The organism is Acidovorax sp. SUPP3334 (assembly GCF_030159055.1).
Classification (GTDB): domain Bacteria; phylum Pseudomonadota; class Gammaproteobacteria; order Burkholderiales; family Burkholderiaceae_C; genus Paracidovorax.
This window is the reverse complement of record NZ_BQXQ01000015.1, coordinates 1-55698: the sequence shown is the minus strand read 5'-3', so window position 1 is coordinate 55698 and position 55698 is coordinate 1. Positions and strand designations below refer to the sequence as shown.

The 55698-nt window shown below is 67.5% G+C and carries 52 protein-coding genes and 1 pseudogene (1 of these 53 only partly in view); 22 read left to right on the top strand and 31 right to left on the bottom strand.

Annotated features, from left to right (window positions below):
- Positions 1–41, top strand: the final stretch of a protein-coding gene (locus tag AVHM3334_RS10550) for an MFS transporter (RefSeq protein WP_284412067.1). The gene continues 1207 nt to the left of window position 1, outside the view; the window shows 41 of its 1248 coding nt (coding positions 1208–1248); the start codon falls outside the window, past its left edge; the stop codon is at positions 39–41.
- A gap of 223 nt (positions 42–264) precedes the next feature.
- Entirely contained in the window at positions 265–1908 is a 1644-nt protein-coding gene (locus AVHM3334_RS10545) for a methyl-accepting chemotaxis protein (RefSeq protein WP_284412065.1), read from the top strand.
- A 176-nt stretch (positions 1909–2084) separates the two neighbouring features.
- Here AVHM3334_RS10545 and AVHM3334_RS10540 read toward each other — a convergent pair whose 3' ends face one another.
- The 3 genes from AVHM3334_RS10540 to AVHM3334_RS10530 are packed head-to-tail and all read right to left on the bottom strand — an operon-like array spanning position 2085 to position 3676.
- Positions 2085–2258 (bottom strand): hypothetical protein, encoded by a 174-nt coding sequence (locus tag AVHM3334_RS10540; protein WP_284412063.1) that lies wholly within the window; start codon positions 2256–2258, stop codon positions 2085–2087.
- 12 nt (positions 2259–2270) lie between these two features.
- Positions 2271–3038: a class II aldolase/adducin family protein gene (locus tag AVHM3334_RS10535; RefSeq protein ID WP_284412061.1), complete on the bottom strand. Its 768-nt coding sequence runs from the start codon at positions 3036–3038 to the stop codon at positions 2271–2273.
- A 32-nt stretch (positions 3039–3070) separates the two neighbouring features.
- On the bottom strand, positions 3071–3676 hold the full coding sequence (locus AVHM3334_RS10530; protein ID WP_284412059.1) for an HD domain-containing protein: 606 nt from the start codon (positions 3674–3676) through the stop codon (positions 3071–3073).
- Positions 3677–3787: 111 nt separating this feature from the next.
- Here AVHM3334_RS10530 and AVHM3334_RS10525 point away from each other — a divergent pair, with 111 nt between their 5' ends.
- The 4 genes from AVHM3334_RS10525 (at position 3788) to AVHM3334_RS10510 (ending at position 7436) form a co-directional block, all read left to right on the top strand.
- Positions 3788–4504, top strand: coding sequence for a Crp/Fnr family transcriptional regulator (locus tag AVHM3334_RS10525; protein ID WP_284412057.1), 717 nt, complete (start codon positions 3788–3790; stop codon positions 4502–4504).
- 162 nt (positions 4505–4666) lie between these two features.
- Positions 4667–5098: a hypothetical protein gene (locus AVHM3334_RS10520; protein ID WP_284412056.1), complete on the top strand. Its 432-nt coding sequence runs from the start codon at positions 4667–4669 to the stop codon at positions 5096–5098.
- On the top strand, positions 5074–5259 hold the full coding sequence (locus tag AVHM3334_RS10515; RefSeq protein WP_284412054.1) for a hypothetical protein: 186 nt from the start codon (positions 5074–5076) through the stop codon (positions 5257–5259). The genes AVHM3334_RS10520 and AVHM3334_RS10515 overlap by 25 nt, the downstream gene beginning before the upstream one ends.
- 731 nt (positions 5260–5990) lie before the next feature.
- Entirely contained in the window at positions 5991–7436 is a 1446-nt protein-coding gene (locus tag AVHM3334_RS10510; protein ID WP_284412052.1) for an alpha/beta hydrolase, read from the top strand.
- 416 nt (positions 7437–7852) lie between these two features.
- Here the strand turns inward: AVHM3334_RS10510 and AVHM3334_RS10505 are convergent, their stop codons facing one another.
- Positions 7853–8812 (bottom strand): AraC family transcriptional regulator, encoded by a 960-nt coding sequence (locus AVHM3334_RS10505; RefSeq protein WP_284412050.1) that lies wholly within the window; start codon positions 8810–8812, stop codon positions 7853–7855.
- Between the two features lie 225 nt (positions 8813–9037).
- On the opposite strand from AVHM3334_RS10505, the gene AVHM3334_RS10500 reads away from it, so the two are divergent.
- The gene (locus tag AVHM3334_RS10500; protein WP_284412048.1) at positions 9038–9391 is read left to right on the top strand and encodes a putative quinol monooxygenase; all 354 of its coding nucleotides are present in this window, start codon (positions 9038–9040) and stop codon (positions 9389–9391) included.
- A 177-nt stretch (positions 9392–9568) separates the two neighbouring features.
- Here AVHM3334_RS10500 and AVHM3334_RS10495 read toward each other — a convergent pair whose 3' ends face one another.
- From AVHM3334_RS10495 to AVHM3334_RS10440, 12 genes and pseudogenes are all read right to left on the bottom strand, one after another.
- Positions 9569–10648, bottom strand: a complete 1080-nt coding sequence (locus AVHM3334_RS10495; protein ID WP_284412046.1) for a serine/threonine-protein kinase — start codon at positions 10646–10648, stop codon at positions 9569–9571.
- Entirely contained in the window at positions 10645–11706 is a 1062-nt protein-coding gene (locus tag AVHM3334_RS10490; RefSeq protein ID WP_284412045.1) for a serine/threonine-protein kinase, read from the bottom strand. Before AVHM3334_RS10490 ends, AVHM3334_RS10495 begins: the two co-directional genes overlap by 4 nt.
- 2 nt (positions 11707–11708) lie before the next feature.
- Positions 11709–12869, bottom strand: a complete 1161-nt coding sequence (locus tag AVHM3334_RS10485) for a PP2C family protein-serine/threonine phosphatase (RefSeq protein WP_284412044.1) — start codon at positions 12867–12869, stop codon at positions 11709–11711.
- Between the two features lie 523 nt (positions 12870–13392).
- Positions 13393–14868, bottom strand: coding sequence for an NAD-dependent succinate-semialdehyde dehydrogenase (locus tag AVHM3334_RS10480; protein ID WP_284412041.1), 1476 nt, complete (start codon positions 14866–14868; stop codon positions 13393–13395).
- Positions 14869–15103: 235 nt separating this feature from the next.
- A complete protein-coding gene (locus AVHM3334_RS10475) occupies positions 15104–16192 on the bottom strand; it encodes a tartrate dehydrogenase (protein WP_284412039.1) in 1089 nt (362 codons plus the stop codon).
- A gap of 15 nt (positions 16193–16207) precedes the next feature.
- Positions 16208–17899 carry an ABC transporter ATP-binding protein gene (locus AVHM3334_RS10470; RefSeq protein ID WP_284412038.1) on the bottom strand — a complete coding sequence of 564 codons (1692 nt, stop codon included), beginning with the start codon at positions 17897–17899 and terminating at the stop codon, positions 16208–16210.
- Between the two features lie 2 nt (positions 17900–17901).
- The gene (locus tag AVHM3334_RS10465; protein ID WP_284412036.1) at positions 17902–18795 is read right to left on the bottom strand and encodes an ABC transporter permease; all 894 of its coding nucleotides are present in this window, start codon (positions 18793–18795) and stop codon (positions 17902–17904) included.
- 24 nt (positions 18796–18819) lie between these two features.
- The gene (locus AVHM3334_RS10460; RefSeq protein ID WP_284412034.1) at positions 18820–19767 is read right to left on the bottom strand and encodes an ABC transporter permease; all 948 of its coding nucleotides are present in this window, start codon (positions 19765–19767) and stop codon (positions 18820–18822) included.
- 64 nt (positions 19768–19831) lie between these two features.
- A pseudogene (locus AVHM3334_RS10455) lies at positions 19832–21422 on the bottom strand (ABC transporter substrate-binding protein).
- A gap of 96 nt (positions 21423–21518) precedes the next feature.
- Complete coding sequence (locus AVHM3334_RS10450) at positions 21519–22808, bottom strand: NAD(P)/FAD-dependent oxidoreductase (RefSeq protein ID WP_284412032.1); 1290 nt, start codon at positions 22806–22808, stop codon at positions 21519–21521.
- Between the two features lie 38 nt (positions 22809–22846).
- The gene (locus AVHM3334_RS10445) at positions 22847–23512 is read right to left on the bottom strand and encodes a haloacid dehalogenase type II (protein ID WP_284412030.1); all 666 of its coding nucleotides are present in this window, start codon (positions 23510–23512) and stop codon (positions 22847–22849) included.
- A gap of 215 nt (positions 23513–23727) precedes the next feature.
- Entirely contained in the window at positions 23728–25221 is a 1494-nt protein-coding gene (locus AVHM3334_RS10440; RefSeq protein ID WP_284412028.1) for an aldehyde dehydrogenase family protein, read from the bottom strand.
- Positions 25222–25465: 244 nt separating this feature from the next.
- On the opposite strand from AVHM3334_RS10440, the gene AVHM3334_RS10435 reads away from it, so the two are divergent.
- The 9 genes from AVHM3334_RS10435 to AVHM3334_RS10395 all read left to right on the top strand — a co-directional run bounded on the left by AVHM3334_RS10435 (position 25466) and on the right by AVHM3334_RS10395 (position 33707).
- On the top strand, positions 25466–26365 hold the full coding sequence (locus tag AVHM3334_RS10435) for a GNAT family N-acetyltransferase (protein WP_284412027.1): 900 nt from the start codon (positions 25466–25468) through the stop codon (positions 26363–26365).
- Positions 26366–26394: 29 nt separating this feature from the next.
- Positions 26395–27330: a 2-hydroxyacid dehydrogenase gene (locus AVHM3334_RS10430; protein WP_284412025.1), complete on the top strand. Its 936-nt coding sequence runs from the start codon at positions 26395–26397 to the stop codon at positions 27328–27330.
- A 197-nt stretch (positions 27331–27527) separates the two neighbouring features.
- Positions 27528–28931, top strand: coding sequence for an aspartate aminotransferase family protein (locus AVHM3334_RS10425; RefSeq protein WP_284412023.1), 1404 nt, complete (start codon positions 27528–27530; stop codon positions 28929–28931).
- Positions 28932–29019: 88 nt separating this feature from the next.
- Complete coding sequence (locus tag AVHM3334_RS10420; protein WP_092746020.1) at positions 29020–29514, top strand: Lrp/AsnC family transcriptional regulator; 495 nt, start codon at positions 29020–29022, stop codon at positions 29512–29514.
- Between the two features lie 16 nt (positions 29515–29530).
- Complete coding sequence (locus AVHM3334_RS10415; protein ID WP_284412021.1) at positions 29531–29905, top strand: (2Fe-2S)-binding protein; 375 nt, start codon at positions 29531–29533, stop codon at positions 29903–29905.
- Complete coding sequence (locus AVHM3334_RS10410) at positions 29902–31338, top strand: FAD/NAD(P)-dependent oxidoreductase (protein WP_284412019.1); 1437 nt, start codon at positions 29902–29904, stop codon at positions 31336–31338. Before AVHM3334_RS10415 ends, AVHM3334_RS10410 begins: the two co-directional genes overlap by 4 nt.
- Positions 31335–32501, top strand: coding sequence for an NAD(P)/FAD-dependent oxidoreductase (locus AVHM3334_RS10405; protein ID WP_284412017.1), 1167 nt, complete (start codon positions 31335–31337; stop codon positions 32499–32501). The genes AVHM3334_RS10410 and AVHM3334_RS10405 overlap by 4 nt, the downstream gene beginning before the upstream one ends.
- Positions 32502–32695: 194 nt before the next feature.
- The gene (locus AVHM3334_RS10400) at positions 32696–33013 is read left to right on the top strand and encodes a hypothetical protein (RefSeq protein WP_284412016.1); all 318 of its coding nucleotides are present in this window, start codon (positions 32696–32698) and stop codon (positions 33011–33013) included.
- A gap of 91 nt (positions 33014–33104) precedes the next feature.
- On the top strand, positions 33105–33707 hold the full coding sequence (locus AVHM3334_RS10395; RefSeq protein WP_284412014.1) for a hypothetical protein: 603 nt from the start codon (positions 33105–33107) through the stop codon (positions 33705–33707).
- 89 nt (positions 33708–33796) lie between these two features.
- Here the strand turns inward: AVHM3334_RS10395 and AVHM3334_RS10390 are convergent, their stop codons facing one another.
- From AVHM3334_RS10390 to cspE, 7 genes are all read right to left on the bottom strand, one after another.
- Complete coding sequence (locus AVHM3334_RS10390) at positions 33797–34150, bottom strand: cupin domain-containing protein (RefSeq protein WP_284412012.1); 354 nt, start codon at positions 34148–34150, stop codon at positions 33797–33799.
- 91 nt (positions 34151–34241) lie between these two features.
- A complete protein-coding gene (locus AVHM3334_RS10385; protein ID WP_284412010.1) occupies positions 34242–35426 on the bottom strand; it encodes an amidohydrolase in 1185 nt (394 codons plus the stop codon).
- Positions 35427–35429: 3 nt separating this feature from the next.
- A complete protein-coding gene (locus tag AVHM3334_RS10380) occupies positions 35430–36122 on the bottom strand; it encodes an HAD-IA family hydrolase (RefSeq protein ID WP_284412009.1) in 693 nt (230 codons plus the stop codon).
- 229 nt (positions 36123–36351) lie between these two features.
- Positions 36352–37461 carry a PA0069 family radical SAM protein gene (locus AVHM3334_RS10375; protein ID WP_284412007.1) on the bottom strand — a complete coding sequence of 370 codons (1110 nt, stop codon included), beginning with the start codon at positions 37459–37461 and terminating at the stop codon, positions 36352–36354.
- Between the two features lie 160 nt (positions 37462–37621).
- On the bottom strand, positions 37622–37882 hold the full coding sequence (locus AVHM3334_RS10370; protein ID WP_284412006.1) for a hypothetical protein: 261 nt from the start codon (positions 37880–37882) through the stop codon (positions 37622–37624).
- A 363-nt stretch (positions 37883–38245) separates the two neighbouring features.
- The gene (locus AVHM3334_RS10365; protein ID WP_284412004.1) at positions 38246–39277 is read right to left on the bottom strand and encodes a trypsin-like peptidase domain-containing protein; all 1032 of its coding nucleotides are present in this window, start codon (positions 39275–39277) and stop codon (positions 38246–38248) included.
- 100 nt (positions 39278–39377) lie between these two features.
- Positions 39378–39596, bottom strand: a complete 219-nt coding sequence (gene cspE / locus AVHM3334_RS10360; RefSeq protein WP_092746009.1) for a transcription antiterminator/RNA stability regulator CspE — start codon at positions 39594–39596, stop codon at positions 39378–39380.
- Positions 39597–39927: 331 nt separating this feature from the next.
- Here cspE and AVHM3334_RS10355 point away from each other — a divergent pair, with 331 nt between their 5' ends.
- The gene (locus AVHM3334_RS10355) at positions 39928–40332 is read left to right on the top strand and encodes a hypothetical protein (RefSeq protein WP_284411999.1); all 405 of its coding nucleotides are present in this window, start codon (positions 39928–39930) and stop codon (positions 40330–40332) included.
- Between the two features lie 46 nt (positions 40333–40378).
- On the opposite strand, the gene AVHM3334_RS10350 is transcribed toward AVHM3334_RS10355, so the two are convergent.
- The 8 genes from AVHM3334_RS10350 to AVHM3334_RS10315 all read right to left on the bottom strand — a co-directional run bounded on the left by AVHM3334_RS10350 (position 40379) and on the right by AVHM3334_RS10315 (position 49802).
- Positions 40379–41536, bottom strand: coding sequence for an acyltransferase family protein (locus AVHM3334_RS10350; protein WP_284411997.1), 1158 nt, complete (start codon positions 41534–41536; stop codon positions 40379–40381).
- Positions 41537–41749: 213 nt separating this feature from the next.
- The gene (locus AVHM3334_RS10345; protein WP_284411995.1) at positions 41750–42706 is read right to left on the bottom strand and encodes an NAD(P)H-dependent flavin oxidoreductase; all 957 of its coding nucleotides are present in this window, start codon (positions 42704–42706) and stop codon (positions 41750–41752) included.
- Between the two features lie 108 nt (positions 42707–42814).
- The gene (locus tag AVHM3334_RS10340; RefSeq protein ID WP_284411993.1) at positions 42815–44635 is read right to left on the bottom strand and encodes an acyl-CoA dehydrogenase; all 1821 of its coding nucleotides are present in this window, start codon (positions 44633–44635) and stop codon (positions 42815–42817) included.
- A gap of 76 nt (positions 44636–44711) precedes the next feature.
- Positions 44712–45644 (bottom strand): electron transfer flavoprotein subunit alpha/FixB family protein, encoded by a 933-nt coding sequence (locus AVHM3334_RS10335; protein WP_284411991.1) that lies wholly within the window; start codon positions 45642–45644, stop codon positions 44712–44714.
- Between the two features lie 2 nt (positions 45645–45646).
- Entirely contained in the window at positions 45647–46396 is a 750-nt protein-coding gene (locus tag AVHM3334_RS10330; protein WP_284411989.1) for an electron transfer flavoprotein subunit beta/FixA family protein, read from the bottom strand.
- Positions 46397–46537: 141 nt separating this feature from the next.
- Positions 46538–47863 carry a mechanosensitive ion channel family protein gene (locus AVHM3334_RS10325; RefSeq protein WP_284411987.1) on the bottom strand — a complete coding sequence of 442 codons (1326 nt, stop codon included), beginning with the start codon at positions 47861–47863 and terminating at the stop codon, positions 46538–46540.
- 134 nt (positions 47864–47997) lie between these two features.
- On the bottom strand, positions 47998–48804 hold the full coding sequence (locus AVHM3334_RS10320; protein ID WP_284411985.1) for an enoyl-CoA hydratase: 807 nt from the start codon (positions 48802–48804) through the stop codon (positions 47998–48000).
- Positions 48805–48842: 38 nt separating this feature from the next.
- Positions 48843–49802 (bottom strand): histone deacetylase family protein, encoded by a 960-nt coding sequence (locus tag AVHM3334_RS10315; protein WP_284411983.1) that lies wholly within the window; start codon positions 49800–49802, stop codon positions 48843–48845.
- Between the two features lie 38 nt (positions 49803–49840).
- Here AVHM3334_RS10315 and AVHM3334_RS10310 point away from each other — a divergent pair, with 38 nt between their 5' ends.
- The 5 genes from AVHM3334_RS10310 (at position 49841) to AVHM3334_RS10290 (ending at position 55694) form a co-directional block, all read left to right on the top strand.
- Positions 49841–50761 (top strand): AAA family ATPase, encoded by a 921-nt coding sequence (locus AVHM3334_RS10310; RefSeq protein WP_284411982.1) that lies wholly within the window; start codon positions 49841–49843, stop codon positions 50759–50761.
- Positions 50762–50856: 95 nt separating this feature from the next.
- On the top strand, positions 50857–51888 hold the full coding sequence (locus AVHM3334_RS10305) for a DUF58 domain-containing protein (protein ID WP_284411980.1): 1032 nt from the start codon (positions 50857–50859) through the stop codon (positions 51886–51888).
- Between the two features lie 134 nt (positions 51889–52022).
- Entirely contained in the window at positions 52023–54071 is a 2049-nt protein-coding gene (locus AVHM3334_RS10300) for a transglutaminase TgpA family protein (protein WP_284411979.1), read from the top strand.
- Positions 54072–54079: 8 nt separating this feature from the next.
- Positions 54080–55168, top strand: coding sequence for a lytic murein transglycosylase B (mltB, locus tag AVHM3334_RS10295; protein ID WP_284411977.1), 1089 nt, complete (start codon positions 54080–54082; stop codon positions 55166–55168).
- 136 nt (positions 55169–55304) lie between these two features.
- Positions 55305–55694 carry a histidine phosphatase family protein gene (locus AVHM3334_RS10290; protein ID WP_284411975.1) on the top strand — a complete coding sequence of 130 codons (390 nt, stop codon included), beginning with the start codon at positions 55305–55307 and terminating at the stop codon, positions 55692–55694.
- The last annotated feature ends 4 nt before the right edge of the window (positions 55695–55698 follow it).

The following is a 55698-nucleotide window of genomic DNA, read 5'->3' as shown; positions in this document are numbered from 1 at the left end:
TGGGGCGCGAGCTAAGCCACGATTCAGCACCGGTCCACTGAGTCGTTTTCAAAAGATTGCGCAGTGCGGAAAGGCTAAAAGCAGCAACCCTTTCATGCACTGCGCGCTCCTTCAGGTACTGGCTGCGCACATAACTTGCACAGGTAACAGACCGTTGCTAACAGCCGAAAAAAGTGGCTTCACGACTGCTTCGCACTCGTTTTCGCGGCCATACTTCGCTGGACTTCAATACTTTTTGTTACGACTTCCTGAAAGAACCGCTCCATGAAAAAACTGACCTTGCGGCAAAAGCTATGGCTTCCGCTGGTTCTCGCGCTGCTAGGGCTTCTGGCACTGACCTTCGTGAACGCATGGCAGACCCGGCAGATCCAGTACGAGTCCCGCCAGTCGGCGCTGGCCGACATCACCGACATGGCGCTCACGGTGATCAGCGACTACGAAAAGCAGGCCCAGGCCGGCAAGATGAGCCAGGAAGAAGCCCGCAGCGCGGCCCTGGCGCGCGTGGCCTCGCAGCGCTACGGCAAGGACGGCTACGTGACCGTGATCGGAGCCGACTCCATCATGGCCATGCACCCCATCAAGGCCGAGCTGAACGGCAAGAACATGATCGGCTTCAAGGATGCCAAGGGCACCCTGCTGTACGTGAACATCGCCGCCACGGGCGCCTCGGCCAAGGGCCGCGGGTTCCTCGAATACTGGTGGCCACGGCCCGGCAGCGACGCGCCGAGCCCCAAGATCGGCTACGTGGTGCGCTTCAAGCCCTGGAACTGGGACCTGGTGGCCGGCGACTACGTGGACGACATCGAGCAAGCCTTCCGCTCCTCGCTGTACCGCGCCATCGGGCTGCTCGCGCTGCTCGGGCTGGTGATCTCGGCGCTCACCGGGCTGGTGGTGCGTGACATCGAACGCTCCGTGGGCGGCGAGCCCCGGGCCGCAGCCGGCGCCGCGCTGCGCATGGCCGACGGCGACCTGCAGGCCGACATCCCCCTGCGTGCCAACGACGAACACAGCCTGATGTACGCCATCGGCTTCATGCGCGACCGGCTCGCCAGCATCCTGCACCGCATCCAGCAGGCGACCAGCACCATCGACCATGCCGCCAGCGAGATCGCCCAGGGCAATGGAGACCTGTCCCGCCGCACCGAACAGCAGGCCTCGTCGCTGCAGCAGACCGCCTCCAGCATGGAAGAGCTGACCGCCACGGTGCGCCAGAACGCCGACAACGCCCGCCAGGCCGCGCAGTACGTCTCCAGCACCGCCCAGACCGCCGTGCAGGGCGGCCAGGTGGTCAACCAGGTGGTGGAGACCATGCGGTCCATCAGCGCCAGCTCGCGCAAGATCAACGAGATCATCGGTGTGATCGACGGCATCGCCTTCCAGACCAACATCCTCGCGCTCAATGCCGCGGTGGAAGCGGCCCGGGCCGGCGAACAGGGCCGCGGCTTCGCCGTGGTGGCCTCCGAAGTGCGCGGGCTCGCCCAGCGCAGCGCGGCTGCCGCGAAGGAGATCAAGACGCTCATCAGCGAATCGGTGAACGAAGTGCACACCGGCTCCGAACTGGTCGAAAAGGCCGGCAAGACGATGGGCGAGGTGGTCGAGTCGGTGCACCGCATCTCGGGCCTGATGGAAGGCATCGCCTCCGCCAACGTGGAGCAGACCGCCGGCATCGAAGAGGTGAACCGCGCCGTCTCGCAAATGGACGAGATGACGCAGCAGAACGCCGCCATGGTGGAAGAAGCCAGTGCCGCCACGTCGGCCATGGCCTCGCAGGTGGCGGTGCTGCGCGAAGCGTTGGCGGTGTTCCAGCTGAGCGAGGCCACGCTGCTGGCCGCCGAGCGCCACGCGCCGGCACCGGCGCCCACCGCCTCGCTGCGGTCGGCAACGCCCACGCGCCTGATCCGCGCCTGAGCCTGATCCACGGCGGATTCGCCAAGGCGGGCCCGACAGCACGACGCTGTCGGGCCCGTTTTTTTGATCGGGCGCCGGGCGCCGCGGCCCACCGCTTTACGCGGACCTGGATGAGGAAGGCGCCAGCGCCGCGCGGCGCAGCAGCAACAGGCCGAACAAGGGCGCGGTGATGTACATCAGCACCGAATAGATGGCCGCAGGCAGGGCCAGCGTGTAGCTGCGATGGCCACCGCCTTCGGGCTTTGCAGCAGCCGCCGGAAGTCCGCCACCCGCAGGGTCAGGCCGAGCCCGAACATGACCAGCGCCAGCGCGCCGAACAGAAAACGCGTGGCGATGAGGGTGCTGTCCATGGGGCAGCCCGGTCAGTCGCGGTAGCCCGGATCGACGCGGTCGAGCTTGCGGATCAGCGACGGCCAGACGAACTGCCCGCCCATGCCGCCCGTCTGCACCTTCATCGCGTGCCCCACGCCGTCCACGATCTGCGGGTGCACGCGCGTCAGCTCGCCGCCGCCGGACTGCGCGGCGATCTGGATCTGGCAGGTGTTCTCGAACGTGTACATCGAAAGAAACGCATCCGCCACCGTCTTGCCGCACGTGAGCAGCCCGTGGTTGCGCAGCATCAGAAAATTGGCGCGGCCCAGGTCGGCCTGCAGGCGCGCCTTTTCGTCGTCGCGGATCGCGACGCCTTCGTAGTCGTGATACGCGAGCGAGGCCAGCACGAAGGTCGATTGCTGGCTGATGGGCAGCACGCCATCTTTCTGCGCGCTCACGGCGATGCCCGCGCGGGTGTGCGTGTGCAGCACGCACTGGATGTCCTCCCGCGCCGCATGCACCGCGCTGTGGATCACGAAGCCCGCGGGGTTCACCGGGTGGGGCGACTCGATCACCTTGTTGCACTGCGAGTCCACCTTGACCAGGCTCGACGCCGTGATCTCGTCGAACATCAGGCCGTAGGGATTGATCAGAAAGTGGTGCTCCGGCCCCGGCACCCGTGCGCTGATGTGGGTGAACACCAGATCGCTCCAGCCATACAGGGCCACCAGCCGGTAGCAGGCGGCCAGATCGACACGCAGTTGCCACTCTTCGGCGGAAACCAGTTGCCGGACTTCCGACGGGGTGATCGCATTCATGAAGGTTCCTTGAAAAGGGTTGAGAGAAAAGCTCACGCTGCCGCAGGCTGCGGCTTGGGTTCGAGCGCCGCCTTGTAGAGGCTTTGGCGCGGCTGCGCCAGCACGCGCTGCAGCATCGGCATGAAGGCATCGAGCGGCAGGGTTTCAGCGCGCGGGTCGAACGCCGGGTTGTCGTACAGCTCGCAAAAATCGGCCGTGTGCTGGTAGTGCGGGTGGTCCCGGAAGCTGTCGCGCAGGTTGCGGTCCAGCCCGATGTGGTGAAAGAAGTAGTGGCCTTGAAAGATGCCGTGGTGCTTGACCATCCAGTGGTTGGCCTCGCTCACGAACGGCTGCACGATGGCCGCGGCGATGTCGGGGTGATTGAACGAACCCAGCGTATCGCCGATGTCGTGCAGCAGCGCGCACACCACGTACTCCTCGTCGCGGCCGTCGCGCAGCGCGCGGGTCGCGGTCTGCAGCGAGTGCGTGTAGCGGTCCACCGGAAAGCCGCCGTAGTCGCCCTCCAGAATGCGCAGGTGCGCCGCTACGCGGTCCGCCAGGCCGCGCGAGAACTGCATGAACTCGCCGCCGATGGTCTGCCAGTCTTCGCGCGTGCTGTCTTGCATGCGTGCAAAGGTCGCTCGTTTGCTGTCGTGCATATCGTTGTCTCCGTGGGGGAACCGCGCCACTGTAGGCCGGCCCTGACCAGCCAACTGTCCAATAATTGACAGTTCGACCCCTTGGTTTACCCGGCCGCCCCCGCCCCGTCCATGCCCCTGAAGCCCCCGCTTTCGCCCGCCCACCGCCGCGCCATGGAACGCAATCCCTGGTTCGCCGCGCTGCCCGCCGCGCAGCGCGATGCACTGCTGGGCACGGCGGAACTGGTGCACCTGCAGCGCGGGGCCATGGTGTTTCGGCAGGGCGATCCGGCGGGCGCGGCGGGCAGCGGCTTCTATGGGCTGCTGGCCGGCACGCTCAAGATCTCCACGCTGCGCGACGACGGGCGCGAGGCCATCCTCGTGCTGCTGGAGCCCGGCAACTGGTTCGGCGAAATCACCCTCATCGACGGCTCGCCGCGCACGCACGACGCCACGGCGCTCACCGGTGTGGACCTGCTCGTGGTGCCGCCCGCAGCGTTTGCCGCGCAGATGGGCGACGCCGTGTTCGCCAACGCCATGGCCGTGTTGCTGGCCTCGCGCGTGCGGGGGCTCTACAGCATGATGGAAGACGCCACCTTGCGCGGCTTGCGCGTGCGGGTGGTGCACCGGCTGCTGGCCCTGGCGCGCGGCGACGCCACCCGGTCCGCCACGCTGCGGCCCAGCGTGGCCGTGCCGCAGGAGGCCCTGGCCATGATGCTGGGCGTGACGCGGCAGACGCTGTCCAAAGAACTCAACGCCCTCGCGCAGGAAGGGCTGATCGGCCTGCACTACCGCCGCATCGAACTGCTGAGCCTGGAAGCCCTGCAACGCGTGGGTGGTGCGGGCTGAGCGGGCTGAGTGGGCTCACCTGACACAGGCCATGCCGGAGGAGCGATCCGGTTCGACAGTTCAACGGGGCTGCGCACCGCCCTGTCAACGTCGGTGCCGCCGCCCTTTGAGACCGCCAAAGCCATCCGTGCCCGCCCTTTCACCCATCGTTTGGCCCGACCTTTGGCCCATACCCTGCCCATATCCGCTTTCTCGCTGGCCGTGCTGTTCACCTCGGCAGCCACCGCGGCAGACGGCCCCGGGGTTCTGCCGGGCGACTATTCCGACGAAGCCAATGGCACCGCCGCCATCCGCGTGGAGAGCGCCAACGGCCGTGTGCAGACGCGCCAGAAAGACGCCAAAGGCCAATGGAGCACGGCGGTGTTCGGCAGCCCCGTCGTGCCGCCGCATGAGGCGCACAGGCTCATCGGCCCGGTGGACCGCTCGGTGCCGATGTGCGGGCTGTGCGGGCTGGGCGTGCAGGGCGGCGTCTTGCTCAAGCTCCCGGTGGGGCACGAATACAGGGTGATTTCGGCGCCGACCCGAACGATCCGAACAAGGACGGCAGGCCTGCGTTCATTCGCGCCCTGGTGTCCGACAACGTCGAAATGCTGAACGTGATGAACGCGAAGAAGAAGCTCGATGTGAACCGCGTGGACCAGAAAACCATCTCCATGCGGGCCTGGGCGAACTGCCTGGAGGCCAAGGAGGCTGCGGCGTGGCTGGCCCGCGAAGGGGCGGTGAGCCAGGGAGAGGCGCTGTGCCAAAAGCGCTGATCGCAGGTAAGTACGTAGGTAGGTAGGCAGGCACCGGCTCATGAGCCGGAACCTGCGCCAACCTGCAAGCCTTGGCGCTGCAGGCCGGAGCGGCAGGCACAAATGGAGCCTTTGAATGAAATCGGGCTCCAGCGCAATTAACACTAGGGGGTATAGCTACATAATTGATAGCAAACTACCAGAGCCCCCTGCGTTGGCCGTCGATGATTGATGATCAGCGATCTGCGATTAACGCCGGACGATGACCGCGGCGCTGGCCGTGCCGACCCGAGCGAAGGCGGCCCGTTTGTCTTTCGCCGGCGGCCGGCAATGCATTCGCGCGTATTCGCACGTATTCGCGGCTGAACCGCGAGGCGCTTTCATACCCCACCTCGAAAGGATGGCGCTCGCTGCGGGCATCGGTTCAGCGCGCACTGTTTCAAGGCGTTTGGTCCGTTGCAGTTTGCAGCCACAGGCCGCCGCTTTCTTTGCGGTCCGCCACTCTCTCGCCGAAGTGGTTCAACGTCTTCCCGCAATGACCCACCCACCCCAAGCCAACCCGTCCTGGCACTGAACGACCGGCGCGTCACGCAGCAGCCGACGTGCCGATATGGCAGCCCCACCGCTGCTGCCGACACCGTCGCCCGCGTGACAAACGCGCGGGAAAACCCGCACAGGGGCAGCGCAAGCCGTGCCTAGACTGGCGCCGCCAATCCAGGCGTCATTGCGCCCCTACCAAGAGAGACACCACCATGCAGCCGATCCGCTTTTTTATTCCTTCCCGCACGGCTGCCATCGGCGCCGTGAGTGCGTTGCTGCTCTCTGCTTGCGGTGGCGGCGGCGGTGGCGGGGGCCTTGTGCCAGAGGAAACCCGCGTGCAAGACACCCGCACCAGTTTTGCCGTGGCCACCGCCAGCCTGCCTTTCGCCGCCATGGACGGCACCACTGTGCAGACCGACCGCTGGAGCGGCACCAATGCCGGCGCGGGCTACCGTGTAGAGGTTCCGAAAAACTGGAACGGTATCCTGGTGATGTACGCCCACGGCTATGCGGGCGAGGGCAATGCGCTGACCGTGTCCAACCCGGCCTTCCGCCGCTACCTGATCGAAAACGGCTACGCCTGGGCGGCATCCAGCTACACCAAGAATTTCTATGACGTGCGCGTGGGCGTGGAAGACACCAATGCGCTGGCCAACGCGTTTGTCGCGATTGCCGCCGCCAACGGCCGCGTGCTGTCAGAGCCTGCCCGCACCTATGTCACCGGCATCTCGATGGGCGGCCACATTGCCGCCGCCGCCATCGAGGACGAGGCCCAGCAAACGGCGGTCCACCAGCGGCGATACCAGGGCGCCCTGCCGATGTGCGCCGTGCTGGGCGATCTGTCGCTGTACAACTACTTCGGTGCCTACCAGTTGGCCGCGCAGAAGCTGGCCGGCGTGCCCGCCACCGCCGCACCCACCACCGACTGGGCCGCGCTCGCACCGCGCGTGCGCGACGCCATGTTCGGCAGCCAGACATCGTTTGCGCCGGTGACGCCGCAAGGTCAGAAACTCAAAGACATCGTCATGAACCTGACCGGCGGGCCGCGACCGATCTTCGACCAGGGCTTTGCCAATGCACCGCTGCAAAATACCGTGTGGGGCACCTTCGGACGCGACGGCACCCTCAACGGCATCCTGAACAAGCAGGGAATCGACACCACCGGTACGGTCTATCGGTTCGACGCCAGCGCGGCAGAGGTGGCAGATTTCAACGCCACCATCGCCAAGTGGGTGCCCGCACCCGACGCCAACCGCCTGCGCACCGATGGACTGCGCTGGGTGCCACAGGTCAATGGCCAGTTCCGCATCCCGGTGGTCACCCTGCATACGCTGGGCGACATGTATGTGCCCTTCCACATGGAGCAGGTCTACCGCGACCGCGTCGAGGCCAACGGCAATGGCCAGTGGCTCGTGCAGCGCGCCGTTCGCGCCCCCAGCCACTGCGATTTCACCGTGGCCGAGCAGTCTGAAGCCTTCAAGGCGATGGCCGATTGGGTCGAGAAAGGCACCAAGCCCGCGGGCGACGATGTGAAAACCCCGGCCACCGTCGCCGACGCACGTTATGGCTGCACCTACACCCGCAACGCAGGTGGGCGCGACGACAGTGCCGCGACCGTGGCTACCCGCGCAACCTTGCCCGGGTGCAGCGGCAGCTGATCTGGCGTCGACTTGAATGCATGGCCAAACCCCGGGGGGGTGGGCCTTCCGGCACCGCCCCTCGTATCCGGCCCCTTTGCCGCTCAACCAGCCCGAGTGCAACGTTCCTTCGCGCTCCATCAGTGGGACTGCGCCAAGGGGAACAGCGGGTGTTCCAGGTCAGCGTCTGCCAAGGTGCATAGGCTCCCTTTGACCCGGTGCGCAGAAAGTGAGCCTCGTCTGGGTGGTCGGTATCGCTGCGTGCAGTGAAAGTGAATTGCCCCGGGGCGATTCATGGCGCTACAGGCCGAAGCGGCAGACACCAATGCAGCCTTTGAATGAAATCGGGCTCCAGCGCAATTAACACTAGGGGGTATAGCTACATAATTGATAGCAACCTGCCAGAGCCCCCTGCGCTGGCCGTCGATGATTGGCGATCAGCGATTAACGCCGGACGACGACCGCGGCGCCGGCCGTGCCGACCCGAGCCGAGCGAAGGCGGCCAGTTTGTCTTTCGTCGGCGGCCGGCCATGCATTCGCGCGTATTCGCGGCTGAACTGCGAGGCGCTTTCATACCCCACCTCGAAGGCGACCTGGCTCATGCTTTTGCCCTGCGACAGGATCAGGCGACGCGCCTCCATCAACCGCAGCGCTTTTTGAAACTGCAGCGGCGACAGCGACGTGATGGCCCGAAAGTGCAGATGGAACGCCGAGCGGCTCATGCCGGCCGCTGCCGCCAGGCGCTCGATCGGCACCGGCTGCGCGGGCTCGGCACGCAGGAGGGCCACCGCGCGCGCGATGCGGCGCGCGTGGCTGTCGGGCAGGCCCAGGTGGCGGCCCGCAGCGCCCTGGCGGCCCCGCAGCAACCAATGGTGGATCTCCCGAATCAAGCCGTCCTTGAGCACTGCGAGCGACTCGGGCCGGTCCAGCAGCCGCACCAGCCGACGCACGGCATCGCGCAGGTCCTCATCGGCCGTGTCGGCCGCATCGGCCCCATCGCCCGTGTCGCCCGTGTCGGCCGCAGAGGGAGGCGCACCGCACTCCGGCGAGCCCAGAACCAGATCGGTGATCACCGCCGGGTCCAGCTCCAGGGCAATCGCCAGATAGGGCTGGGCGATGCTGGCCTGGCTGATGCGGCTTGCCGTGGGCACATTGGCCGTGACGATCATCGTGTCGCCCGCCGCGTAGGACGCCGTGCGGCTGCCCACGGCGACCCGCTTGCGGCCCTGCAGCACCAGGCACACCAGGGGCTGCTCTACCGCGCGCTCCACCGCGCTCGGCGCCGTGCGCCGAACCAGATACAGGCCGTGCACGGGCGTGGCGGTGATGCCGTCCGCCCGGTGGGGCGTGGTGCCTGTGTAGCGCAAGACCGCTTGCGTCAATTCATCGTCCGCCATGGCGCATTCTGGCCAGGAAGGCCGGCCCGGCACAAGCGGCCTGGACGATCAGGCAAGGAATGCCGATCTTCAGGCAGACCACGGAACGAGCGCGACCCTACAGTCGTTGCACTGCACTGCACTGCATCGCACTGCACTGAACACCGAAAGGCCCCCATGACTCCGCTGTCGCCCCCGCACGAGAACCCGCCCGCCGCCGAACCTGCCCGGGCACCGCACCGGGGCGTGCAGGTGCTGGGAGAACAAGGCGCTGAGGGCCGCAAGGCCTTCTTCATCGAGATCGAGGCCCGCCCCGGCCATGAGGATGCGGTGGTACAGATGCTGCGGGACATCCGGGCCTGCGTCGAAGCCGAGCCTGCCACGGGGCCGTGGTTCGCCGTTCGGTTTTCGGAGACACGCTTCGCGATCTTCGAAGCGTTTCCCGATCTGGCGGGGCGGCAGGCGCATGTCGATGGCGAAGGGGGCGATATCTTTCGCGACGTGGCGCGGATGAATGCGATCCTTGCTGCGGCGGCCCAGGTGCATCGCGTGGATGTGTTGATGAGCAAGGATTATTTTTCTTATGGTCAGGGGAAATGATTAAGAGGTCGTGCGGCTGACCACCAACTACGGCAGTAAAAGGCTGATCTTTGACGATCGACTTTGATCCTCGAATGACCGCTCATGCCAAGAACAGTCAATGACTTTTACGAGGAACGAGGAGCTTCGTGCTGGGTCCATATGGCGATAGGGGATCGTAGTCGATCACTGACCTAGCTACTGCGCTGCAATCCTCAACACAGGGTAGGCGCGAGGTGCACCACCACCGGCATACGCTGAGAACAACACTTGATCGCCGACCGCCAGCTTGGGCGGCGGGCCAAAGACGCTATCCATGTGGAAGAACACATGCCTGCCCTCGGAAGTGATGAAGCCCCAAGCGTCGTACTCAACCCGGCTCACGACACCTTCGGCACGCTGAGTGACTGTGTAGCAAAGCGCCCCGCAGTGGGCTACCAGATCATCTGCGGTCGGGCGCGCTACCGGGTCCTTCTGCATGCAGGCATACGCCATTTCGAGTAACTCGCCAGCCAAAGGCGAGAACTGCGGATTGCGTAGCACGAAAGGCGGGGGTTCCGGCCTCTTTGCCTCCATGATCTTGTGCACAGCTCGAAGACCAGTTCCAAATGGCTGCTGCCCGGTGAGCAGGTGGAAAATCATTGCCCCAAGCGACCATATGTCGGCAGCCCGTGTTACCAATTTTGGGGTGTCAATGGCTTCTGGAGCCATGTAAGGCAGTGCTCCGACGGCCGTCTGCGAAGTCGAGAGAGTCTGTTCACCTCCCTCGGCCGCTTCGACGAGCTCATCCTCAGCCATCTTCGCAATCCCAAAGTCAGTAATCTTCAACTCGGAGATCGAGTATCCGCCAACCATCATTACATTCGTCGGCTTCAAGTCGCGATGGATCACACCAGCATGGTGGGCGGCTGCAAGCCCCTTAGCCATATAGTGGAAGACCTTCGCGACAAGGGAGGGGTCAAGAAAAGAAGTCTTCTTTAACAGAGCCTTGCTCAAGTCGGCACCGACGATAAGTTCCTCAATCAAATAGCGCTTGTCGCCTTCTCGAACGTAGTCCAGAGTCTTGGCGACATTGGGATGGTTGACCTTAGCGGCCAGCACGGCGCTGCGCCGAAACCGTTTGGTAGCGGAGTTGTTCTTCGGTGTTTTCAGCGCGACCACCCGATTGGCGAGCTTGTCTATTGCTGCGTAGACAAACTGCATGCCACCTTCGTCGATGTATTGCTTGATCTCATAGCGGTCGCCGATCACATCGCCTGCACTCAGTGGTCCAGTCATAAAACGATCTCCGGGTGCGAGATGTCGAAGGTAATGAAGCGACGCTCGTTGGATCGGCGGTGTGCTGCGCCAAGCGCTATCACACATGCACCAGGTAGAACCGACCCAGCAATCACGGGCTGGTTGTTGATCTGCACCTCGTTCAACACATTAGCGGCTATAAATGAGAGCCCATCGTATTGAATCTCAATTGAACCGATTGTTCCGAAGGCAAGCTTCACAGATCGGTTAGCAGCGTTGAGTACAGACGCGCGCGAATTGTGGACAAGCAGTGCGCGGTGTTTGTCGAAAAGGATGTGGCGTGCCAACGCGTCGCGGATTGCCCTCATCGCAGGGCGTAGCGCAGCATCCTGATGCATACAGGCATTTAGAAGCGCCGAAATCTCCGGCGCTATACCTAGCGTCAAATGATGGAAGTATCCCGCTGGATTAACTCTTGGCGGCTGTTCCATCAGTTCGGGGGGTAGGTTGCCAGTGGCAAGAAACACTGCCGTGGCGCCGAAGGCGTAAGTGTCGACTGCGTTGGTGAAGGCAAAAGGTCGCTCATAAAGCTCAGGTGCAGCGAAACCCCGCGTTCCGACAAATCCTCGCGTCACAGCGCTCGGTCCGTCGTCGCGAGCCAACCCAAAATCGAAGATTTTGATCACCTGCTCGGGATCCGTCTTCATGTTATTCGGCTTGATATCTCGATGAATAACGCCGAGCTCGTGGATATCGGAAAGCCCCGAGGCAATCTGCCAAAGCTGCTTGTAGTAGTCTGCCAGCGAGACGGGTGGCGCGTAGGACTCAAAGAGATCGTTCCCGTCGATGAACTCCTGGACGATACCGATTTCATCCGTTGAAGAGCGGATCACATCGTAAACTTGCACGACGTGCTTCGAGCGTAGCTTCAACAGCGCCGCGACCTCGTCATCCATCCTGTGTCTGTGAGCGGCGCTACTGATGAACTTGATTGCGACGAAACGCTCGAGAATCGAGTCCGTGCAGACGATGACACTTCCCATTCCTCCCGTCATGTGATGGCCGGAGGGGACGTAGCGAGGAGGCAAAGCGCTCATTGCTAGGGCTTCTTGTTGGGAAATTCGATGAACAGTTGCGGTTCATCCGCGTCTCTGTGCTCCCCAGGGTCGGCAGGACTCTGTTTGGGTTTCTTCCTTGAGCTTCTCGGCTTCTTCTGGTGAGCCATATTTTTCGTCGCGCTTCCTTCGTCGGTGGGTTCTTCTTGGCGTGAGTTCGCCGGCTTAGTTTCATTCCCGGGGCTTACCACTGGTGGCAACGGGGCGGCGTAGACGTGTTTAGGAGTGTCAGCCGCAGACGCTTGCTGCGGGGATGTCGCAACGTATTGACGCGGCCCACAATCGAACATGATTTGGAGTTCTCCGAACGGATCCCACACTTCATAGACGCCATGGAGATGCGTCTCTGCGTTGACTGCGAGGGCGTCGAGACTCAGCGCGGCAACCGTCGCGTTGTCAGGTCCACCCAACATCTTTGCCAGTTCCGTCAAGCGGCGAACGCAAAAACCAAGGTCAGGCGCGTAATAAACCACCTTAGCTAAGTAGTCGGCCTCAATGAAGTGCACTCCGTCGGACGTAAGCAGCATCGACCCACTAGCGCTGACGATTGGCTCAATGTGCGGTTCGAGCACGTCGCCGATACCGACGAACTGCAAAAGGTCGCGACGACGACCACCGCCGGACTTCCCAAGCTGACCATCAATAGTGTCGTCGAGGGAAAGCTGATGTAGCTTCCCATTGTAGGCTTGGTAGGCTCTGCTGTCACCGATGCTCAGCCAGTGCGGCGGGCGACCATTCATCAATAACGCGGCTACTAGAGTCGAACCACCTTCGCCGGCAAGCTTGGCGTGAACAGCTCGATTCGCGCGATGCGCGCCGCTGGCGAGCCAGTCGCCGGGCTCTGTAGAAAGCTGAGCGTCGGCTACAACCGAGTCGATAAATGTTCCGAGCGTCAATGCCGCACATTCGGCGCCTTGTTTCATGCCTCCAATGCCGTCGGCGAGGGCAGCGACTATGAAGCAACCCCCTGAGCGGTCACGACCGCGGACAAGCGCCACTCGATCCTGGTTATCCTCGCGCACGGAGCCGACGTCTGTCGCAACAGCTCCGTTGAGTTGCGCGACCCGGCGCACCCCGTTCGGCGAGGTGTGCCTCATGAACCATGCCGCAAGCATTGCCGCAGGTGTGGTGGGGCTGAAATTCATCCGTCGATTTCTTTAATTCAAAATGCTATTTGCATAATGTAGCGCCTCCTCCGCTCGCGCTATCGCTGGCATCCATCTGCTGATCCCTGACGGCGACTAGGTTGTTAAAGATTGGTGAGCCTCCGCCAGATAGGTGAGAAGGATGATTGACGACGCACGAGGTTGAAGGAGGGAAGACACGCGGAGCTGACAACTACAACAAGGCATCGTTTAGCACCGGGAAGCTCGATGAGTTCGTACCGACGAGCCATCCGTAGCGCCTGCCGCCAAGTCTTCGCTTGTAGGGACCGTACTCAGTCACCACCGGGATGGACATAGCCAAGCAAGCATCATCAGCTAGCGTGCGAGCCGTTGTTGCTTCGCAAATACCGCTTGGAGTCCCGAAGCTGAACTTTGGGTTCTGAATACTAAAGTCGGCAATCGCTGCTTAGGAGACGTAACACGCGTCGAATATTCAATTGCAAAGCTTGAATGAACATGGCCTCACGTATGTGGGCCATTCATCACTTTCAGCCCCTCCCCCTCAACCCAAACCGCCCTGGCACACGTACTTGGTGTGCAGGTAATCCTCCAGCCCGTGCGTCGATCCCTCGCGCCCGTAGCCCGATTCCTTCACACCCCCGAACGGCGCAGCCTCCGCCGCCAGCGCCCCTTCGTTGATGCCCACGATCCCGCTCTCCAGCGCGTCCGCCACGCGCCAGATGCGGCGCACGTCCTGGCTGTAGAAGTACGCCGCCAGGCCGAACGGCGTGTCGTTGGCGGCGGCGATCACCTCCTGCTCGTTCTCGAAGCGCGTGAGCGGCGCCACCGGGCCGAAGGTCTCCTCGCACGCGCAGGCCATGGTTGCGTCCGCGTTCTCCAGCACCGTGGGGGCGTAGTAGGTGGCGCCCAGGTCCGTGAGGCGCTTTCCTCCCGTGAGCACCTTCGCGCCCTTGGCCACGGCGTCCTGCACGTGCCGCTCGATCTTCTCCACCGCCCGGGCGTTGATCATCGGCCCGATCTGCGAGGCGGGGTCGCTCGCCGGCCCCACCTTCAAGGCCGCCACGCGGGCGGTGAGCTTTTGCGCGAACTCCGCATGCACCTTGTTGTGCACGAACACCCGGTTGGGGCACACGCAGGTCTGGCCGCCGTTTCTGAACTTGGCGGCCATGAAGCCTTCCACGGCCGCATCCACGTCGGCGTCCTCGAACACGATGAAGGGGGCGTTGCCGCCCAGCTCCAGCGAGAGTTTTTTCAAGGTATCGGCGCTGCGGCGCGCCAGGTGCTTGCCCACGGGCGTGGAGCCGGTGAAGGTGATCTTGCGCACGCGCGGGTCATCGAGCCACACGTCCACCACCTCGGGCGTCTTCTCGCGCGAGGCGGTGACGATGTTCAGCACGCCCGGCGGCACGCCCGCCTCGTGGGCCAGCAGCACCAGGGCGAGCGACGTGAGGGGGGTGTCCTCGGCGGGCTTGCAGACCACGGTGCAGCCTGCGGCCAGGGCCGGGGCGATCTTGCGGGCGATCATCGCGGCGGGGAAGTTCCAGGGCGTGATGGCGGCCACCACGCCCACGGGCTCCTTCAAGGCGAACATGCGCCGGCCGGGCACGGGGGCGGGAATGACCTCGCCGTTCATGCGCGTGGCCTGTTCGCCGAACCATTCGATGTAGCTGGCGGCATAGGCGACCTCGCCCTTGCCTTCGGCCAGGGGCTTGCCCTGCTCCAGCGAGATCAAGGCGCCCAGGTCGTCCTGATGGGCCAGCACCAGATCGTTCCAGCGCTTGATGATGGCGGCGCGCTGCTTGGCCGGCACCTGGCGCCAGGCAGGAAAAGCGGCGTGGGCGGCCTCCAGCGCGGCCAGGGCTTGCGGGGCGCCGGAGTCGGGCACTTCGGCGATGACGGCGCCGGTGGCCGGGTCGGTCACGGGCAGCAGTGCGCCAGGGCCGGGGTGCCAGTGCCCCGCGATGAAGTTGGCGCTGCGGATCAGGTCGGGGCGGGTGAGCGTGAGGGTGAGGGACATGGCGGGTGTGGGTAAAAAAGGGCTCCAGCGCAATCGATACTAGGGGGATGTGCTATCGATTGAATAGCAAGCCGATGGTGGCAGCGCTTTCTGCGGGCGGTGCATGGCCGTTCGGGTGGGGCAGTTTTGTGAAGGGTGCACTCTGCATGGGTTTGAATGAAACAAGGCTCCAGCGCAAATGACACTAGGGCATGTTGCTATCGATTCAGTAGCAAATAGCCCAACCGGCCCTTCGCTAGGCCTGGGCGACCAGTGCCGCAATCGCCTCGCCCACCTGCGTGGTATTGGCCGTGCCACCCAAGTCCGGCGTCTTCGGCCCGGTCCTGATGACCTCCTCGATCGCCGCCACGATGGCATCGTGCGCCTGCCTTCCCGCGCCCTGGCCTTGCGTCAGAAAGTCCAGCATCAGCGCGCCTGACCAGATCATGGCGATGGGGTTGGCGATGTTTTGGCCATAGATGTCCGGCGCCGAGCCGTGCACGGGCTCGAACAGGCTGGGGAAGTGGCGCTCGGGGTTCAGGTTGGCCGAGGGCGCGAGGCCAATGGTGCCGGTGGTGGCGGGCCCCAGGTCGCTCAAGATATCGCCGAACAGGTTGGTGGCGGCCACCACGTCGAAGCGCCCAGGCTGCAGCACGAAGCGCGCGGTGAGGATGTCGATGTGCTGCTTGTCCAGCGTCACCTCGGGGTAGCCCTTGGCGATGTCGTCGGCGCGGGCGTCCCACCAGGGCATGCTGATGGCGATGCCGTTGCTCTTGGTCGCAAGGGTCACATGCTTTTTGGCGCGGCTTTGGGCCAGGTCGAAGGCGAACTTGAGCAAGCGGTTGGCGCCGTGGCGGGAGTACACCGATTCCTGGATGACGATCTCGCGGTCGGTGCCCTCGTACATGATGCCGCCCAGCGACGTGTATTCACCCTCGGTGTTCTCGCGCACGACGAAGTAGTCGATGTCGCCGGGCTTTCTGCCGGCCAGCGGACAGGGCACGCCTTCGAACAGGCGCACGGGGCGCAGGTTGATGTACTGGTCGAACTCGCGGCGGAACTTGAGCAGCGAGCCCCACAGGGACACGTGGTCGGGCACGGTGGCGGGCCAGCCGACGGCGCCGAAGAAGATGGCGTCCACGCCGGCGAGCTGGGCCTTCCAGTCGTCGGGCATCATTTTTCCGTGGGCGGCGTAGTAGTCGCAGCTGGCCCAGTCGATGGTGCGGCACTGCAGCTCGAAGCCGAAGCGTTCGGCGGCGGTGTGGATGGCCCGCAGGCCTTCGGGCATGACTTCCTTGCCGATGCCGTCGCCGGGAATGACGGCGATGCGAAACGTGGGGTGCATGGTGTCTCCAGGGGTTCAGGCCGCAGCGGCGAGCGGGGCGGGAGTGGCCGGCGGCACCGGCGCGGCGGTGGCGGCTGCCTGCGGCGACGGCGCACCGGGCGGGTGGGCGCGCTCTTCCAGCCAGCCCTGGCGCAGTTCGGGCACCGAGCGGGCCAGCAGTTCGTAGTACGGGTGGTGCGGCCCGCGGTCGTAGTCGGCGCGCGCCACCTGGGCGAGCTTGCGGCCGTGCTGCATCACCACGATTTCATCGCACACCGAGCGCACGGTGTGCAGGTCGTGGCTGATGAAGAGGTACGACACGCCCAGGTCGCGCCGCAGTTCGGCCATGAGGTCGAGCACGGCGGCGCCCACGACGGTATCCAGGGCCGAGGTGACCTCGTCGCACAGGATCAGGTCGGGGTCGGCCGCGAGGGCGCGCGCCAGGTTGACGCGCTGCTTTTGCCCGCCCGACAGCCCGCCGGGCAGGCGCCCCGCCACGGTGTGCGGAAGCTTGACCAGATCGAGCAGTTCGCGAATGCGCCGCTGCAGCGCCTCGCCCTTGAGCCCTTTGTAGAACTGCAGCGGCCGCGCGAGGATGCGCTCGATGGTCTGCGAGGGGTTGAGCGCGGTGTCGGCCATCTGGAACACGATCTGCACGCGGCGCAGCTCTTCTTTCGTGCGCGCACGCAGCGTGGGTTGGAGTTCGGCGTTGTCGAGCAGCATGGTGCCGTGCCAGGGCTGGATGAGCCCGGCGATGGCGCGTGCCAGCGTGGTCTTGCCCGAGCCCGATTCGCCGATGACGCCGATGGCCTGGCCGCGATAGAGCTTGAAGCTGATGTCTTCCAGGATGGGCGCGGCCGGGCGGCCGGTGGCGTCGGTGGGGCCATAGCCGGCGGAGAGTTCGCGCACTTCCAGCAGCAGCTCGCCCTCCCCCCTGCAGTGCTCGGCCACGCGCGGCGTGGGGCGGGCGGCGGCCAGCAGGCACCGGGTGTACTGGTGCGACGGGGCGGCGAGGATGTGCGCGGTGGTGTCCACCTCCTGCATCTGGCCGTTGCGCAGCACGAGGATGTGGTCGGCCATTTGCGCGACCACGGCCAGGTCGTGGCTCACGTACACGGCGGTGGCGCGGCGCTCGCGCACCACGCGGCGAAAGGCGAGCAGCACTTCGATCTGGGTGGTTACGTCGAGCGCGGTGGTGGGCTCGTCGAGGATGACGAGATCGGGGTCCGTCATCAGCGCCATGGCGGCCATCAGCCGCTGCAATTGCCCGCCCGAGACCTGGTGCGGGTAGCGGTCGCCGATGGTGTCGGGATCGGGCAGCGCCAGCTCGCGGAACAGCTGCACCGCCTTGGCCTCGGCCTCGGCGCGCTTCATGGTGCCGTGGATGCGCGTGGGCTCGACCACCTGGTCCATGACGGTGCGCGAGGGGTTGAACGACGCGGCGGCGCTCTGGGCGATGTAGGCCACGGTGCGCCCGCGCAGGGCGCGCTGGGCGGCGGGCGCCAGGTGCAGCACATCGACGTCGCCGATGCGCACGCTGCCGCCGTCGATGGTGCAGCCGCGCCGGGCGTAGCCCATGAGCGCGAGCGCGGTGGTGGTCTTGCCCGAACCGGATTCACCGATGAGCGCCAGCACTTCGCCGGGCGCGATCGAGAAGCTCAATGCATCGACCAGCGTCTGGCCGCCTGCGGTGATGTGCAGGTCTTTGACGACGACGGATGCCCCCATGGTCAACGCCCTCCGCGTTCGCGGGCCGCGCGGCCCGGCAGGTTGTCGATGATCAGATTGACCGCGATGGTCAGGCTGGCGATGGCCAGGGCCGGCGCGATGACCGAGGCGCCCGCGTCGGGCAGCGCGCCGATGTTCTCGCGAACGAGCGATCCCCAGTCGGCCGCGGGCGGCTGGATGCCCAGGCCCAGGAAGCTCAGGCTGGCCAGCAGCAGCACCACGTACACGAAGCGCAGTCCCAGGTCGGCCAGCATGGGGCCGATGATGTTGGGCAGGATCTCGCGCAGCATGACGTACAGCGTGCCCTCGCCCCGCGTGCGCGCCACGGTGACGTAGTCCAGCGCATTGATGTTCACCGCCAGCGACCGCGCGATGCGAAAGGCCCCGGGCACGTAGATGACGGCGGCCGTGGCCACCAGCACGGCGACGGACGAGCCGAAGCCGGCCACCAGGATCAGCGCGAACATCTTGCTGGGGATGGCGGTGACCGTGTCCAGCAGGCGGCTCAGGACGGTGTCCACCCGCCCGCCGACGGCCGCGGCGAACAGGGCCAGCGTGGTGCCCGTGCCGCTGGCCAGCAGCGTGGCGAGCAAGGCCACGCCCACGGTGTAGCGCGCCCCGTCGATCACGCGCACCAGCATGTCGCGCCCGAGGTAGTCGGTGCCCAGCCAGTGCGCCGCGCTGATGGGCGCGAACACATCGGAGCCGCCGCCCGCCTGCAGCGTGCGCTCCAGCAGCATGGGGCCGAACAGCGCCGCCAGCAGCCACGCGATGAGCACCGCCAGGCCCAGCAGCCCGGAGATGCCGAAGCCGCCGAGCCAGCGCCTCACACGGTGGGCCGCACCGGCCGGCACGGGGGCGGCAGGGGGGCCGGCAGGGTTGGTGAGGGAATCCATGGAGCAGCCCTTTGGTGACGGGTTTCAGCGGTGCCGCAGGCGCGGATTGGCAAGAATGCCGCACACATCGGCCAGGGTGACGAGGATCAGGTAGCCGGCGCAGAAGATCATCGCGCAGGCCTGCACCAGCGGCATGTCGCGCTGGGTCACGCCATCGACCATGAGCTTGGCGATGCCGGGGTAGTTGAAGATGGTCTCGATGATGATCACGCCGCCCAGCAGGTACGACAGCGAGAGCGCCACCGCGTTGGCGATCGGCCCGATGGCGTTGGGCAGCGCGTGGGCCATGACCATGCGCAGGGGCGAGGCGCCTTTCAGCCGGACCATTTCGATGTAGGGCGCTTCCAGCTGGTCGATGACGGCGGCGCGGCTCATGCGCATCATCTGCGCGACGATCACGCAGCACAGGCTGAGCACTGGCATGGCGAAGGCGCGCAGCATCTGCCCCACCGATTCGATGTCGTTCACGTAAGACAGCGCGGGCAGCCACTTGAGCTGCACGGCGAACACCAGCACGGCCAGGGTGGCCACCAGAAACTCCGGCACCGAGACGACCGCCACGGCCGTGGACGAGGCCACGCGGTCGAACAGCGAGCCCCGCCACACTGCCGATGCCACGCCGAGCGTGAGCGCGATGGGCACCGAGAACAGCGCGGTCACGGCCGCCAGCAGCAGCGAGTTGGGCAGGCGGCTGGCCACCAGCTCGCCCACGGGCGTCTGCGTGGTGACCGACTGGCCCAGGTCGCCGCGCACGGCGCCGCCCAGCCAGCGCGCATAGCGCAGCGCGGCGGGCACATCCAGGCCCATCTGCGTGCGCAACGCGGCCAGGGCTTCGGGCGTGGCGTCCTGGCCCAGCTGCTCTTGCGCCGCATCGCCGGGCAGCACGGCGGTGATCGAAAAGACGATGACCGACACCGCCAGCAGCGACAGGAGCAGCCGCTGGCCCAGGAGCTTGAGGATCACACGGTTCATGAAAGGTCCCACTCCGTATCAAGGGTGCCCGGCGCGCGGGGCGTGCCCACGCGCCAAGGCCGCATCACGCATCCAGCCAGACGTGCTCGGCGAAAGAGTAGCCCATCAGGCCGCCCAGCGGAATCGGGGACAAGCCCTTGAGCTTGGTGGAGTGCCCGTCGATGCTTGCAAGGAACAGCGGAATGCCGATGCCTGCCTCCTGGTGGATCATGGTCTGCATGTCGGCGTACATCTGGCGGCGTTTGGCCAGATCGGTCTCGGCGCGCGAGGCCAGCAGCAGCTGGTCGAACTGCGGGCTCTTCCAGCGCGACTCGTTCCAGGCCGCGTCGGACTTGAAGAACTGGGTCAGGATGGTGTCGGCGCTGGGGCGCGGGTTCACGTTGCCGAAGCCCACCGGGCTGTTGAGCCAGTGGTTGGACCAGTAGCCGTCGGCCGGCATGCGCTTGATGTCCAGCTCCAGGCCGATGCGCTGGCCGGACTGCTGCAGCAGCAGCGCGGTTTCGGTCGAGTACATGGCGGCCGGAGAGGTGACCACCGGCACCTTGCCCGTCACGCCCGACTTCTGCAGGTGGAACTTGGCCTTGTCCAGGTCGAAGGTGCGCTGCGGCAGGTCCTTGAAGTAGAACCGGTTGGTCGGGTCGATGGGCTGGTCGTTGGCGATGACGGCGTAGTCGAGCGCGATGCTTTTCTTCATCTGCTCGCGGTCGAACAGGTACTTCATCGCCATGATGAAGTCGGGGTTGGCGCCCGGACCCATGTCCTTGCGCAGGATGAGGTCGGAGTACTGGCCCGACTGCGTGACGAAGATCGCATAGCCGGGCGTGCCTTTGACCCGGGCCACGGCGCGGGGGTTGACCGATGCCACCAGGTCCATGCCGCCCGACAGCAGCGCGTTCACGCGGGCGCTTTCGTCGCCGATGCCCACGAACTCGATCTCGTCCAGGTAGGGCTTGCCGGGCTTCCAGTAGGCGTCGTTGCGCACCATCAGCGAGCGCATGCCGGGCTTGAATTCCTTGAGCTTGTAAGGCCCGGTGCCGATGCCGGCGTTGAAGTCGGTCGTGCCGTCCTTGACGATGTGGAAGTGGAACGTGCCCAGGATGACCGGCAGGTCGGCGTTGGGCGCGGACAGCTCCATGGTCACCTCGGCCGGGCCCGTGGCCTTGACGGTTTCGATTTGGTCGGCCAGCACCTTGGCCTTGGAGGCCGTGGCGGGGTCTTTGTGGCGCAGGATGGAGAACACCACGTCGGCCGGCGACAGGGCCTTGCCGTCATGGAAGGTCACGCCCTTGCGCAGGGTGAACACCCAGGTCTTGGCGTCCTGCGTGGCGAACGACTCGGCGAGCGCGGGCTGCGGCGTGAGCGAGCCGTCCAGCGAGAACAGGCCGTTGTAGAGCATGGTGCCGCGCGAGTAGTCGGTCTGGTTGGACTGCTTGGCCGGGTCGAGCGTGTCGGTGGCGGCCGCCGCGGCGTGGCGTCTGCGCGTGGGCGGTGACCGCCATGCCCGCCAGGCCTCCGGCCAGGGTGGTCTGCATGCCGCCCGCCATGAGCATCGCGAGCACGTCGCGGCGCGTGGCGCCCCGCCGCAGCGAGTCCATCACGCGAAGGCTTTCTCGGGGACCGACGAGGGTGTCGAACGGGGTGCGGCTGTCGCTCATGGTGGTGCTCCTGTGACGGGTGGCAGTGGGGGGAACGGAGAACGGGAAATCTTGGAATGAAGGGAGGCGATGGAAAGTGGCGTGCGCGCGGGAGCGTCAGGCCAGCCGGTCCTTCAGGCGGTAGTAAAGCCCCACCGCCGGCAGAAACCACGGCGGGCCGAAGTGGCCGGGAACGGCGGGCCAGTCGCGCCCGCGCCAGGGGTTGGCCAGCGCATCGCCCGCCATCACGGCGGCCATGCGCTCGCCCATGTGCACCGACATCTGCGTGCCGTGTCCGCTGTAGCCCATGGAATAGAAAAGCCCGTTGCGCTCGCCGGCGTGCGGCAGGCGGTCCTGCGTCATGTCCACCAGGCCGCCCCAGCAGTGGTCGATGCGCACGCGGCCCAGTTGCGGAAAGATCTCGGCCAGGCCCTGCCGCAGGATGTCTCCGCTGGCGGCGTCCTGCTGCGGGCTGGAGATGGCGAAGCGCGCGCGCCCGCCGAACACCAGCCGGTGGTCGGCCGTGAGGCGAAAGTAGTGGTGGATGTTGGCGATGGTGACGTAGGTGCGCCGCCCCGCCAGCAGGGCCTGTGCGCGCTCGGCGCCCAGCGGCTCGGTCACCACGATGAAGCTGCCGATGGGCACGATGCGCCGGCGCAGCCAGCCGAAGGTGCCGTAGCCGCCATGGCGCGAAGCGCCGGTGGCCAGCAGCACCTGGCTGGCCTGCACCGTGCCGCGCGCGGTGTGCAGGCGGTGCGCCTGGCCCTGCTCGCGCACGATGCGGTCCACGCAGGTGCCCGTATGGATCTGCGCACCCCGGCGCTCTGCCGCCACGGCCAGGCCCTGGGCGAAACGGCCCATGTGCATCTGGCCGCTGCGCTGGTACAGCAGGCCGCCTTCGAAGCGGTCGCTCTGCACCTCGTCGCGCACCTGGGCGGCATCGAGGATATTGATGTCGGTATCGACCCCATCGGTGATGAGCCGCTCGGCACTGCGGCGCAGCGCCGCCAGGTGCTGGGGCCGGGTGGCGAGCTTGAGCTTGCCGTGCCGCAGGAAGTCGCAGTCGATGGCTTCGTCGCGCACGATGCGCGCCACGGTGTCCACCGCCGCGTCGTAGGCGTGGTACCAGTCGCGCGCCTGCGGCACGCCGACCTTGGCGGCCACCTCGGCGTAGTCCACCGCCAGGCCGTTGTTCACATGGCCGCCGTTGCGGCCCGAGGCCTCGGGCGCCACGGTGGGCCCCGCCTCCAGCACCGCCACGCTCGCACCGCGCCGGGCCAGGGCCAGGGCAGCCGACAGGCCGGTGAAGCCTGCGCCGACGATGGCCACATCGACCTGCCGCGGCAGATCGTGCGGGGCCAGCGCCAGCGGGGGCACCGAATCGTTCCAGTAGGACTCGAGCTTCATGGACGGGGCCGTGCGGTGGGTGGAGAGAGCCCGTTGAATCAGAGGCCGACGACGCCCGGCAGACCGCCGATGTCTGCGATCTCTACATAGTTGTAGGCCGGGTTGCCCGGGCCGTGGCCGCGGTTCACGAACACCTTGTGCTTGATGCCGATGTCGTCGGCCGACATCAGGTCGTAGCGCAGGCTGGAGGACACGTGCAGCACGTCTTCGGGGTTGCACCCCAGCGAGTCGAGCATGTACTCGAAGGCTTGCAGGCGCGGCTTGTACGCCTGGGCCTGCTGCGCGGTGTACACGCGGTGGAACGGCGCGCCGAGCATGGCGACGTTCTTCTGGATCTGGTCGTCGGAGGCGTTGGAGAGGATCACCAGCGGAATCTCCTTGGCCACTTTGGCCAGGCCCGCGGGCACGTCGGCGTGGGGGTCCCAGGTGGGCACGGCGTCGTAGAACTTCTGGCCATCGGCATCCAGGTACTGGATCTTCCAGCGCTTGCACAGGCGGCGCACGGCGTTCTTCAGCACCACTTCGTAGGGCTTCCAGTCGCCCAGCACTTCGTCGAAACGGTAGGCGCTGAAGTCGGCGATGAACTGCTCCATGCGCTCGGCCGGAATGCGGTCGGCGAAGAGTTCGCGCGCCATCTCGCCCATGCGAAAGCGGGTGAGCGTGCCGTAGCAGTCGAAGGTCACGTACTTGGGACGGAATGTCATGGTCTCGAAGTCCTCGGGTTGGTCCGGTCACCGACCGGGGCGGTTCGCAGTGCCTTGTCCGGCGTTTGCGACGGTGTCATTACGAAGTGATTGAAGCATGCGGTTTTGCGGGTGTCATAGGGAAATGCGGGGGTGCGGCGCGAGAAAGCTGCGGTTTGCCGGGGGCCTTGCGGCATGCCGTGCGGTCTGCACCGCTGGCGTGCAACCGTGCACCGTTAGTGCGCCGCAGCAAAGTCGATGAGCACGCTTTTGAAGCGCAGGTTGGCCTCCACGGCCTGGCGCCCCAGGTCCTTGCCGATGCCCGACTGGTGGTAGCCGCCCGTGGGGATGACGAAGTCCGCGCTGCGCCCGTAGCGGTTGATCCAGACCGTGCCGGCGCTGATGCCGCGCATGGCGCGCAGGGCGCGGCCGATGTCCGCCGTGTGCACGCCTGCGGCCAGGCCGTAGTGTTCGTGCGCGGCCAGGGCCAGGCCCTCTTCTTCGGTGTCGAAGGTCTGCACCGTGAGCACGGGGCCGAAGATTTCTTCCTGCACGGCCGGGCTGTCGGCCGCCACGCCTTCGATCAGCGTGGGCTGGAAATACGCGCCGCCCGTAGCGCCGCCGGCGACCTCGTCGTACAGCCCACCGCCGCAGCGCAGTTGCGCGCCCGCATCCCGCGCGCGCTCCACGATGTCGAGGATGCGCGCGGCCTGCGGCGCCGAGATGATGGGCGGCAGCGTGGCGGCGTCGTCCCAGGTGGCACCGGGCCGCAGCGCGGCGAACCGGGCGCCGATGCGTTCCACCAGGGCCTCGGCGATGCCGCGCTGCACGATCAGGCGCGAGCCCGCCACGCACACCTGGCCCGCGTTGCCGGTGATGGCGCCGGCGATGATGCCGGCCAGCCGGTCGATGTCGGGCGCATCGTCGAAGACGAGCTGCGGGCTCTTGCCGCCCAGCTCCAGCGTGACCGGCTTGGGGCCCTGCAGCGCGCAGCTGGCCATGATGGCCGCGCCCGTGCGCGTCGATCCGGTGAAGGTCATCTTGGCGATCTTCGGGTGCCGGGTGAGCGCATCGCCCGTGGTGCGGCCATCGCCCTGCACCACGTTGAAGAGCCCGGCCGGCACGCCCGCCTGCACGGCGAGCTGCGCCAGGCGCACGGCGGAAAACGGCGTCATCTCGGACGGCTTGAGCACCACGGCGTTGCCTGCGGCCAGCGCCGCGCCCACCTTCCACGACATCATGACCAGCGGAAAATTCCACGGCGTGATGGCGCCCACCACGCCGTAGGGTTCGGCCACCACCATGCCCAGATGGTCGTGCCGCGTGGCGGCCACTTCGCCGCCCAGCTTGTCGGCGTATTCGGCGAAAAAGCGCAGCCCTTCGGCGGTGAAGGGCACGTCCCAGGCGGCGGCATCGCGCACCGGGCGGGTGGAGCACACGGCCTCCAGCGGCGCGAGGTGCGGGCCGTCCGCCTCGATCAGGTCGGCCCAGCGGCGCAGCACGCGGGCACGCTCCCGGGGGGCGCGGCGCGCCCAGTCGGTGGTGCGCCAGGCCTGCCACGCATCCTGCACCGCGGCGTCCACGGTGGCGGCATCGGCCAGCGGCAGGTCGGCATGCCATTGGCCGTCGGAGGGCCGCAGCACGGCGATGCGGCCGGCATCGGGCACGAGGCGCCCGCCGATGAAGTGGCCGGCGGGAACGGCGATGGACCGGGGATCGAAAAGCAGCATGGAACGGTGGGCGCGCAATGGCCTGCGCGCCGTTGGAAAAAGGTGCTTCGATGCTAGGCAGGAAGGCCCGGCATTTGTGCCCGTAACGCCCCGCGCCACCGCAGCGAATTGCAAAACGGACACGCCCGGCAGACGAAGCTTGCAAGTTGCGGGCAAACCCGGATTCGGGGTGGTGCGGCGCGCCGATGTCGTCCAAGATAGGTGCCCGATCCCTTCGCAACGCTTCGCAACGAGGACGCCGCCCATGCTCTCCACCGCCCTGCCCGCCACCCCCGCCACCGCCGAGGACGGCGTGCTGCTGCGCCCCATGACGCCCGGCGACCTGCCCCAGGCGCAGGCGCTGTCGGCCGAACTGCGCTGGCCGCACCGGCTGGCCGACTGGGAGCAGGTGTTCTCGCATTCCGAGGGGCTGGTGGCCGAGCGCGACGGGCAGACGATCGCCACCGCGCAGCGCTGGAAGTGGGGCGGGCGGCACGCCACCATCGGGCTGGTGCTGGTCACGCCGGCCTGCCAGGGCCGGCGCATCGGCCACCGCCTGATGACGGCGCTGCTCGATGGCCTGGACGACCACACCGTGCTGCTGCACGCCACCCCCGAGGGGCGCGGCCTGTACGAGCGCCTGGGCTTCGTGCGCACGGGCGAGGTGCGCCAGCACCAGGGCACCGCCCGGCCCACGCCGCTCATCGCCCTGCCCGCGGGCTGGCGCCTGCGCCCTTCGGGCCTGAACGAAGCCGCCGCGCTGCACCGGCTCGATGCCCAGGCGCGCGGCATGCCGCGCGACGCGCTCATCGACGACCTGGTGGCACGCAGCGATGCCTGCGTGGTGCTGGACCACGACGGCGAGCAGCGCGGCTTCGCCCTGCTGCGCCGCTTCGGCCGCGGGCATGCCATCGGCCCGGTGGTCGCACCCGACGCCGAAGGCGCCAAGGCGCTCATCGCGCACCTGGCGGGCATGAACGCGGGCCGCTTCACGCGCATCGACATCGACTTCGACAGCGGCCTGGCCGAGTGGCTGGAGAGCATCGGCCTGCTGCGGGTGGACGCGCCCACCACCATGGTGCGTGGTGCGCCGCTGCAGCCGGACGAGGGCACGGCGCCTGGCGCGCCCCGGCTCTTCGCCCTGGCCACGCAGGCGCTGGGCTGACCGGCACCGCACCCGACATGAGCCCCGCCATGCCCAAAACCACCTTCCTCTACAAATCCGACCCTGTGCGCGGGCGCCAGTGGGCGGGCGTGTTCCGCGAACGCGCCCCGGAGATCGACTTTCGCATCTGGCCCGACATCGGCGACCCGGCCCAGGTGCGGTTCCTGGCGGCCTGGGAGCCGCCGCAGGACCTGGGCACGCGGTTTCCGCAATTGCAGGTGCTGTTTTCTTCGGGCGCGGGCGTGGACCAGTTCGACTTCGCCGCGCTGCCGCCCGCCCTGCCGGTGGTGCGCATGGTGGAGCCCGGCATCGTGCAGGGCATGGTGGAGTACGTCACGCACGCCGTGCTGGGCCTGCACCGCGACATGCCCCAGTACCGCCGCCAGCAGCAGCAAGGCGAATGGCGCGCGCTGCCGGTGCGCCCGGCCAGCAGCCGCCGGGTGGGCGTGCTGGGCCTGGGGTCGCTCGGGCAGGCGGTGCTGGAGCAACTGCGCGGCCTGGGTTTCGACTGCGCGGGCTGGAGCCGCTCGCGCCATGCCATCGCCGGCGTGCATTGCCATGCGGGCACGGAGGAACTGCCCGCCTTTCTGGCGCGCACCGACGTGCTCGTGTGCCTGCTGCCGCTCACCGACGCCACGCGCGGTTTCCTGAACAAGGACCTGTTCGCGCAGTTGCCTGCGGGCGCCGGACTGGTGCATGTGGGCCGCGGGCCGCACCTCATCGACGCCGACCTGCTGGCCGCACTGGCCGTGGGGCAGATCGGCGACGCGGTGCTGGACGTGGCCGATCCCGAGCCCCTGCCGCCCTCGCATGCGTTCTGGCGGCACCCGCGCATCCAGATCACGCCGCACATCGCCAGCATGACGCAGCCCTTGAGCACTGCGGGCGTGGTGATCGACAACCTGCGCCGGTTCCATGCGGGCGAGCCGATGGTCGGGCTGGTGGACCGATCGCGCGGCTATTGAGGCCAAGCGGGGCCGGGTGGCGAGGAACGGGCCCATGGCGCACCGCACGATCTGCTGCCACCGCGCCAACAACCGCAGCGTGCTGCGCCAAAGCCCGCCAAAGCAGCACCACGCGCCCCGGGCACTGGCCTAACCTTGAAGCCATCGACAGACGTCTCCCCGCCACCGAACCTCTGCCCTTGCGACCGGAACCCGCCATGACCCAACTCACCGACCTGCCCCATCTCGCCTCGCTCGACGCCATCGACCGGGCGCACCTGATCCACCCCGTTTCGCCCTGGCGCACGCATGAACGCCGCGGCCCCAACGTGCTGTCGTCGGGCCAGGGATCGTGGCTGACCGATGCCCGGGGCAACGAGCTGCTGGACGCCTTCGCCGGGCTGTGGTGCGTGAACGTGGGCTACGGCCAGGAGAGCGTGGTGCAGGCCGCCGCGGCGCAGATGCGCCAGTTGCCCTATGCCACAGGCTACTTCCATTTCAGCAGCGAGCCGGCGATCCGCCTGGCTGAAAAGCTGGTGCAGATCACGCCGAAGTCGCTGAACCACGTGTACTTCACGCTGGGCGGCTCCGAGGCGGTGGACGCGGCGGTGCGCTTCATCGTGCAGTACCACAACGCCATCGGCAAGCCGTCCAAAAAACACTTCATCGCGCTGGAGCGCGGCTACCACGGCTCGTCGTCCACCGGCGCGGGGCTGACCGCCCTGCCGGTGTTCCACCGCGGCTTCGACCTGCCGTTGCCCACGCAGCACTACATTCCTTCGCCCAACCCCTACCGCGCCGCCGACCCGTCGGACGGCCAGGCGATCATCGCGGCCTCGGTGGCGGCGCTGCGCGCCAAGGTGGCCGAGCTGGGTGCCGACAACGTGGCGGCGTTCTTCTGCGAGCCCATCCAGGGCTCGGGCGGCGTGATCGTGCCGCCGGCCGGCTGGCTCAAGGCGATGCGCGAGGCCACGCGCGAGCTGGGCATCCTGATGGTGGTGGATGAGGTCATCACTGGCTTCGGCCGCACCGGCCCCATGTTCGCGTGCGAGGCAGAGGGCGTGGCGCCCGACATCCTCACGATGGCCAAGGGACTCACGGCCGGCTACGCGCCCATGGGCGCGACGATGATCTCCGACGCGCTCTATGCCGGCATCGCCGACGGCGCGCCCGAAGGCGCCCCCATCGGCCACGGCGCCACCTACTCGGCCCACCCGGTGAGCGCGGCCGTGGCGCTGGAGGTGCTGCGCCTGTACGACGAAGGCGGCATTCTCGCCAACGGCCAGCGCATGGCCGCGCCTTTCGCAGCGGGGCTGGACGCGCTGGCCGCGCACCCGCTGGTGGGCGATTCGCGCCACCGCGGGCTGGTCGGCGCGCTGGAGCTGGTGAGCGACAAGGCCACGAAGCGCGGCTTCGCGCCGTCGCTCGCGCTGTCCGAGCGCATCGCGGCCACGGCCTATCGCAACGGCATCGTGTTCCGCGCCTTCGGCGACAACATTTTGGGCTTCGCCCCCGCGCTCACCTATACCGAAGACGAGTTCGGCGAAATGTTCAAGCGCCTTCGCAAAACGCTGGACGACGTGCTGAACGAGCCCGACGTGCGCGCCGCCCTCGCCGGCTGAAACGACGCGCACCGCCACGGCAACCCACACAGCGACCGCGCGCCGCCGCAGAATCGAAGCCTCCTTCACGTCCCTCGATGCCGCCATGATGAACGAAGCCTTCAAGATCGACCGCCTGGACCTGCGCATCCTGGCCCAGTTGCAAAAGAACGGGCGCATGACCAATGTGGACCTGGCGGACGCGGTGGGCCTGTCGCCCAGCCCGTGCCTGATCCGCGTCAAGCGCCTGGAGCAGGCAGGCTACATCGCCGGCTACGGCGCGCACCTGCGGCTGGAGAAGCTGGGCGACACGCTCACCGTGTTCACCGAGGTCACGCTCTCGGATCACCGCCGCGAGGACTTCACGCGCTTCGAGGCTGCCATCCGCGAGGTGGACGAGGTGCTCGAATGCCACCTGGTGAGCGGCGGGTACGACTACCTGCTGCGTTTCCTGACGCGCGGGGTGAACCATTATCAGGAGGTGATCGAGGACCTGCTCGAACGCAACCTGGGCATCTCCAAGTACTTCAGCTACATCGTCATCAAGACACCGTTCGTCAAGACGCACTGTCCTATCGAGCGGCTTTTTCCCCACCAGCGCTGACCCGCGCCCGACGCCCATGCCCGATACCGCCCATCGCCCGCCGGCCCGCTTCGTGCGGCTGGCCGAAACCGATCGTCCGCAGATCGCCCTGACGATCGATGGCCTGCCGGCCACCGCACTCGCCGGCGACACCCTGCTGGTGGCCCTGCTGCAGCACGGCCGGCGGGTGCGCGACAGCGAATTCGGCGACGGGCCGCGCGCAGGTTTTTGCCTGATGGGCGCCTGCCAGGACTGCTGGGTGTGGACGCCTTCGGGCGGGCGGCTGCGCGCCTGCTCCACCCCGGCCGAGGCGGGCATGGAGGTGCTCACCCACCCGCCCGCGGCGCACTGGCCGGTGACGCTGGACCTGCGCGAGTCTCTGGCGCGCCATGCGCAAGGGGATGCGGCATGAGCGCCACCGCGGCCACACCAGCCGCCCCCTCTACCGCCACCCCCACAGACTCGCCCCGCATCGTGGTGGTGGGCACCGGCCCCGCGGGCGTGCGCGCCGCCCAGGCGCTGGTGCAGGCCGGGCTGCGCCCCACCGTGGTGGATGAAAGCCGGCGCGACGGCGGGCAGATCTACCGGCGCCAGCCCGAGGGCTTCAAGCGCCCCTACGCCAAGCTCTATGGCAGCGAAGCCGCCAAGGCCCAGGCGCTGCACCGCGACTTCGACGCCCTGCGCGCCGAAGTCGATTACCGGCCCGACACGCTGGCCTGGAACGTGACCGCCGGCGAACTGCACGTGGTGCACGCGGGCGCGCCGCAGACGCTGCCGTTCGATGCGCTGCTGGTGTGCTCCGGCGCCACCGACCGGCTCATGCCCGTGCCCGGCTGGCACCGCGCAGGCTGCTACAGCCTGGGCGCCTCGCAGATCGCGCTCAAGGCCCAGGCCTGCGCCATCGGCTCGCAGGTCGTCTTTCTGGGCAGCGGGCCGCTGCTGTATCTGGTGGCCTCGCAGTACGTGCAGGCCGGCGCGCGCGTGGCGGCGGTGCTGGACACCGCGCCCGCCGCCAAGCCCTGGGCCGCCATTGCCGGCCTGCTGGCCCGGCCCACGCTCGCGCTGCGCGGGCTGGGGCTGATCCGCGGCCTGCGAACAGCGGGCGTGCCGGTGCTGCAGGGCGTGGCGCCGCTGTCCATCGAGGGCGACGACCGGCTGGGCGTGCAAGGCGTGGCCGTGCGCGATGCGAAGGGCCAGGAGCGGCGCTTCGAATGCGATGCCGTGGGCCTGGGCTGGCACCTGCGGGCCGAGACGCAGTTGGCCGACCTGGCGCGCTGCGAGTTCGCCTTCGAACCCGTGAGCCGCCAGTGGCTGCCGCGCATCGACGAGGACGGCCGCAGCAGCACGCCGGGCGTGTACCTGGCCGGCGACGGCGCCCGCATTCTGGGGGCCGATGGCGCCGAGGCCGCGGGCCGCCTGGCCGCGCTGGCGGCGCTGGCCGACCTGCAGCACGCGGCAGGCCGTGCCCGCTACGAGCAAGAGGCGGCGGCGCTGCGGCGCACGCTCGGCAAGATGGACCGCTTCCGCCAGGGCCTGGCGCATGCGTTTCCGTGGCCGCACGCGCAGGCCGCCGCGCTGCCCGACAGCGCCGTGGTCTGCCGCTGCGAAGCCGTCACCGTGGGCGAGCTGCGCCGCTGCGTGACCGATCTGGACAGCCAGGAGGTGAACCGCGCGAAGGCTTTCAGCCGCGTGGGCATGGGCCGATGCCAGGGGCGCTTTTGCGGCCATGCCGCCGCGGAGATCGTCGCCAGCGCCTGCCACATTCCCGTGGAACAGGTGGGCCGCCTGCGGTCGCAGGCGCCGGTGAAGCCCCTGATGATGGACACGCGCGAGGTGCAGGCATGAATCCCGCCAGCCACAACCCCACGGCGCACGACACCGATGTGCTGGTGCTGGGCGGCGGCCTGATGGGCACCACGACCGCCTTTTTCCTGCGCCAGCATGGCCTGTCGGTCACGCTGCTGGAGCGCGAACTGGTGGGCCGCCAGGCCAGCGGCACCAACTTCGGCAACGTGCGCCGCCAGGGCCGCGAGCTGCACCAGATACCGCTGGCCAACCGCGCGCGCGCCGTGTGGGGCCGCATCCAATCGCTGCTGGGTGAAGACGCCGAGTTCGTGCCCTATGGCCACCTGCGCGTTTGCTACACCGAGCAGCAGGCCGCCGTGATCGAAAAACATGCGCACGACGTGAAACCGCTGGGGCTGGACCTGCAGCTCTTCACTGCCGAACAGTTGCGCCAGCGCTGGGGCATCTTCGCGCCCGGCGTGGTGGCGGGCTCGTATTCGCCGCAGGACGGCCACGCCAACCCGCGCCTGGCCGGCCCGGCCTTCGCCCGCGCCGCACGCCGTGCGGGCGCCCACATCGTCGAGCATGCCGAGGTGCTGCAGGTGGAGCGCGACGGCAACGGCTTCGTCGCCCACACGGCCGATGGCAGGCGCTACCGCGCCCCGCAGATGCTGGTGGCGTGCGGGGCCTGGTCCAACCGCATGGCCGAGCAGTTCGGCGAGGCCGTGCCGATGCAGGCGCGCGGCCCGCAGATGGGCGTGACGGAGCCGCTGCCCTATGCGCTGGGGCCTTCCATCGGCCTGTCGTCGCCCATCGAGACCGAGGGCCTGTACTTTCGCCAGATCGCGCGCGGCAACATCGTGTTCGGCGGCGGCCTCAAGGGCATCGCGCATGCCGACCAGATCCGCGCCTATGTGAAGCCCGACAACGTGCTGCGCCAGATGCGCGAGCTGCGCCGCTTCGTGCCAGCCTTCGCGAATGTGCAGTTGATCCGCGTGTGGAGCGGCATCGAGGGCTACACGCCCGACTGGCAGCCGGTGATGGGGCAAAGCGCCAGGGTGCAAGGGCTGCACTACGCCTTCGGCTTCAATGGCGAGGGCTTCGCGATCAGCCCCGGCGTGGGTGAAACCATGGCGGAACTGATCGCCACCGGCCGCACATCGATCCCGCTGGAGCCCTACTTCATCGGTCGGTTCGCGGCGGTGACGCAGCAAGTGGCGTAACAGGAAGTCAACCGAATGAAAACGATGAGAATTATTTGGGGATGATGATCATCCCTGTAGCCTCCAGACAGTAGTTGTTGCAAAATGATTCACCAACAACAAGAGGGGGATACATGCATCGTTTTGGATTTCAGACCGCTGTTATTGCTACATCGCTTTTTCTCTCGGGCTGCGCTACATGGTCAACGATTAGCGTGGACACCAATAACGCGGATGTAAAGACGGCAACCGCCGCAACTGCCAAGAGGGCTCCAACAGATATTACGTTGACAGATGGCGATGTAGTTGACCGTCGCTATCAATCATTGGGAGACGTGACAGTCACCGTCAACAAAACCACTCTCTTCCATCCAGAACCAACGCGCGAACTGGTGAACGAGAAGTTGCGTGAAAAAGGAGCAGAACTGGGGGCAGATGCAGTGATCCTGGTCCGATACGGAAATGGAGGAATTTCGATGATGAGCTGGGGAAGCTTGGAGGGCAAAGGCCGTGCAATCAAGTTCTTACAGTAGGTCAACAGTAACCGTCGCCGGACTCTTCTTGCTTGCCGGTTGTGCCGCGCCCGCCCCTGAGTTGCCGCGGCATACGAATCGCACACAAGAAATGGGTTACGCGACCTCTGGCGCCATTCCTGCAATATCCATAGACACAGCTTCGACAACAAGCGCAAGTACTCAGCCCGTTGCGCAAGTGTCAAAAAAGCTTGCAATGCTCTCTCGCCCTCTTTGGGAAAAACTTTCAGTCCAAGAGCGTCAGCAAATGGAAATGGGCTATGAGTTGAAATTGTTGGAGCCTGAATCTTATGGCGTCATCCTCGATGTTCAGGGGGCCGATCAATCCACGCCGGGTACAAACGGAGGTGCCTTATTAGGGGGCGCGATCGCAAACGCCGCCTATTTAGACAGGGCATTCAGCGGGAACAACAACTATTCCGCTGGGGCTAATTTGGCAATCGGATTACTGGGGGCGGCTTTGGGCTCGGCCGCCATGGATCGAGCGCCGACATCTCAGTTTCAATTTCGCTACACGATTAGGCAAGGTGATGGTGAAATTCAATATTTTGACGAGCTGAAATCCACGAGCTTTCGACATTCAGTAGGCGTATGCGTTTTATTGCCATCACTTAACTTGGTCAGCCAACAAATCTGCAACCAGACGAGTGAAAGCATAAGAGCAAGGTATTTCGTTCAGGCCGACAAGGACTGAACGACTCACCAGTGGGTAGTTGTATGCCGTTTGCACGAGATGGTTAAACAAACCGATGAGCCCACATCGGATAGATCGAAGCGGCCCGTCTAACCAACCAGCACCACGAAAACCTTGCGCAGCGTTTGCGTCACATGCCACTCGCCCGTCGTGTTCGACGGGAAGAACAGCGTGTCGCCCGCACGAATCGCCAAAGGCTCGCCGCCCGTGGGCGTGAAGGTGCAGGCCCCGGCCAGGATGTGCATGACCTCGGCATTGGCCAACTGGCGCTCGAAGCGGCCGGGCGTGCATTCCCACAGGCCCGAGCGGTTGTCACCCGCGCCGTGCAGATCCACATCGATGCCGCTGAACGCGCAGGGCGGCAGGGTCAGCGGGCGGGCGGGCGAGCCCTGGGGTTCGAAGCCCTCCAGGGTGGCGGACTGGCGCAGCACGGTGATGCTCATAAAAAAAGGCTTTCTCAAAAGACCGTTGAAGGCGTGAACACGGAAACCAGAAATCGCAGTGCAAAGACCGGCGCGGCGCGGCGGCGAAGCCTCAGCCCGCTGCCAGGGCGCGCGCCGCCACTTCGCAGAACCAGCGCACGCCCAGCGGCAGCGCGTCGTCGTTGAAGTCGTAGCACGGGTGGTGCAGCGCACGCTCGCCGTCGGGCCCGGGGTCGGCCCTGCCTTGGCCGAGCCACAGGTAAGCGCCCGGGCGGCGCTGCAGCATGAAGGCGAAGTCTTCCGAAGTGAATGCGGCGCGCGGCGCCATCTCGGCCCCGAGCCCGATGGCGCGTGCGGCCTCCAGTGCCAGCGCCGCTTCGGGGCCGCTGTTGAGGGTGGCGGGGTAGTAGCGCGAATAAGTCACCGCCACCTCGGTGCCGCTGGCCAGCGCCACGCCGTGGCAGGTGTCGCGCAGCGCGGCCTCGATGCGGTCTTGCGACGCCGGATCGAAACTGCGCACCGTGCCGGTGATCTGCACCTCGGCCGGCAGCACGTTGTGGCTGTGGCCGCCCTCGATGCGCGTGACCGACAGCACGGCCGATTCTCCGGGGTCGATGCGGCGCGCGACGATGGTGTTGAGCTGCGCCACCAGCTGGCTCGCGGCCAGGATCGCATCGGGCGTGTGGTGCGGCTGCGCGGCATGGCCGCCGCGCCCGCGCACGGCGATGTCGAAGCGGTCCGCCGCAGCCATGATGGGTCCGGGCCGCGTCTGCGCCTGGCCCAGCGGCAGGTCAGGCCAGTTGTGCAGCGCATAGACGCTGTCGCACGGAAAGCGCTCGAACAGGCCGTCCTCGATCATCCGGCGCGCGCCGCCCTTGCCTTCTTCCGCCGGCTGGAAGATGAAGTGCACCGTGCCTTCCAACCCGTGTGTGCGTGCCAATTGGCGCGCCGCGCCGATCAGCATGCTGGTGTGGCCGTCGTGCCCGCAGCCATGGTGCGCGCCCGGCGTGCGGCTGGCATGCGCCGCCTTGCCCAGTTCCACCATCGGCAGGGCGTCCATGTCGGCGCGCAGCCCCACGCTGCGGGGCCCGCTGCCGCAGCGCAGCGTGCCGACCACGCCCGTGCCGCCGATGCCTTCGTGCACCTCCAGGCCCAGCAGCCGCAGCGACTGCGCCACGATGCCGGCCGTGCGCCGCTCCTGAAACGCCAGCTCGGGGTGCGCGTGCAAGTCGCGCCGCAGCGCGACGAGATCGGGAAGCAGGTCGGCGACCGGGCGGGCGATGGTGTCCAGGCTCATCGGCTAAGCCTCCACCGCATCGGCCAGTTGGGCCAGCGTGTGGAAGTGGTAGTCGGGCACGGTGTGCTCCGATTCGATGGTGCCGCCCGAGCCCGCCATGCCGTGGCGCCGCTCGATCCAGCAGGTGGTGATGCCCAGCCGCTTGGAGATGCCGATGTCGTGGTACTGGCTTTGCGCCACGTGCAGGTTGTCCGACTGCCGGTAGCCCCAGGCGCCTTCGTAGCGGCCGCAGGCATAGGCGAAGTAGCGCGCATCGGGCTTTTCGCACAGGGCGTCGTCGCAGCTCAGCAGCAGGTCGAACGGCGAGCCCAGCGTCTTCTGGAAATGCGCCAGCGCCCAGCTTTGGGCATTGGTCATCGTCACCAGCTTGAAGTGCTTGCGCAGGCGCTGCAGCGCTTGAACGGAGTCGGGAAACGCCGGCCAGTCGGCCACCGAATCGCGCAGGCCGCGCGCCAGGGCGTCGCTGTCGGGCAGGCCCAGCGGGGGTGCGACCACGTGCCAGCAGCGCTCCAGGTCGTCGGGGTACCAGCCGGTGTCGCCGCTCTTGCGGGCGGTGCGGTAGGCGGCGAGAAAGGCATCGTCCGTCACCGTGCTGTCCGGCACCGCCTGCCGCAGGTACGCCAGCATGCCGCCCTCGAAATCGATCAGTGTGCCGACGACATCGAAAGTGAGGACCTTGAAGTTGCTAAGGGACATGGAAAACGCTCCTGGGCCGGTGAATGAGAACGGTGCCCCGATGACCCGCCGGCCGGTAAACCGGTCGGCCAAGGGCGGGGACCCATGCAGCCACTTTAGGAGTTGTCGCGCCCGCCGAGGTGTCGATCACGGTGGGCGCAGCGGCAGCGAATTGCGTTCTTTGCCGCGAAGCACGCAGATTGTTCGGCGAGCCCGGTGCCGCCTTTTCGCGGCGGCGCCAGCACGGACGCTAGAAAAGGCTGCCCTGCCCCCGCGCCAGCCCCGCCCGGTACTGCGACAGGTCCAGCTCCACCCGCTGGCGATTCAGCCCCAGGCGGCGGCAGGCGGTGGCAAAGCGCTGGCGCACCAGGTCGGCCCACAGGCCCGTGCCCTTCATGCGCGTGGCGAAGTCGCTGTCGTAGCTTTTACCGGCCGCGCGGTCTTCGGCGCTCACCCCGTGCAGGTCCTGGATGCGGGCCATCACCCGCGCCGCCCGCTGCGGGTAATGCAGCGCCAGCCACTCGCGCATGATGGGCGCCACTTCCCAGGGAAGGCGCACCACCGTGTAGAAAGCGCTGGTCGCGCCCGCGTCGCGCGCGGCCTCCAGCACCTGCTCCATGTCATCGGTGATGAACGGAATCTGCGGCGCCACGCTCACGCCCACGGGCACGCCGGCCTCGGCCAGCGCGCGGATGGTGCGAAGGCGCCGGTGCGGCGCGGCGGCGCGCGGCTCCAGCCGGCGCGCGAGCGCGGCATCCAGCGTGGTGATCGTCACGTAGGCAGCGGCCAGGCGGTCGCGCGCCAGGGGGCCAAGCAGGTCGAGGTCGCGCTCCACCCCGCTCGATTTGGTGATGACCGAAAACGGATAGCGGGCCTCGGCCAGCACTTCGATCAGACCGCGCGTGAGGCGCAACTCGCGCTCCACGGGCTGGTAGCAGTCGGTGGCCGAGCCGATGTTGAGCAATTGCGGCACATGCCCGGGCAGGGCCAGTTCGCCGCGCAGCACCTCGGCGATGTTGTGCTTGGCGATGATCTGCGTTTCGAAATCCAGCCCCGGGGACAGGTTGAGGTAGCTGTGCGTGGGCCGGGCATAGCAGTAAACGCAGCCGTGCTCGCAACCCCGGTACGGATTGACCGAATGGTCGAAGAAGATGTCCGGCGAGTCGTTGGCGCAGATGGCGCTGCGTGCCGTCTCCATCACCACGCGGGTGGCCTGCGGGGCGGAGGCGTCCAGCTCCGCGCCAGGCTCGGCCCAGCCGTCGTCGAAGGCATCGCGCACGTCGCGCAGGAAGCGGTGGGGGGTCTGCGTCGCGGCGCCCCGCCCTTTGATGGCGTGCACCGGAAGGTGGAATTCGGACATGGGGCGGCACCTCGGCCAAGCGGAATGCGGGTGCGAAAAGCCTGCACAGGCAGCGCATCTCGCAGTCAGCAAATACTGTATATAAATACAGATATTAGCGCCGTTTGCCGGCGCCGGCTACCCTGGGCGCCGGCACGCTGTGCGGCCCTGGCCGCGGTGCTCAGGCCGTCAGGGACAGACGGCGCAGCAAGCCGCGCAGGTGCATGCGCTGCAATTGGACGTCCATGGCCATCAGCGACCGGCCTTCGGGGGTGAAACCGGTGATCTGCGCGGAGACGGTGACGCCTTCCTCGTTGACCGAGGTGGTGCCGGTCAGCAGTCCGGCGGAGCGCAGCAGCTCGAAATGCTGGATCTCTTCAGGGTCGGAGGTCAGGTATGGCAGGGGCTGTTCCGCCACCCTGCCCAGGAACGCGACGTTCATAAGCACTTTCTTCGCCGGGCCGGCGCGCATCGCCCAGAACTCGGGGATCGAATCCGTGGCACCAACGCTGCGGCCCGTCGGCAGAGCACACGGTAGGCGACAACGGCGCGCAGCACAAGCAGGGCGGCGACGGGCGCCTGCGGCAGCGTCGGCAAATCGCTCAGGGCGTTTTTGGCCCCCAGCGCAATGAAATCAACGGCGTATAGCTATTACTGAGAAGTCAGTAACTTGGGGAACATTGATCGCCTCGAAAACCGCATGAATGCTGGCTTTCTTGTCTTGGCGTGCTCGGCAAGTTACCGTCTTATGAGTAATTCAATAGCAAACGCCAGCAGCAGTGTTGCGGCCTGGCAAAACGGCCCGTCACGCAGGTGCGGCGGGCTGGCCATCCGCCGGCGCAGGTCCGGTGAGGGTCATCAGCACATCGGCGTACCAGGCGCAGTTCAGGCCCAGGGACTCGTCCTGCACCAGGTCGCGGGTGCTCATGTCCATGCGGGTGGAGTGCACGCCGAGCAGTTGCCAGGGCAGCGCCGCCGCGCTGGTGCCCGCACGCCGTCGCAGCACCGGCGCACCGCTGCTGCCCCGGTGGGTGCGCGCGTCGGTCAAAAAGTAGCCCTGCTGCTGAAAGCGCACGCTGTAGGCCGAGGCCACCGAGGCGGCGCGCACCACGGGAAGGTGGTGCACCGTGTCGTGAAACCCGAGCGGGAAACCCACCACCGCCAGCGCATCGGCGATGCGCGGCGGGTCGCCCGCCGTCTCCAGGTGGGTCGCGTCGAACGCTTCCAGAATGCAGCCCTCGGGCAAGCGGGCCGTGTCGATTTCGATGGCAGCCACGTCCACATCGCCCCCCCCGTCGCGGGCCTGGCGCCACAGGCTCAGCCCATCGCGGTACAGCGGCAAGGAGAAAACGGCGCACTGCGAGAGATCCTGCGGGTGAAGGTGCAGATCGATCTCGATGCGGTCCGGAAAGTGGGCGCTGGGCGCATCCGCCAGCACGTGGCGGCTCGTCACCAGAAACAACCGTTCGTCGCGCCGAAAGAAAAACCCGCTGGCGCCGGTCAGCGAACGCGGCCCTTCGAACGTGCTGATGCGCGTCGTGGTGAGCAGCACCGGCTCGGTCGCATACCCCTTGCCGGCGCGGCCGGAGGCCAGCCCGCCGAGCACCGCCTGCGTGCGCGCCACGTCGCGCTCGAACGTCGCCAGCACGTGGTCCGAGATGGGCGCGTTCAGCATCACCGTGCGGGCCGCCTCGGCATGGGCCGTGAACGATTGCGCCACCACGGCCAGACTGGCCGGCGGCAGCGCGTGCAGCACGGCGGGCATCAGCGCATCGACGGCGATCATGCCGCCCTTGAGTTCGCAGATGCGCTCGGTCACTTCTTGCAGATTCTTCATGGGAGGCCCTTACCAATAAAAAAACGCGGACCAGCCGCGTTTGAATTTCAACCGATGCCCGGGCGGACCGAAGGCCACGCCAGGGCCGGCTGTGTGCCGATCAGTCCGCCGTGCGGATGTTGGAAGCCTGCGGGCCCTTGTCGCCCTGCGTGACTTCGTACTGAACGCGCTGGTTTTCCTTCAGGGTCTTGAAGCCGCCGCCCTGGATTTCACGGAAATGGGCAAAGAGGTCCTTGCTGCCATCGTCAGGAGCGATGAAGCCGAAGCCCTTGCCATCGTTGAACCATTTCACGGTGCCGGTTTGTGTGGGAGTTGTCATATCGAATCCTTTCCAAGTTGCCGCAGCGCAAAGAACGCGCGCGGCGCAGAGACGCCAAGAAAATCATCGATGGGGAATTCGACAACGTCCGCCGGCCGGGCGCCGGGGAAAACTGGGGAGACCTAGGGTGACGGTCTTGTACATGCCTACCGGGCCCATGGTACACCCCGCAGCCGGACGAAGGCTTTTCCTTCGCCAAGCGCCCCATGCTGTATGCAAATACAGACACTCAGTACACTCTGCCGCACCATGGATTTTGCTCTGTGGCACAGTGCTGAGGCACGCCTGCAGGCAGCCCGCCCAGCACTGCGCAGTGAACGCTCCCCCGCCCATGACCACCGCTTCTCCCGCCAATCCGGAGCCCCCGCTTCCGACCGACAACGCCTTGACGCAGGCCTCCGATCCCGCGTCCGCCGCAGCCCTGCAGCAACGGGTCGAATGTGCGCCGGAGTGGTTTTGCGCCTTCCTGGCGGGCAGCAACCGCGAGAAGAACCGGTTCCTCAAGGAATTGGCCACGATGAAAGGCTCGGTCACCTGGCTGGTGCAGCAGCGCCGCCAGGGCCTCTGGACCGCCGAAGAGCGCGACCGGCTGCGCAGCGTCATGCGCTCGGCGTCATCGGTCAGCCCTTACCTGCTGGTGTGGGTGGTGCCCGGCTCCATGCTCATCCTGCCGTTCATGGCCTGGTTCATCGACTGGCGCCGCCGCGGGCGCGAAGTGGTGAAAGACGCGGCCTGAGCCGCCTGCCCCCACCCCGGTTCTGACGGGGCAGCCTCCTGCCCGGTCAGCCGAAGCGTCCGGCCGCGAAGGCCACGACCAATCCCGTTCCCACCAGCCCGGCCTGCCAGCGCAACGCGACCGTCCACGACGGCACGTGCCGCTCCACCCGCAGGTACATCAGGCGCCCCGCCGCCAGCGACAGTCCGAAGGCCGTCGCCATGCCCAGCAGGTTCATCGCGGCGGAGTCCGGCCAGGCGTGTTGAAAAGCTGCGTTCACCAGCAGGCACACCGGGAAATGCACGAGAAATACCGAGTACGACATGCGCCCCAAGCGCTGCAGCGGGTGCAGTCCGGCGTCGCTTTTCGGGCCATCGCCCCCCGCAGCCTGCCAGCGCGCAGCCAGCCACGGCTGGCCCCAGCGCAGCCACAGCACGAGCAGCAGCGCGCACACCCACGCCACGGCGATGCGTTCGCGAAACTCCACCCACAGGGCGGCCGCGCCCAGCGCCGCGATGGCCACCAGGCCCGCCCGGGCGTTCGGGGACAGCACGGTCCAGCACGCGAGCATGCCCAGCCCGTAAGCGCCGAAGAAATAGCAGGCCCACATGTCCAGGTCGGGCTGGCGATTGAGCCAGAGCAATGACACGGCGGTGCCGCCCAGCACCAGCCCCTTGCCCAGCCGCTCGGCCTGCGACACGCTTGCGCCCGGCCATCGGCGCACCGCCGAGAACAGCAGCGCCGCCAGCGCGAAGAGTTGGAAGTCGATGCCCACGTACCAGACGCCGGCCGAGAGCGCTTCTTCGCCCACGATGTCCTGAATCATGAGGGCGTTGGCCACCAGCTGCGCCGGGCTGGGCTCGCCCGGCACCGAGGGGTGGTCCAGAAACGGCCGCACGGCCGCAGACGCCAATACGGCCAGCACCAATGCCACGGCGTAGGGCACGGCCAGCCGCACGAACCGCCGCCCGATCTGCTCGGACGCACTGCCGAAGCGCGCCACGCCGGTCGGCGCCAGGCTGGCGGCCGCAAGATACCCTCCCAGCACCAGGAACACCTGAACGGCCATGCGGCCGTGCTGGGAGAGCCAGGCCATCAGGTCCGGCATCAGCGGCAGGGCGGCATCGGACATGGGGCCGTAGAAGGCCAGGTGGTGCGCGACGATGGTGGCGCAGGCCAGGCCCTTGACCGTGTCGATCAAGGAACTGCGGGAGGAGGAGGACATGCGTGAGCCGGCAGGAAACGAGACAACGAACGGGGCCGCACAAAAACAGAGCGCGTGCGGGCCCGCAAAAAAAGCGCTCCTTTCACTGCCTTGCAGCGGTGCAGGCAGCGCAGGGAGCGCGGGGGTCGAAAAGTATAGCTTCCCCGCCCGCGCGCAGCGGCTGGGGAATTTCGCACCCGTCCGGCGCGCGACGGCGCCAGGCGGTGGTGCGGATCAGATCACGGCCAGCCGGCCCCGGGCGGCCTGGTATTCGCGGCGCAGGCGCGCGACCAGGTCGGCGGCGCTGGTCACCTCGGTGATCGCGCCGATGCCCTGGCCGCAGCCCCAGATGTCCTTCCACGCCTTCTTGGCATCGCCGCCGAAGTTCATCTTGCTCGGGTCGGATTCGGGCAGGTTGTCGGGGTCGAGCCCGGCCGCGCGGACGGACGGCGCCAGGTAGTTGCCGTGTACGCCCGTGAACAGGTTGCTGTACACGATGTCGTCGGAGTTGCCGTCCACGATGGCCTGCTTGTAGGCCTCCTGCGCGCGGGCCTCGTGCGTGGCGATGAAGGCCGAGCCGATGTAGGCGAAGTCGGCCCCCATGGCCTGAGCGGCCAGCACGGCGCCGCCCGAGGCGATGGCGCCCGAGAGCGCCACGGGGCCATCGAACCACTGGCGGATTTCCTGGATCAGCGCGAAGGGGCTCTTGACCCCCGCATGCCCGCCCGCGCCCGCGGCCACGGCGATCAGGCCGTCGGCGCCCTTCTCGATCGCCTTGTGCGCGAACTTGTTGTTGATGATGTCGTGCAGCACCACGCCGCCCCAGCCGTGCACGGCCTGGTTCACGTCCTCGCGCGCGCCCAGGCTGGTGATGACGATCGGCACCTTGTACTTGGCGCAGACCTGCATGTCGTGCTCCAGGCGGTCGTTGCTCTTGTGCACGATCTGGTTGATGGCGAACGGGGCCGAAGGCCGGTCGGGGTGCGCCTTGTCATGCGCCGCGAGCGATTCGGTGATTTCGGCCAGCCAGTCGTCCAGCTGCTCGGCCGGGCGGGCGTTGAGCGAGGGCATCGAGCCCACGATGCCCGCCTTGCACTGCGCGATCACCAGTTGGGGATTGCTGATGATGAACAGCGGCGAACCGATGACGGGCAGCGAGAGTTTCTGAAGCGCCGGTGGCAACTGGGACATGGACGGTCTCCGGGGATTGTGATTAATGACCAAAAACAGCCCCAGCGCATATACACCTAGGGCATCTAGCTATACATTCAATAGCAACGAAGGCAGACTCAAAAAGCGTCAGAACGCGTCGAGCGCCAGCGCGGTGACGCTGTCGGCGCCGTCCACGATGGCATCGCGCAGGCCGCCCGCCTTGACCAGGATGTGGTCGGCGTAGAACTGCGCGGTGGCGATCTTGGCGCGAAGGAAGGCTGCGTCCTGTCCCTGTGGCAACAGCCGTTCGGCCGCCAGCAGGGCCCGGCCCATCTGCCAGCCGGCCACCAGATTGCCGGCCAGCATCAGGTATGGCACGCTGCCGGCATAGGCGGCGTTGGGCTGCGCCTTGGCGCTGGCGGCGATGAAATCCACCACCTCCAGAAACGCGGTGCGCGCGGCGGACAGGCGCCGCGCCACGGCGCGGGCGGCAGGCGTGCCGCTGGCGTCGAGTTCGCCCTCGGTCGCCTCGATCTGCGCGGCGATGGTCTTGGCCGTCTGGCCGCCGTCTCGCGCCGTCTTGCGGCCCACCAAGTCGTTGGCCTGGATGGCGGTGGTGCCTTCGTAGATGGTGAGGATCTTCGCGTCGCGGTAGTGCTGCGCGGCGCCAGTTTCCTCGATGAAGCCCATGCCGCCGTGCACCTGCACGCCCAGGCTGGTGACTTCCAGGCTCATCTCGGTGCTGTAGCCCTTGACCAGCGGCACCATGAATTCGTAGAACGCCGTGTTCTGCCGGCGCGTCTCGGCGTCGGGGTGGTGGTGCGAGGCGTCGTAGGCGGCAGCGGCCACGGTGGCCATGGCGCGGCAGCCTTCGGTGTAGGCGCGCATGGTCATGAGCATGCGGCGCACGTCGGGGTGGTGAATGATGGTGGCGCTGGCCTTCACGCTGCCGTCCACGGGCCGGCTCTGTACGCGATCCTTCGCGTAGCCCACGGCCTGCTGGTAGGCGCGCTCGGCCACCGCGATGCCCTGCACGCCCACGGCGTAGCGGGCCGCGTTCATCATGATGAACATGTATTCGAGGCCGCGGTTTTCCTCGCCCACCAGGTAGCCCACGGCGCCCGGTCCGGCAGCGTCCGCGATGCTCGCCGCCATGCCGTCGCCGAACTGCAGCACGGCGGTGGGCGATGCCTTGATGCCCAGCTTGTGCTCGATGGAGACGCAGTGCGCATCGTTGCGCTGGCCCAGGCTGCCATCGGCATTGACCAGAAACTTCGGCACCACGAACAGGCTGATGCCCTTCACGCCCTCGGGCGCGCCCTGCACGCGCGCCAGCACGAGATGCACGATGTTCTCGGCCATGTCGTGCTCGCCGTAGGTGATGAAGATCTTGGTGCCGAACACCTTGTAGGTGCCGTCGCCCTGGGGCTCGGCGCGCGTGCGCACCAGGGCCAGGTCGGAGCCGGCCTGCGGCTCGGTCAGGTTCATGGTGCCGGTCCACTCGCCGGTCACCAGCTTTTCGAGGTAGGTGGCCTTGAGGTCATCGCTGCCGGCCGTGAGCAGCGCCTCGATGGCGCCGTCGGTCAGCAGCGGGCACAGCGCGAAGCTCAGGTTGGCACTGTTGCACATCTCGATGCAGGCCGCGCCGATGGTCTTGGGCAGCCCCTGGCCACCGAAGTCGGCCGGGTGCTGCAGGCCCTGCCAGCCACCCTCGGCGTACTGGCGGAAGGCCTCCTTGAACCCTGGCGTGGTCGTGACCACCCCGTCCTTCCAGGACGACGGGTTGCGGTCCCCCACCCCATTCAATGGCGCCACCACGCCCTCGTTGAAGCGGGCACATTCCTGCAGCACCGCCTGGGCGGTGTCCAGGCCTGCGTCCTCGAAGCCGGGCAACTGCGCCACTTGCTCGATGTTGGCCAGGTGCTCGATCGCGAACAGCATGTCCTTGACGGGGGCGGTGTAACTCATGGGGGTCTCCGGGGGCGAAAAATGTCGGAAAAAAAGGCATCGCAAGCGATGCCTTCCTGGGAACGTGGCTGCGCGGTCAGAGCGCCTTGACCAGTTCCGGCACGGCCGTGAACAGGTCGGCCTCCAGGCCGTAGTCGGCCACGCTGAAGATCGGCGCTTCCGGGTCCTTGTTGATCGCCACGATCACCTTGGAGTCCTTCATGCCCGCCAGATGCTGGATCGCGCCCGAGATGCCCGCCGCGATGTACAGCTGCGGCGCCACGATCTTGCCCGTCTGCCCCACCTGCAGGTCGTTGGGCGCGTAGCCCGCATCCACCGCCGCGCGGCTCGCACCGATGGCCGCTCCCAGCTTGTCCGCCAGGGGCGTCATCACTTCGTTGAACTTCTCGCTGCTGCCCAGCGCCCGGCCCCCGGAGACGATGATCTTGGCGGCGGTCAGCTCGGGGCGGTCGCTCTTGGTGACGTCCCGGCCCACGAAGCTGCTCTTGCCGCTGTCGGCCGCGGCATCGGCCTTCTCGATGGCGGCCGAGCCCCCGGTGGCAGCGGCTGCATCGAAGCCGGTGGTGCGCACGGTGATGACCTTGGTCGCGTCGCTGCTTTGCACGGTGGCGATGGCGTTGCCGGCGTAGATGGGGCGCTCGAAGGTGTCGGGGCTGTCCACCTTGGTGATGTCGCTGATCTGTGCGACGTCGAGCCTGGCGGCCACGCGGGGCGCGACGTTCTTGCCGCCCGCCGTGGCCGGGAACAGGATGTGGCTGTAGTTGGCGGCAAGGGCCAGCACCTGGGCGGCGACGTTCTCGGCCAGGCCGTCCTTGAGGCTCGCGCCATCGGCCAGGATGACCTTGGTGACGCCGGCGATCTGCGCGGCGGCCTGGGCAGCGGCATCGGCGCCGTTGCCCGCCACCAGCACGTGCACCTCGCCACCGCAGGCCACGGCGGCGGTCACGGTGTTCAGGGTGGAGGGCTTGATGCTGGCGTTGTCGTGTTCGGCAATTACGAGGGCTGTCATGTTCAGATCACCTTTGCTTCGTTCTTGAGCTTGTCCACCAGGGCGGCGACGTCGGGCACCTTGATGCCGGCGCCGCGCTTCGGCGGCTCGGAGACCTTGAGGGTTTTGAGGCGCGGCTTCACATCGACCCCGAGGTCTTCGGGCTTGACGGTATCGAGCTGCTTTTTCTTGGCCTTCATGATGTTGGGCAAGGTGACGTAGCGCGGCTCGTTCAGGCGCAGGTCGGTCGTGATGACGGCCGGCAGCGTGAGGGCGATGGTCTCCAGCCCGCCATCGACTTCGCGCGTGACGTTGACCTTGTCACCGCTCACCTCGACCTTGGAGGCGAAGGTGGCCTGGGGCAGGTCGGCGAGCGCCGCGAGCATCTGGCCGGTCTGGTTGGCGTCGTCGTCGATCGCCTGCTTGCCCAGGATGATGAGCTGGGGCTGCTCCTTGTCCACCAGGGCCTTCAGGATCTTGGCCACGGCCAGGGGCTGCAGCTCTTCGGCGGTCTCCACCAGGATGGCGCGGTCGGCGCCGATCGCCATGGCGGTGCGCAGCGTTTCCTGGCACTGCGCCACGCCGCAGGAGACGGCGATGACCTCGGTCACCACGCCCTTTTCCTTCAGGCGAACGGCCTCTTCGACGGCGATCTCATCGAAGGGGTTCATGCTCATCTTCACGTTCGCGATGTCCACACCCGTGTTGTCCGACTTCACCCGGACCTTCACGTTGTAGTCCACCACGCGTTTGACAGGGACCAAAACCTTCATTGCTGCGGCTCCTAGAGTTGTTGATTAATTGACGTTAACGTAAACCGAAACATTCTATTCCGCACCCTCTGGCGCATACCCCTGCCGGAGGCCGTGGAATGCCGCACATCCATAAAAAGAACGATCGTGCTTTTTTGTGGATTATAGGCCAGCGGCGCCTGCCTCCGACCGCTGCGTTGCCGGCACCGCTGGCACCTCGGCGACAGGCCCGGCCGAGGGCGATGGCGCGGCCTCGCCCCGGATCTGCACCACCCGCTGCGGATAGGGAATGTCGATGCCCGCCCCGCGCAGCCCTTCCAGGATGGCGATGTTGATGGCCGAGCGCAGGTTGACCGAGCCGGCGGAAGGGTCGCTGATCCAGAAGTTCAGGCTGAACTCCAGCCCGTCGGGGGCGAAGTTGACCAGGTAGGCCACCGGCTGCGGTTCCTTGAGCACACGGGCCTGCGCGGCGGCGGCATCGCACAGGATCCGCTGCACCTGGGCCACCTCGCTGTCGTAGCCCACCACGATGTTGGTGGTGACGTTGAACTTGCGGTCGGCGTCGGAGAGGTTCTCCACCCGCTGGGTGATGAGGGTTTCGTTGGGCACGATGGATTCGCGCCCGTTGCCCGCGCGGATGAGCGTGTAGCGCGTCTTGATGTCGGTGATGCGGCCCTCGAAGCCATCCACTCGCACGTTGTCGCCGATGCGCAGCGAGCGCTCCAGCAGGATGACGAAGCCGCTCACGTAATTGGAGGCGAGCTTTTGCAGCCCGAACCCCAGGCCCACGCCCACCGCGCCGCCCAGCACCGACAGCGCGGTCAGGTCCACGCCCACGGCAGACAGGGCGAAGAGCATGCCGATCATCAGCAGCACGGCGCGCGTGGCGTTCACCGCCACCTTGCGCATGGACAGGTCGTTGACCGCATTGCTGAGCACGCGGCGCTCGAACGTGGACGACACCCACAGCGCCAACACCATCACCAGCCCCGCCGACAGCACGCCCTGCAGCAGCATCAGCAGGCTGACCTGCGACTTGCCGAAGCTGATGTTGATCTCGGCCAGTTCCTGGCGCACCAGCGGCAGCAGCCCCACGATCCACAGCACGGCCACCCCCCAGGCCACCCACGAGACGATGCGCTCGACCAGCCGCATGGCCGCCGAGCGCGGGAACGCGGCCGTCAGCACCCGTGCGAAGAAGCGGATCAGCACCAGCGAGGTCAGCACCGGCACCGCCACGCGCAGCAGGAACACCGGCTGATACTGCTCCACGCCCACGCGCGCCGCGTACACCAGCGCCAGCGAGAGCAGCGGGAACATCAGCCCATCGACGGTGCGCCGCCCGAACCACACCGAATCGGCCGGCTGCTGGCGCCCCACCGCGCGGCTGGCCAGGTAGGCCAGGGCGATGCAGGCCGCGAGCACGGCGATCTCCAGCCAGGTGCTGGAGTTATTGAAGTCGCGCGATAGCTTGTCGAAAATTTCCATCGGCAGTCAAAGGGTAGTCAAAGGGGCAGTCAAAAAGGCAGTCGAGAGGCCGCCATGGGCCGTCAAAACAAACGGGGAAAGTCCGCCCTTCGGCGGCAGGGAGATCGGCAGGCGCCGCGGCATGGCAGGCGCCGTCAGCGCGCGGGCTTCCACGCCGGGGTGCGCTTTTCGGCGAAGGCGCTCGCGCCCTCCTGCGCGGCAGCGTCCATCATGTTGGTGGCCATGGCCTGGCCGGCCAGCTGGTAGGCGGCCTCCACCCCCAGTTCGCGCTGCTGGTACACGAGCGCCTTGCCCATGGCGACCGCCACCCGAGGCTTTTCGATGATGGATTGCACGAGCCGTTCGACCTCGGCATCGAGGTGCTCCGCCGGCACCACGCGGTTCACCAGCCCTTGCGCCTGCGCGGTGCGCGCGTCGATGAAGTCGCCGGTCAACAGCATTTCCATGGCGCGCTTGAGCGGCACGTTGCGCACCAGCGGCACGCTGGGCGTGGCGCAGAACAGGCCGTAGTGGATGCCGCTGGTGGCAAAAGTGGCGTCGTCGGCCGCCACGGCCAGATCGCACTGCGCCACCAGTTGGCAGCCCGCCGCGGTGGCCATGCCCTGCACGCGGGCGATCACCGGCACGGGCAACTGCTGGATCGACAGCATCATGCGGGTGCACTGGGCAAAGAGCTTCTGGTACCAGGCCTTGTCGGGGTTCGCGGCCATGTCCTTCAGGTTGTGGCCGGCGCAAAAGGCCCTGCCGCGCGCTGCCAGCACGACGACGCGGGACGTTTCGTCGCGGGCCACCTCGCCCAGCGCCTGCTGCAGCGCGGCCAGCATGCCGTCGCCCAGCGCATTGAAGCGCACCGGGTCGTCCAGCGTCAGGGTGACGACGCCGCGCGCATCGCGCGACACGGCCAGGGGACTCGGGGCAGTGGTGTCGGAGGGATTCGTCATGCGGTCACGTGCTGCGCTTCAAAAAAGAGCAAGGTTCATCACAGGTCGGCCAGCACGCGCACATGGGCTTCCACGCTGCGCGCCAGGGCGTCCATCATGTAGCCGCCTTCCAGGCACGACACGATGCGCCCCTTGGCATGGCGGCGGGCCACGTCCTTCACGCGCTGGGTGATCCAGGTGTAGTCCTGCTCGGTCAGGCCGAGCTGGCCCATGTCGTCGTCGCGGTGGCCGTCGAAGCCGGCGCTCACGAAGATCATCTCGGGCTTGAAGGCTTCCAGGCGCGGAATCCACAGCATCTCGATCAGTTCGCGGATGTCCATGCCGCGCGTGTAGGCGGCCACGGGCACGTTGAGCATGTTGGGCGCCGGGTCCCGGTCGCCGCTGTAGGGATAGAACGGGTGCTGGAAGATGCCCACCATCAGCACGCGGTCGTCGCCGGAGAGGATGTCTTCGGTGCCGTTGCCGTGGTGCACATCGAAATCCACCACGGCCACGCGGCGCAGGCCGTGGCGCTTCAAGGCATAGCGCGCAGCGATCGCCACGTTGTTGAAAAAGCAAAACCCCATGGCCTTGTCGCGCGTGGCGTGGTGGCCGGGCGGCCGCACGCAGCAAAAGGCGTTTTCCAGATCGCCCGCCATCACCGCGTCGGTGGCGGCCAGGGCCGCGCCCGCGGCGCGCAGCGCGGCGCCCCAGGTGTGCGTGTTGATGGAGGTGTCGGGATCGACCTGCGCGTGCGCCGGGCCACCGGCCAGCAGCTCTTCGGCCAGCCGCTCGGACATGCCGCGCAAGGCGTCCACATGGCGGCGGTCGTGCGCCAGTTCGATGTCGGCCAGCGAGGCCTCGGGCGCCTGGATGCGCTCCAGCGCGTCGGCCACGCCCGTGACGAGCAGTCGGTCCTCGATGGCATCCAGCCGTGCGGGACACTCGGGGTGTCCCGGGCCCATCTCGTGCTTCCAGCATTCCCGATGGGTGAAATAGCCTGTCCTGCCCACAGTCATTCCCGTTGCCTCGTACATTTTTCGGATAACGTCGCGCCATGCATGCACAGCACAAAATCAAGTCGCTTCTGGATCAGCTTAACACGGTGATCGTGGGCAAAAGTGCCCAGGTCCAGGACTGCGTGGCCTGCCTTCTGGCCGGGGGACATCTGCTGATCGAGGACGTTCCCGGCGTCGGCAAGACCACGCTGGCCCACGCGCTGGCACGCACCTTCGGGCTGCAGTTCTCACGCGTGCAGTTCACCGCCGACCTGATGCCCAGCGACCTGACCGGCGTGTCGGTGTACGAGCGCGGCAAGGAATCCTTCGTGTTCCACCCCGGCCCGGTATTCGCCCAGGTGCTGCTGGCCGACGAGATCAACCGCGCCAGCCCCAAGACGCAGAGCGCGCTGCTGGAGGCCATGGAAGAAAAGCAGGTTTCGGTCGAGGGTGAAACCCGCCCCCTGCCCCACCCGTTCTTCGTGATCGCCACGCAGAACCCGCACGACCAGCTGGGCACCTTCGCGCTGCCCGAGTCGCAGCTGGACCGCTTTCTGATGCGCATCTCCATCGGCTACCCCGACCGTGCGGCCGAGCGCCTGCTGCTGGCCGGCGCCGACCGGCGCGACATGGTGGACAGCATGCTGCCTCTGCTGTCGGGCGACGAACTGGCCCAGCTGCAGCAGCAGGTGCTGGCCGTTCACACGGCCGACCCGCTCTTGAACTACGTGCAGGACCTGATGGCCGCCACCCGCTCGGGCCGGTGGTTCCTGCAGGGCCTGTCGCCCCGCGCAGGCATCGCGCTGGTGCGCGCGGCCAAGGCGCAGGCGCTGATCTCGGGGCGCGACTACGTAGCGCCCGACGACGTGCAGTCCGTGCTGCCGCAGACCATCGCCCACCGACTGGTGCCCGTGGGCGATGCCGGGCGCGGCGCGGTGGAGCAGGTGCGCGCGATGGTGGACGCCGTGCCGCTGCCGTAGCGCAAGGCGCGCCTTCACGCCCTCGCCACGCACTTCAATACGACCGGCTGCCGGCCTTCCACGCTCACCCAAACCCTTTCTCGACAAAGCCCTCCATGCCGGCCGCATCCCCTTCCCTTCCGCCCACGCCGGACACCCCACACCGGGCCTTGTGGCCGCTGGGCATGCTGCAGCGGCGCTGGCAACACTGGTGGCAGACGCGCGCCAAGCGCACCGACACCGTCACGCTCACCCAGCGCAACGTGTACATCCTGCCCACCGGCGCCGGCTGGATGCTGGCGCTCACGCTGATGGTGCTGCTGGTGGCGTCGATCAACTTCCAGCTCAACCTGGGCTATCTGCTCACCTTCCTGCTGGCCGGCAGCGCCGTGGTGGGCATCCACATCTGCCACGGTACGCTGCGCGGACTCACCCTGCATCTGGTCGCGCCCGAGCCGCAGTTCCTGGGCTCCAGCACGGCGCTGCAAGTGCAGCTGAGCCATGTCCGGCGCACGGCGCGCCACGGTATCGCGGTCGGCGTGCACGGCGCCGGCAAGGCGACCCAATGGGTCTGGACCGACGTGCCCGCCGAAGGCTCGGCCAGCGTGCAGGTGGCCTACCAGCCTGCCCGGCGCGGCTTGCACGATGCGCCCACGCTCACGGCGGAAACGCGGTTTCCTCTGGGCACCTTCCGCGTCTGGACGATCTGGCGGCCGGCCGCGCAGGTGCTGGTGTACCCGCAGCCCGAGGTACCGCCACCGCCGCTGCCTGCCGGCGAGCCCCGGGCCGGCGGCGCGGGCAGCACGCCCACGCAAGGCATCGGCGAGTTCGATGGCGTGCGGGCCTACCGCCGGGGCGATCCGCTCAAGCTCGTGGTGTGGAAGAAGGCCGCCAAATCCCTCGCCACCGGCACCGACGACCTGGTCAGCCGCGATGCCCAGCAGGCCCAGCGCCAGGAACTGTGGCTGGACCCCGCCGTCACCGGCCTGAGCGACCCCGAAGCCCGCCTGTCGCGCCTGACCGCCTGGGTGCTGCAGGCCGACCGCCTGGGCGTGGAATACGGCCTGCGCCTGCCCAGCGGAGAAATCGCCCAGGACAGCGGCGCCGCCCACCGCCGCCGCTGCCTGGAAGCACTGGCCCTGTGCTGAGCCCCAAGGCCAACCACCCTCATGATCAAAATGCCTTCCAGCGCAATAACCACTAGGGGACACTGCTACAAAAATAGTAGCACCCCGTTTTCCGGGTCCCTCGGCGGTTTGCCAATGGGCCGGAGCCCGCACGCATGAACCTGCGCCAGACGCTCACCACGCTGCCGCGCGAAGCGCGCGACACCCTGTTCCTGGTCGTCGTCATCGCGTGGGTGATCGCCCCGCAGGCCGCCAACCTGCCGGTGTGGACGACGGCGCTGGCCGCGCTGGTGCTGGCGTGGCGCGGCTGGGTCGCGGTCCAAGGGCGGCCGCTGCCGGGCCGCTGGGTGACGGGCGGGCTGCTGGTGCTGTCGGTGGCGCTCACGCTGGTGTCGCACCGCACCATCGTCGGGCGCGACGCGGGGGTCACGCTCATCGTGATGCTGCTGGCCCTCAAAACCCTGGAGTTGCGCGCGCGGCGCGACGCGATGGTCATCTTCTTCCTGGGCTTCTTCACGATGCTCAGCAACTTCTTCTTCTCGCAGTCGCTGGTGACGGCCGTGGCCATGCTCATCGCGCTGCTGGGCCTGCTCACCGCCCTGGTCAACGCCCACATGCCCGTGGGCCGGCCGCCGCTGGCGCATTCGATGCGCGTGGCGGGCCGGATGGCGCTGCTGGGCGCGCCCGTCATGCTGGCGCTGTTCCTGCTGTTCCCGCGCATGGCGCCGCTGTGGGGCATGCCCAACGACAACCCTTCGGGGCGCAGCGGACTGTCGGGCGAGATGGAGATCGGCAACGTCGCCTCGCTGGCCCTGGACGACACGGTGGCCATGCGGGTGCGCTTCGACACCCCGGGCAACGAAGCCCCGCCGCAGAGCGATCTGTACTTTCGCGGGCCCGTGCTCACGGCCTTCAACGGGCGGCAGTGGTTCGCCATCGGGCAGTCCGGGGCGCCCTCGTCGGCCTGGCGCCCGCCCGCACCCGCCCGCCTGCAGACCGAAGGCGAGCCGATACGCTACGCCGTGACGATGGAGCCGCTGCGGCGGCCCTGGCTGCTCACCCTGGACGCGGCCAGGGACCGGCCCGAGCTGCCCGAAGGCCTGACGGCCTTCATGTCGCAAGAGCTGCAATGGATCGCCAGCCGGCCCGTCAACGAAGTGCTGCGCTACCGGGCCGAGAGCTACCCGCGCTTCGTTCACGGCCCCCAGCAGCGCACCGCGCAGATGCGCGCCTATGTGGAGCTGCCCGACGGGTTCGATCCGCGCACCCGCGCCCTGGCCCAGGAAATGCTCGCCGACCCGCGCCTGGCCGCTGGCGGCCCGCAGGCGCTGATGAATGCCGCCCTCGAACGGCTGCGCACCGGGGGCTACAACTACACGCTGGAACCCGGCGTGTACGGCCAGCACACGGCCGATGCGTTCTGGTTCGACATCAAGGAAGGCTTTTGCGAACACATCGCCTCGGCCTTCGTCGTGCTGATGCGGGCGATGGACATTCCTGCGCGCATCGTCACCGGCTACCAGGGCGGCGAACGCAACGGGGTCGATGGCTACTGGACCGTGCGCCAGAGCGACGCCCACGCCTGGGCCGAGGTCTGGTTCGAAGGCCGCGGCTGGGTGCGCGTGGACCCCACCGGCGCCGTCTCGCCCGGGCGCATCGGCGCCTTCCAGCGCCTGCAGGCCCCGCGCGGCGTGTTCGGCAGCGCCATGGACACCATGATCAGCCGCGGCATGGTGCAGCAGATGCGCGCCGTCTGGGAAGCCGTCAACAACGGCTGGAACCAGTGGGTGCTGAACTACACCCAGGGGCGCCAGCTCGACATGCTGAAAGCCCTGGGCATCGAATCGCCCAGTTGGGAAGACCTGGCTCGGGCCCTGGGCGGCCTGGCCGCGCTGGCGGCGCTCGTGGGCGCCGGCTGGACGCTGTGGGAGCGCAGCCAGCACGACCCCTGGCTGCGCCTGCTCGGCCACGCCCGCGAACGGCTGGCACGCGCCGGCCTGCCCCTGCCCGCCACATTGCCGCCGCGCGCCATGGCCGAGCGCGCCCGCGCCCGGTTCGGCGACGCCGCCATCGCCCCGGTCGCCGACTGGCTGCTGCGGCTCGAACACACCCGCTACGCGCCCGAGCCAGCCAGCGCCCTGGCCGACCTGCGGCGCGAAATGCGCCACCTGCCCTGGCCGGCCCGCGCGCCGGCCACCCCTTGACCCGTGACATGCCTGCATTCCTTCTTCGCCACGCCATCGTCCTGATCGCCGCTGCCGCCCTGTCCACCAGCGCCATCGCCCAGAAACCCACCAGGAAAACCCCGCCCCGCGCCCCGGCAGCGGCAGCGGCGGCCGCACAGCCCGCGATCTTCTACGACCAGCGGGCCGATGCCATGCAGTTCGCCGACGACCTGGCCGCCCGCCGCGACCTGGACCGCGAATGGGTGCGCCAAGCCATCGGCCAGGCCCGCTTCTTGAGCCAGGTGCCCCGGCTGATGCTGCCGTCCCCCGTCGGCACGCCCAAGAACTGGCGCGCCTACCGCAGCCGCTTCGTCGAGCCGGTGCGCATCCGCGCCGGTGCGCGCTTCTGGCGCGACCATGCCGACACCCTGGCCCGCGCCGAGCGCGAATACGGCGTGCCCGCGGAAATGATCGTCGGCATCATCGGCGTGGAGACCATCTACGGCCAGCAGATGGGCAGCTTCCGCGTGATCGACGCGCTGGCCACGCTGTCGTTCGACTTTCCCACGGCGCATCCGCGCGCCGCAGAGCGCGTGGCGTTCTTTCGCGGCGAACTGGAGCAGTTCCTGAGCCTCATGCAGCGCACCAACGCCGACCCGCTGGAGCCGCGCGGCAGCTACGCGGGCGCCATGGGCCTGGGCCAGTTCATGCCCTCCAGCTGGGCGCGCTACGCGGTGGACTTCGACGGCGACGGCCGCATCGACCTGTTCAACAGCCCGGCCGATGCCATCGGCTCGGTCGCCAACTACTTCAAGGGGCACGGCTGGATCACCGGCATGCCCACGCACTACGCGGTCGAGTTCGACCCCGCGCGGCTGCGCCTCGAAGAGCTGCTGGCCCCGGACATCCTCCCCACCTTCACCGTGGCCCGCATGGCCGAGCTGGGCGCGCTCGTCCAAGGCGACGGCGCCACGCACGGCGGCCCGCTGGCGCTGGTGGAGTTGCAAAACGGCGTGGGATCGCCGGTGTTCTTCGCCGGAACCCAGAACTTCTACACGGTCACGCGCTACAACTGGTCCAGCTACTACGCCATGGCCGTGATCGAACTGGGGCGCGAGGTGAACGCGGCCCGCTGAGCGCGGCCTTGAACAACGCTTCCCGGGGTGCCTGCCCCTACTGCCGGGGAGCCCATCGCGCTGCAGGGCCCCAGGGCTGGTCACAATGCCCTGCATGCAACGCCGTCAACTCCTTCACCTGGGATGGGCCGCCGGCATGGCGGGCCTGCTGCAATCCACCGCCCATCCCGTCGCCAATGCCGACGCCATTGCGGCGGAGCCCGGCACCGTGCTGCTCATGCGCCACGCTCAGACCGACCCCGGCACCGGCGACCCACCGGGCTTTGCCCTCGGCCAATGCAGCACCCAGCGCAATCTCAGCGCCGAAGGACGCGCGCAGGCCAAGCGCATCGGGGTATTGCTGCAGCATCAGGGGTTGGCGCCCCAGCGGGTGCGTTCCAGCGCCTGGTGCCGCTGCCTGGATAGTCGGCCCTGCAAAATTCGCCACCCGCTTCAAGCCAATCTGAGTAAGCCAGGCTTTCCTTCTCGCGGCCTCGCGGCAAGCGCCATGGGCGGCTCGGCCAGCAGCGCGAGCAGACGCAAATAAAGGC

What these genes read in the sequence shown, in the direction of transcription:
- AVHM3334_RS10545 (WP_284412065.1), top strand. Translation starts at nt 265, where the DNA reads ATGAAAAAACTGACCTTGCGGCAAAAGCTATGGCTTCCGCTGGTTCTC.
- AVHM3334_RS10540 (WP_284412063.1), bottom strand. Translation starts at nt 2,258, where the DNA reads ATGGACAGCACCCTCATCGCCACGCGTTTTCTGTTCGGCGCGCTGGCG.
- AVHM3334_RS10535 (WP_284412061.1), bottom strand. Translation starts at nt 3,038, where the DNA reads ATGAATGCGATCACCCCGTCGGAAGTCCGGCAACTGGTTTCCGCCGAA.
- AVHM3334_RS10530 (WP_284412059.1), bottom strand. Translation starts at nt 3,676, where the DNA reads ATGCACGACAGCAAACGAGCGACCTTTGCACGCATGCAAGACAGCACG.
- AVHM3334_RS10525 (WP_284412057.1), top strand. Translation starts at nt 3,788, where the DNA reads ATGCCCCTGAAGCCCCCGCTTTCGCCCGCCCACCGCCGCGCCATGGAA.
- AVHM3334_RS10510 (WP_284412052.1), top strand. Translation starts at nt 5,991, where the DNA reads ATGCAGCCGATCCGCTTTTTTATTCCTTCCCGCACGGCTGCCATCGGC.
- AVHM3334_RS10505 (WP_284412050.1), bottom strand. Translation starts at nt 8,812, where the DNA reads ATGGCGGACGATGAATTGACGCAAGCGGTCTTGCGCTACACAGGCACC.
- AVHM3334_RS10495 (WP_284412046.1), bottom strand. Translation starts at nt 10,648, where the DNA reads ATGACTGGACCACTGAGTGCAGGCGATGTGATCGGCGACCGCTATGAG.
- AVHM3334_RS10490 (WP_284412045.1), bottom strand. Translation starts at nt 11,706, where the DNA reads ATGAGCGCTTTGCCTCCTCGCTACGTCCCCTCCGGCCATCACATGACG.
- AVHM3334_RS10485 (WP_284412044.1), bottom strand. Translation starts at nt 12,869, where the DNA reads ATGAATTTCAGCCCCACCACACCTGCGGCAATGCTTGCGGCATGGTTC.
- AVHM3334_RS10480 (WP_284412041.1), bottom strand. Translation starts at nt 14,868, where the DNA reads ATGTCCCTCACCCTCACGCTCACCCGCCCCGACCTGATCCGCAGCGCC.
- AVHM3334_RS10475 (WP_284412039.1), bottom strand. Translation starts at nt 16,192, where the DNA reads ATGCACCCCACGTTTCGCATCGCCGTCATTCCCGGCGACGGCATCGGC.
- AVHM3334_RS10470 (WP_284412038.1), bottom strand. Translation starts at nt 17,899, where the DNA reads ATGGGGGCATCCGTCGTCGTCAAAGACCTGCACATCACCGCAGGCGGC.
- AVHM3334_RS10465 (WP_284412036.1), bottom strand. Translation starts at nt 18,795, where the DNA reads ATGGATTCCCTCACCAACCCTGCCGGCCCCCCTGCCGCCCCCGTGCCG.
- AVHM3334_RS10460 (WP_284412034.1), bottom strand. Translation starts at nt 19,767, where the DNA reads ATGAACCGTGTGATCCTCAAGCTCCTGGGCCAGCGGCTGCTCCTGTCG.
- AVHM3334_RS10450 (WP_284412032.1), bottom strand. Translation starts at nt 22,808, where the DNA reads ATGAAGCTCGAGTCCTACTGGAACGATTCGGTGCCCCCGCTGGCGCTG.
- AVHM3334_RS10445 (WP_284412030.1), bottom strand. Translation starts at nt 23,512, where the DNA reads ATGACATTCCGTCCCAAGTACGTGACCTTCGACTGCTACGGCACGCTC.
- AVHM3334_RS10440 (WP_284412028.1), bottom strand. Translation starts at nt 25,221, where the DNA reads ATGCTGCTTTTCGATCCCCGGTCCATCGCCGTTCCCGCCGGCCACTTC.
- AVHM3334_RS10435 (WP_284412027.1), top strand. Translation starts at nt 25,466, where the DNA reads ATGCTCTCCACCGCCCTGCCCGCCACCCCCGCCACCGCCGAGGACGGC.
- AVHM3334_RS10430 (WP_284412025.1), top strand. Translation starts at nt 26,395, where the DNA reads ATGCCCAAAACCACCTTCCTCTACAAATCCGACCCTGTGCGCGGGCGC.
- AVHM3334_RS10425 (WP_284412023.1), top strand. Translation starts at nt 27,528, where the DNA reads ATGACCCAACTCACCGACCTGCCCCATCTCGCCTCGCTCGACGCCATC.
- AVHM3334_RS10420 (WP_092746020.1), top strand. Translation starts at nt 29,020, where the DNA reads ATGAACGAAGCCTTCAAGATCGACCGCCTGGACCTGCGCATCCTGGCC.
- AVHM3334_RS10415 (WP_284412021.1), top strand. Translation starts at nt 29,531, where the DNA reads ATGCCCGATACCGCCCATCGCCCGCCGGCCCGCTTCGTGCGGCTGGCC.
- AVHM3334_RS10410 (WP_284412019.1), top strand. Translation starts at nt 29,902, where the DNA reads ATGAGCGCCACCGCGGCCACACCAGCCGCCCCCTCTACCGCCACCCCC.
- AVHM3334_RS10405 (WP_284412017.1), top strand. Translation starts at nt 31,335, where the DNA reads ATGAATCCCGCCAGCCACAACCCCACGGCGCACGACACCGATGTGCTG.
- AVHM3334_RS10395 (WP_284412014.1), top strand. Translation starts at nt 33,105, where the DNA reads ATGGGTTACGCGACCTCTGGCGCCATTCCTGCAATATCCATAGACACA.
- AVHM3334_RS10390 (WP_284412012.1), bottom strand. Translation starts at nt 34,150, where the DNA reads ATGAGCATCACCGTGCTGCGCCAGTCCGCCACCCTGGAGGGCTTCGAA.
- AVHM3334_RS10385 (WP_284412010.1), bottom strand. Translation starts at nt 35,426, where the DNA reads ATGAGCCTGGACACCATCGCCCGCCCGGTCGCCGACCTGCTTCCCGAT.
- AVHM3334_RS10380 (WP_284412009.1), bottom strand. Translation starts at nt 36,122, where the DNA reads ATGTCCCTTAGCAACTTCAAGGTCCTCACTTTCGATGTCGTCGGCACA.
- AVHM3334_RS10375 (WP_284412007.1), bottom strand. Translation starts at nt 37,461, where the DNA reads ATGTCCGAATTCCACCTTCCGGTGCACGCCATCAAAGGGCGGGGCGCC.
- AVHM3334_RS10370 (WP_284412006.1), bottom strand. Translation starts at nt 37,882, where the DNA reads ATGAACGTCGCGTTCCTGGGCAGGGTGGCGGAACAGCCCCTGCCATAC.
- AVHM3334_RS10365 (WP_284412004.1), bottom strand. Translation starts at nt 39,277, where the DNA reads ATGAAGAATCTGCAAGAAGTGACCGAGCGCATCTGCGAACTCAAGGGC.
- cspE (WP_092746009.1), bottom strand. Translation starts at nt 39,596, where the DNA reads ATGACAACTCCCACACAAACCGGCACCGTGAAATGGTTCAACGATGGC.
- AVHM3334_RS10355 (WP_284411999.1), top strand. Translation starts at nt 39,928, where the DNA reads ATGACCACCGCTTCTCCCGCCAATCCGGAGCCCCCGCTTCCGACCGAC.
- AVHM3334_RS10350 (WP_284411997.1), bottom strand. Translation starts at nt 41,536, where the DNA reads ATGTCCTCCTCCTCCCGCAGTTCCTTGATCGACACGGTCAAGGGCCTG.
- AVHM3334_RS10345 (WP_284411995.1), bottom strand. Translation starts at nt 42,706, where the DNA reads ATGTCCCAGTTGCCACCGGCGCTTCAGAAACTCTCGCTGCCCGTCATC.
- AVHM3334_RS10340 (WP_284411993.1), bottom strand. Translation starts at nt 44,635, where the DNA reads ATGAGTTACACCGCCCCCGTCAAGGACATGCTGTTCGCGATCGAGCAC.
- AVHM3334_RS10335 (WP_284411991.1), bottom strand. Translation starts at nt 45,644, where the DNA reads ATGACAGCCCTCGTAATTGCCGAACACGACAACGCCAGCATCAAGCCC.
- AVHM3334_RS10330 (WP_284411989.1), bottom strand. Translation starts at nt 46,396, where the DNA reads ATGAAGGTTTTGGTCCCTGTCAAACGCGTGGTGGACTACAACGTGAAG.
- AVHM3334_RS10325 (WP_284411987.1), bottom strand. Translation starts at nt 47,863, where the DNA reads ATGGAAATTTTCGACAAGCTATCGCGCGACTTCAATAACTCCAGCACC.
- AVHM3334_RS10320 (WP_284411985.1), bottom strand. Translation starts at nt 48,804, where the DNA reads ATGACGAATCCCTCCGACACCACTGCCCCGAGTCCCCTGGCCGTGTCG.
- AVHM3334_RS10315 (WP_284411983.1), bottom strand. Translation starts at nt 49,802, where the DNA reads ATGACTGTGGGCAGGACAGGCTATTTCACCCATCGGGAATGCTGGAAG.
- AVHM3334_RS10310 (WP_284411982.1), top strand. Translation starts at nt 49,841, where the DNA reads ATGCATGCACAGCACAAAATCAAGTCGCTTCTGGATCAGCTTAACACG.
- AVHM3334_RS10305 (WP_284411980.1), top strand. Translation starts at nt 50,857, where the DNA reads ATGCCGGCCGCATCCCCTTCCCTTCCGCCCACGCCGGACACCCCACAC.
- AVHM3334_RS10300 (WP_284411979.1), top strand. Translation starts at nt 52,023, where the DNA reads ATGAACCTGCGCCAGACGCTCACCACGCTGCCGCGCGAAGCGCGCGAC.
- mltB (WP_284411977.1), top strand. Translation starts at nt 54,080, where the DNA reads ATGCCTGCATTCCTTCTTCGCCACGCCATCGTCCTGATCGCCGCTGCC.
- AVHM3334_RS10290 (WP_284411975.1), top strand. Translation starts at nt 55,305, where the DNA reads ATGGCGGGCCTGCTGCAATCCACCGCCCATCCCGTCGCCAATGCCGAC.